This window comes from Microbacterium sp. RD1, assembly GCF_052220165.1.
Lineage (GTDB): Bacteria > Actinomycetota > Actinomycetes > Actinomycetales > Microbacteriaceae > Microbacterium.
Genome location: NZ_JBQPOL010000002.1, coordinates 1 through 55,385 on the forward strand (window position 1 = coordinate 1; position 55,385 = coordinate 55,385).

Annotated in this window: 57 protein-coding genes and 1 tRNA gene (1 of these 58 running past the window's edge); 24 read left to right on the plus strand and 34 right to left on the minus strand. The window is 70.7% G+C overall.

Annotated elements, in window-relative coordinates:
- Window positions 1-423: 423 nt before the first annotated feature.
- From ACTU3I_RS08830 to ACTU3I_RS08840, 3 genes are read right to left on the minus strand one after another with little or no spacing between them, the layout of a single operon-like run.
- Window positions 424-1,338 carry an FKBP-type peptidyl-prolyl cis-trans isomerase gene (locus ACTU3I_RS08830; protein ID WP_442925315.1) on the minus strand — a complete coding sequence of 305 codons (915 nt, stop codon included), beginning with the start codon at window positions 1,336-1,338 and terminating at the stop codon, window positions 424-426.
- A 9-nt stretch (window positions 1,339-1,347) separates the two neighbouring features.
- On the minus strand, window positions 1,348-2,361 hold the full coding sequence (locus tag ACTU3I_RS08835; RefSeq protein ID WP_442925316.1) for a tRNA (adenine-N1)-methyltransferase: 1,014 nt from the start codon (window positions 2,359-2,361) through the stop codon (window positions 1,348-1,350).
- Entirely contained in the window at window positions 2,358-3,044 is a 687-nt protein-coding gene (locus ACTU3I_RS08840; protein WP_442925317.1) for an HAD family hydrolase, read from the minus strand. The genes ACTU3I_RS08835 and ACTU3I_RS08840 overlap by 4 nt, the downstream gene beginning before the upstream one ends.
- Before the next feature lie 104 nt (window positions 3,045-3,148).
- Between ACTU3I_RS08840 and ACTU3I_RS08845 the strand changes: the two genes are divergently transcribed.
- Window positions 3,149-4,015: a PAC2 family protein gene (locus ACTU3I_RS08845; protein WP_442925318.1), complete on the plus strand. Its 867-nt coding sequence runs from the start codon at window positions 3,149-3,151 to the stop codon at window positions 4,013-4,015.
- A 7-nt stretch (window positions 4,016-4,022) separates the two neighbouring features.
- On the opposite strand, the gene ACTU3I_RS08850 is transcribed toward ACTU3I_RS08845, so the two are convergent.
- Both ACTU3I_RS08850 and ACTU3I_RS08855 read right to left on the minus strand, forming a co-directional pair.
- Entirely contained in the window at window positions 4,023-4,853 is an 831-nt protein-coding gene (locus ACTU3I_RS08850; RefSeq protein ID WP_442925319.1) for an undecaprenyl-diphosphate phosphatase, read from the minus strand.
- A 9-nt stretch (window positions 4,854-4,862) separates the two neighbouring features.
- Window positions 4,863-6,167 carry a M20/M25/M40 family metallo-hydrolase gene (locus ACTU3I_RS08855; RefSeq protein ID WP_442925320.1) on the minus strand — a complete coding sequence of 435 codons (1,305 nt, stop codon included), beginning with the start codon at window positions 6,165-6,167 and terminating at the stop codon, window positions 4,863-4,865.
- 106 nt (window positions 6,168-6,273) lie between these two features.
- On the opposite strand from ACTU3I_RS08855, the gene ACTU3I_RS08860 reads away from it, so the two are divergent.
- Window positions 6,274-6,358, plus strand: a tRNA-Leu gene (locus tag ACTU3I_RS08860).
- Between the two features lie 31 nt (window positions 6,359-6,389).
- Here ACTU3I_RS08860 and ACTU3I_RS08865 read toward each other — a convergent pair.
- From ACTU3I_RS08865 to ACTU3I_RS08875, 3 genes are all read right to left on the minus strand, one after another.
- Window positions 6,390-7,445, minus strand: a complete 1,056-nt coding sequence (locus ACTU3I_RS08865) for an NAD(P)H-dependent flavin oxidoreductase (RefSeq protein ID WP_442925321.1) — start codon at window positions 7,443-7,445, stop codon at window positions 6,390-6,392.
- The gene (locus ACTU3I_RS08870) at window positions 7,442-8,548 is read right to left on the minus strand and encodes a VIT1/CCC1 transporter family protein (RefSeq protein WP_442926386.1); all 1,107 of its coding nucleotides are present in this window, start codon (window positions 8,546-8,548) and stop codon (window positions 7,442-7,444) included. Before ACTU3I_RS08870 ends, ACTU3I_RS08865 begins: the two co-directional genes overlap by 4 nt.
- 95 nt (window positions 8,549-8,643) lie before the next feature.
- On the minus strand, window positions 8,644-10,509 hold the full coding sequence (locus ACTU3I_RS08875; protein WP_442925322.1) for a DEAD/DEAH box helicase: 1,866 nt from the start codon (window positions 10,507-10,509) through the stop codon (window positions 8,644-8,646).
- 108 nt (window positions 10,510-10,617) lie between these two features.
- On the opposite strand from ACTU3I_RS08875, the gene ACTU3I_RS08880 reads away from it, so the two are divergent.
- Window positions 10,618-11,475: an SGNH/GDSL hydrolase family protein gene (locus tag ACTU3I_RS08880; RefSeq protein ID WP_442925323.1), complete on the plus strand. Its 858-nt coding sequence runs from the start codon at window positions 10,618-10,620 to the stop codon at window positions 11,473-11,475.
- 6 nt (window positions 11,476-11,481) lie between these two features.
- On the opposite strand, the gene ACTU3I_RS08885 is transcribed toward ACTU3I_RS08880, so the two are convergent.
- A complete protein-coding gene (locus tag ACTU3I_RS08885; protein ID WP_442925324.1) occupies window positions 11,482-12,282 on the minus strand; it encodes a TrmH family RNA methyltransferase in 801 nt (266 codons plus the stop codon).
- Window positions 12,283-12,450: 168 nt separating this feature from the next.
- Between ACTU3I_RS08885 and ACTU3I_RS08890 the strand changes: the two genes are divergently transcribed.
- A complete protein-coding gene (locus tag ACTU3I_RS08890; protein WP_442925325.1) occupies window positions 12,451-13,299 on the plus strand; it encodes a Sir2 family NAD-dependent protein deacetylase in 849 nt (282 codons plus the stop codon).
- A gap of 19 nt (window positions 13,300-13,318) precedes the next feature.
- A complete protein-coding gene (locus ACTU3I_RS08895; protein ID WP_442925326.1) occupies window positions 13,319-13,921 on the plus strand; it encodes a histidine phosphatase family protein in 603 nt (200 codons plus the stop codon).
- A gap of 15 nt (window positions 13,922-13,936) precedes the next feature.
- On the opposite strand, the gene ACTU3I_RS08900 is transcribed toward ACTU3I_RS08895, so the two are convergent.
- From ACTU3I_RS08900 to pdhA, 8 genes are read right to left on the minus strand one after another with little or no spacing between them, the layout of a single operon-like run.
- Window positions 13,937-14,728 carry an HpcH/HpaI aldolase/citrate lyase family protein gene (locus tag ACTU3I_RS08900; protein WP_442926387.1) on the minus strand — a complete coding sequence of 264 codons (792 nt, stop codon included), beginning with the start codon at window positions 14,726-14,728 and terminating at the stop codon, window positions 13,937-13,939.
- 11 nt (window positions 14,729-14,739) lie between these two features.
- The gene (locus ACTU3I_RS08905) at window positions 14,740-15,219 is read right to left on the minus strand and encodes a MaoC family dehydratase (RefSeq protein WP_442925327.1); all 480 of its coding nucleotides are present in this window, start codon (window positions 15,217-15,219) and stop codon (window positions 14,740-14,742) included.
- Between the two features lie 10 nt (window positions 15,220-15,229).
- The gene (locus tag ACTU3I_RS08910) at window positions 15,230-16,399 is read right to left on the minus strand and encodes an acyl-CoA dehydrogenase family protein (RefSeq protein ID WP_442925328.1); all 1,170 of its coding nucleotides are present in this window, start codon (window positions 16,397-16,399) and stop codon (window positions 15,230-15,232) included.
- On the minus strand, window positions 16,389-18,332 hold the full coding sequence (locus ACTU3I_RS08915; protein WP_442925329.1) for an ATP-binding protein: 1,944 nt from the start codon (window positions 18,330-18,332) through the stop codon (window positions 16,389-16,391). The genes ACTU3I_RS08910 and ACTU3I_RS08915 overlap by 11 nt, the downstream gene beginning before the upstream one ends.
- 5 nt (window positions 18,333-18,337) lie before the next feature.
- A complete protein-coding gene (locus ACTU3I_RS08920) occupies window positions 18,338-19,918 on the minus strand; it encodes an acyl-CoA carboxylase subunit beta (RefSeq protein WP_442925330.1) in 1,581 nt (526 codons plus the stop codon).
- Complete coding sequence (locus tag ACTU3I_RS08925) at window positions 19,915-21,261, minus strand: dihydrolipoamide acetyltransferase family protein (RefSeq protein WP_442925331.1); 1,347 nt, start codon at window positions 21,259-21,261, stop codon at window positions 19,915-19,917. The genes ACTU3I_RS08920 and ACTU3I_RS08925 overlap by 4 nt, the downstream gene beginning before the upstream one ends.
- Complete coding sequence (locus ACTU3I_RS08930) at window positions 21,258-22,268, minus strand: alpha-ketoacid dehydrogenase subunit beta (protein WP_442925332.1); 1,011 nt, start codon at window positions 22,266-22,268, stop codon at window positions 21,258-21,260. The genes ACTU3I_RS08925 and ACTU3I_RS08930 overlap by 4 nt, the downstream gene beginning before the upstream one ends.
- Window positions 22,265-23,398 (minus strand): pyruvate dehydrogenase (acetyl-transferring) E1 component subunit alpha, encoded by a 1,134-nt coding sequence (gene pdhA, locus ACTU3I_RS08935; RefSeq protein WP_442925333.1) that lies wholly within the window; start codon window positions 23,396-23,398, stop codon window positions 22,265-22,267. Before pdhA ends, ACTU3I_RS08930 begins: the two co-directional genes overlap by 4 nt.
- Window positions 23,399-23,569: 171 nt before the next feature.
- Here pdhA and ACTU3I_RS08940 point away from each other — a divergent pair, with 171 nt between their 5' ends.
- Entirely contained in the window at window positions 23,570-24,043 is a 474-nt protein-coding gene (locus ACTU3I_RS08940) for an Lrp/AsnC family transcriptional regulator (RefSeq protein WP_442925334.1), read from the plus strand.
- Here the strand turns inward: ACTU3I_RS08940 and ACTU3I_RS08945 are convergent.
- Window positions 24,015-24,989, minus strand: a complete 975-nt coding sequence (locus tag ACTU3I_RS08945) for an EamA family transporter (RefSeq protein ID WP_442925335.1) — start codon at window positions 24,987-24,989, stop codon at window positions 24,015-24,017. The genes ACTU3I_RS08940 and ACTU3I_RS08945 overlap by 29 nt on opposite strands.
- Window positions 24,990-25,059: 70 nt before the next feature.
- On the opposite strand from ACTU3I_RS08945, the gene ACTU3I_RS08950 reads away from it, so the two are divergent.
- Window positions 25,060-25,623 carry a CGNR zinc finger domain-containing protein gene (locus tag ACTU3I_RS08950; protein WP_442925336.1) on the plus strand — a complete coding sequence of 188 codons (564 nt, stop codon included), beginning with the start codon at window positions 25,060-25,062 and terminating at the stop codon, window positions 25,621-25,623.
- Here ACTU3I_RS08950 and ACTU3I_RS08955 read toward each other — a convergent pair.
- Window positions 25,583-26,476 carry an alpha/beta fold hydrolase gene (locus ACTU3I_RS08955; RefSeq protein ID WP_442925337.1) on the minus strand — a complete coding sequence of 298 codons (894 nt, stop codon included), beginning with the start codon at window positions 26,474-26,476 and terminating at the stop codon, window positions 25,583-25,585. The genes ACTU3I_RS08950 and ACTU3I_RS08955 overlap by 41 nt on opposite strands.
- A 70-nt stretch (window positions 26,477-26,546) precedes the next feature.
- Here ACTU3I_RS08955 and ACTU3I_RS08960 point away from each other — a divergent pair, with 70 nt between their 5' ends.
- Window positions 26,547-27,269, plus strand: coding sequence for an exonuclease domain-containing protein (locus ACTU3I_RS08960; RefSeq protein ID WP_442925338.1), 723 nt, complete (start codon window positions 26,547-26,549; stop codon window positions 27,267-27,269).
- A gap of 61 nt (window positions 27,270-27,330) precedes the next feature.
- Here the strand turns inward: ACTU3I_RS08960 and ACTU3I_RS08965 are convergent, their stop codons facing one another.
- The 3 genes from ACTU3I_RS08965 to glgA form a co-directional block, all read right to left on the minus strand.
- Window positions 27,331-27,582 (minus strand): type B 50S ribosomal protein L31, encoded by a 252-nt coding sequence (locus ACTU3I_RS08965; protein ID WP_442925339.1) that lies wholly within the window; start codon window positions 27,580-27,582, stop codon window positions 27,331-27,333.
- A gap of 115 nt (window positions 27,583-27,697) precedes the next feature.
- Window positions 27,698-28,483, minus strand: a complete 786-nt coding sequence (locus tag ACTU3I_RS08970; RefSeq protein WP_442925340.1) for an ABC transporter ATP-binding protein — start codon at window positions 28,481-28,483, stop codon at window positions 27,698-27,700.
- Between the two features lie 9 nt (window positions 28,484-28,492).
- Window positions 28,493-29,707, minus strand: a complete 1,215-nt coding sequence (gene glgA, locus ACTU3I_RS08975) for a glycogen synthase (RefSeq protein WP_442925341.1) — start codon at window positions 29,705-29,707, stop codon at window positions 28,493-28,495.
- Between the two features lie 76 nt (window positions 29,708-29,783).
- Here glgA and ACTU3I_RS08980 point away from each other — a divergent pair, with 76 nt between their 5' ends.
- Entirely contained in the window at window positions 29,784-31,028 is a 1,245-nt protein-coding gene (locus ACTU3I_RS08980; RefSeq protein ID WP_442925342.1) for a glucose-1-phosphate adenylyltransferase, read from the plus strand.
- Window positions 31,029-31,031: 3 nt separating this feature from the next.
- Here ACTU3I_RS08980 and ACTU3I_RS08985 read toward each other — a convergent pair whose 3' ends face one another.
- The gene (locus ACTU3I_RS08985) at window positions 31,032-31,823 is read right to left on the minus strand and encodes an SDR family NAD(P)-dependent oxidoreductase (RefSeq protein WP_442925343.1); all 792 of its coding nucleotides are present in this window, start codon (window positions 31,821-31,823) and stop codon (window positions 31,032-31,034) included.
- On the minus strand, window positions 31,816-32,289 hold the full coding sequence (locus ACTU3I_RS08990) for an S-ribosylhomocysteine lyase (protein WP_442925344.1): 474 nt from the start codon (window positions 32,287-32,289) through the stop codon (window positions 31,816-31,818). The genes ACTU3I_RS08985 and ACTU3I_RS08990 overlap by 8 nt, the downstream gene beginning before the upstream one ends.
- A 127-nt stretch (window positions 32,290-32,416) precedes the next feature.
- Between ACTU3I_RS08990 and serB the strand changes: the two genes are divergently transcribed.
- Window positions 32,417-33,052: a phosphoserine phosphatase SerB gene (gene serB, locus ACTU3I_RS08995; RefSeq protein ID WP_442925345.1), complete on the plus strand. Its 636-nt coding sequence runs from the start codon at window positions 32,417-32,419 to the stop codon at window positions 33,050-33,052.
- Between the two features lie 32 nt (window positions 33,053-33,084).
- Entirely contained in the window at window positions 33,085-33,792 is a 708-nt protein-coding gene (locus ACTU3I_RS09000; protein ID WP_442925346.1) for an alpha/beta fold hydrolase, read from the plus strand.
- 7 nt (window positions 33,793-33,799) lie between these two features.
- On the opposite strand, the gene fabG is transcribed toward ACTU3I_RS09000, so the two are convergent.
- Complete coding sequence (gene fabG / locus ACTU3I_RS09005) at window positions 33,800-34,510, minus strand: 3-oxoacyl-ACP reductase FabG (protein ID WP_442925347.1); 711 nt, start codon at window positions 34,508-34,510, stop codon at window positions 33,800-33,802.
- A 117-nt stretch (window positions 34,511-34,627) separates the two neighbouring features.
- On the opposite strand from fabG, the gene ACTU3I_RS09010 reads away from it, so the two are divergent.
- Genes ACTU3I_RS09010 through ACTU3I_RS09025 form a run of 4 tightly spaced genes read left to right on the plus strand, consistent with a single transcriptional unit; the run spans window position 34,628 to window position 36,534 of the window.
- Window positions 34,628-35,119 carry a DUF4190 domain-containing protein gene (locus ACTU3I_RS09010; RefSeq protein WP_442925348.1) on the plus strand — a complete coding sequence of 164 codons (492 nt, stop codon included), beginning with the start codon at window positions 34,628-34,630 and terminating at the stop codon, window positions 35,117-35,119.
- Window positions 35,120-35,159: 40 nt separating this feature from the next.
- A complete protein-coding gene (locus ACTU3I_RS09015; RefSeq protein WP_442925349.1) occupies window positions 35,160-35,513 on the plus strand; it encodes a DUF3099 domain-containing protein in 354 nt (117 codons plus the stop codon).
- On the plus strand, window positions 35,513-35,713 hold the full coding sequence (locus ACTU3I_RS09020) for a hypothetical protein (protein ID WP_442925350.1): 201 nt from the start codon (window positions 35,513-35,515) through the stop codon (window positions 35,711-35,713). The genes ACTU3I_RS09015 and ACTU3I_RS09020 overlap by 1 nt, the downstream gene beginning before the upstream one ends.
- Complete coding sequence (locus ACTU3I_RS09025) at window positions 35,710-36,534, plus strand: SURF1 family cytochrome oxidase biogenesis protein (protein WP_442925351.1); 825 nt, start codon at window positions 35,710-35,712, stop codon at window positions 36,532-36,534. The genes ACTU3I_RS09020 and ACTU3I_RS09025 overlap by 4 nt, the downstream gene beginning before the upstream one ends.
- A 6-nt stretch (window positions 36,535-36,540) precedes the next feature.
- Here ACTU3I_RS09025 and ACTU3I_RS09030 read toward each other — a convergent pair whose 3' ends face one another.
- Window positions 36,541-38,139, minus strand: a complete 1,599-nt coding sequence (locus tag ACTU3I_RS09030; RefSeq protein ID WP_442925352.1) for an ABC-F family ATP-binding cassette domain-containing protein — start codon at window positions 38,137-38,139, stop codon at window positions 36,541-36,543.
- 184 nt (window positions 38,140-38,323) lie between these two features.
- Here ACTU3I_RS09030 and ACTU3I_RS09035 point away from each other — a divergent pair, with 184 nt between their 5' ends.
- From ACTU3I_RS09035 to ACTU3I_RS09055, 5 genes are read left to right on the plus strand one after another with little or no spacing between them, the layout of a single operon-like run.
- Entirely contained in the window at window positions 38,324-39,343 is a 1,020-nt protein-coding gene (locus ACTU3I_RS09035) for an iron-siderophore ABC transporter substrate-binding protein (RefSeq protein ID WP_442925353.1), read from the plus strand.
- Between the two features lie 7 nt (window positions 39,344-39,350).
- Window positions 39,351-40,397 (plus strand): FecCD family ABC transporter permease, encoded by a 1,047-nt coding sequence (locus ACTU3I_RS09040; protein ID WP_442925354.1) that lies wholly within the window; start codon window positions 39,351-39,353, stop codon window positions 40,395-40,397.
- Window positions 40,394-41,419, plus strand: a complete 1,026-nt coding sequence (locus ACTU3I_RS09045) for a FecCD family ABC transporter permease (RefSeq protein ID WP_442925355.1) — start codon at window positions 40,394-40,396, stop codon at window positions 41,417-41,419. The genes ACTU3I_RS09040 and ACTU3I_RS09045 overlap by 4 nt, the downstream gene beginning before the upstream one ends.
- On the plus strand, window positions 41,416-42,225 hold the full coding sequence (locus tag ACTU3I_RS09050; RefSeq protein ID WP_442925356.1) for an ABC transporter ATP-binding protein: 810 nt from the start codon (window positions 41,416-41,418) through the stop codon (window positions 42,223-42,225). Before ACTU3I_RS09045 ends, ACTU3I_RS09050 begins: the two co-directional genes overlap by 4 nt.
- Before the next feature lie 9 nt (window positions 42,226-42,234).
- Window positions 42,235-43,152, plus strand: a complete 918-nt coding sequence (locus tag ACTU3I_RS09055) for a siderophore-interacting protein (protein ID WP_442925357.1) — start codon at window positions 42,235-42,237, stop codon at window positions 43,150-43,152.
- Here the strand turns inward: ACTU3I_RS09055 and ACTU3I_RS09060 are convergent.
- Genes ACTU3I_RS09060 through sufB form a run of 7 tightly spaced genes read right to left on the minus strand, consistent with a single transcriptional unit; the run spans window position 43,122 to window position 49,771 of the window.
- Window positions 43,122-44,510: an MFS transporter gene (locus tag ACTU3I_RS09060; protein WP_442925358.1), complete on the minus strand. Its 1,389-nt coding sequence runs from the start codon at window positions 44,508-44,510 to the stop codon at window positions 43,122-43,124. The genes ACTU3I_RS09055 and ACTU3I_RS09060 overlap by 31 nt on opposite strands.
- Entirely contained in the window at window positions 44,507-45,667 is a 1,161-nt protein-coding gene (locus tag ACTU3I_RS09065) for a MalY/PatB family protein (RefSeq protein WP_442925359.1), read from the minus strand. The genes ACTU3I_RS09060 and ACTU3I_RS09065 overlap by 4 nt, the downstream gene beginning before the upstream one ends.
- Window positions 45,668-45,711: 44 nt before the next feature.
- Window positions 45,712-46,041 (minus strand): metal-sulfur cluster assembly factor, encoded by a 330-nt coding sequence (locus ACTU3I_RS09070; RefSeq protein ID WP_442925360.1) that lies wholly within the window; start codon window positions 46,039-46,041, stop codon window positions 45,712-45,714.
- A 26-nt stretch (window positions 46,042-46,067) separates the two neighbouring features.
- On the minus strand, window positions 46,068-46,841 hold the full coding sequence (gene sufC / locus ACTU3I_RS09075) for a Fe-S cluster assembly ATPase SufC (protein WP_442925361.1): 774 nt from the start codon (window positions 46,839-46,841) through the stop codon (window positions 46,068-46,070).
- On the minus strand, window positions 46,842-47,168 hold the full coding sequence (locus tag ACTU3I_RS09080) for a non-heme iron oxygenase ferredoxin subunit (RefSeq protein ID WP_442925362.1): 327 nt from the start codon (window positions 47,166-47,168) through the stop codon (window positions 46,842-46,844).
- On the minus strand, window positions 47,165-48,352 hold the full coding sequence (sufD, locus tag ACTU3I_RS09085) for a Fe-S cluster assembly protein SufD (RefSeq protein ID WP_442925363.1): 1,188 nt from the start codon (window positions 48,350-48,352) through the stop codon (window positions 47,165-47,167). Before sufD ends, ACTU3I_RS09080 begins: the two co-directional genes overlap by 4 nt.
- Entirely contained in the window at window positions 48,353-49,771 is a 1,419-nt protein-coding gene (gene sufB, locus ACTU3I_RS09090; protein WP_442925364.1) for a Fe-S cluster assembly protein SufB, read from the minus strand.
- Window positions 49,772-50,025: 254 nt separating this feature from the next.
- Between sufB and ACTU3I_RS09095 the strand changes: the two genes are divergently transcribed.
- Window positions 50,026-50,976 (plus strand): COX15/CtaA family protein, encoded by a 951-nt coding sequence (locus tag ACTU3I_RS09095; protein WP_442925365.1) that lies wholly within the window; start codon window positions 50,026-50,028, stop codon window positions 50,974-50,976.
- A 55-nt stretch (window positions 50,977-51,031) separates the two neighbouring features.
- Window positions 51,032-51,439, plus strand: coding sequence for a dinucleotide-utilizing enzyme (locus tag ACTU3I_RS09100; protein ID WP_442925366.1), 408 nt, complete (start codon window positions 51,032-51,034; stop codon window positions 51,437-51,439).
- A gap of 504 nt (window positions 51,440-51,943) precedes the next feature.
- Here ACTU3I_RS09100 and ACTU3I_RS09105 read toward each other — a convergent pair.
- Window positions 51,944-52,870, minus strand: a complete 927-nt coding sequence (locus ACTU3I_RS09105) for a heme o synthase (RefSeq protein ID WP_442925367.1) — start codon at window positions 52,868-52,870, stop codon at window positions 51,944-51,946.
- Between the two features lie 213 nt (window positions 52,871-53,083).
- On the opposite strand from ACTU3I_RS09105, the gene tkt reads away from it, so the two are divergent.
- Window positions 53,084-55,183: a transketolase gene (tkt, locus tag ACTU3I_RS09110; RefSeq protein WP_442925368.1), complete on the plus strand. Its 2,100-nt coding sequence runs from the start codon at window positions 53,084-53,086 to the stop codon at window positions 55,181-55,183.
- A gap of 10 nt (window positions 55,184-55,193) precedes the next feature.
- A protein-coding gene (gene tal, locus ACTU3I_RS09115; protein ID WP_442925369.1) for a transaldolase crosses the window boundary here: on the plus strand, window positions 55,194-55,385 show its beginning. 948 nt of this gene lie beyond the right edge of the window; 192 of the gene's 1,140 nt are visible here — the first part of the coding sequence; it begins with the start codon at window positions 55,194-55,196; its stop codon lies off the right edge, out of view.

Consider the following 55,385-nt stretch of genomic DNA (forward strand, 5'->3'; position numbering starts at 1 on the left):
CTCGCCCACCTCTGCACCCGCCACCACACCCTCAAAACCGAAACCCCCTGGACCGCCACCCAACACCCCAACGGCACCATCCACTTCCACAGCCCCCTCGGCCACACCTACACCGACCACCCCCCACCCCACGTCACCTTCATCCCCGACAACCAACCCCCACCCTTCTAACAACCCCGCACGCACGCGCACCACCCCACACGCGAGGGGGCGACGCGTCGTCTCGCCTACGGCTCGCTCAGCGACCGGAAGGGGGCACCATGCCACGCGACGGGGCGACGCTTCGTATCGGCTACGGCTCGACCAGCGACCGGAGGCAGGGCGCTTCGACTCGCTCGGTCGGCGACCGGGACGGCGTCGCGGCGGGTCGCTGAGCGAGGAGCGGAGCGACGAGACGGAGCGCCCGCGTTCCGGAAAGCGAAGTCAGCCGTCGATGCCGAGGATGTCGAGCACGTAGACCTGCGCCGAGCCACCGTCTGCGCCGGGGAGCACGACGAGCACCTGCGAACCCACGGTCTGTCCCTCCAGAGCCTGGAGCACGGGTTCGGGAAGGCTCTGCGCCGAGGCGGCCACGGGGGCGGCGTCCCACGTGGAGTCGAGGACGTCCCCGCTCTCCCACGACACCGCGGTGTAGGCGACCCGGGCGGCGTCATCCCCGCCCACTTCGCCGCCGTCGCCCCGCTTGAGCACCTGCACGACGGTGTCCGAGGGAGCGGTCGCGTCCGGGACGATGATGCCGGGTCGACCGTTCGGTGCGCGGACGACAGTCGGTAGGCCGTGACTCTCGGTGAACTGATCAGCACCGTTGGCCTTCGGCAGGTACACCTTGCGCACGTCGACGACGGCCACGGCCGAGTCGTCTTCGGAGATGCCGAGGCTCCCCGCAACGCCCTCCGCGAGGTCTTCGGGAGCGAGGCCCACCACCAGCCGTGAGCCTTCGGTGGCGCACTCCAGTGCGGTCGCGAGGCCCGGGAAGCCTTGCGTCCACTCCGACAGCGGGAACACCCGTGTCAGCTCGCCGTTGTACGGCGTCGCGATGACGGATTCACCGCTCGAACCGCTGCTGATCGCGATGTCGAGGACCACCAGCTGGTTGTCCTCCTCGATCGCCGGCCCGTCGCCGCGCTCCAGCACGTCGGATGAGGTCCTCGTCACGTGGAAGGGAGTTCGGACGTCGAGCTCCGGCTGACCGTCGCCCGAGCCCGACACCTGCACGCCTTCGAGCGCGCCGGCGAACTGAGAGGTGGGGTTGCACGAGGCATCCGGAGCCGCCGTGCAGCCGACGAGTCCGACGGCTGCCAGGGCCGTCACGGCGAGGAGAGCGGAGGTTCTGCGCACCGGATCAGCTTAGTCCGTCGGCTCCGACGCACCCTGTCCCGACGCCTGACGGATGCCTTCCGCGGCCTTCTGCGCCTCGCGAACGCGTTTGCGGAGGTTCTTGTCGGTGATCTCGCGGTCCCCCACGGCCCCGGGAGTCCATGCTTCGATGTCCTCCTCGCCGTAGGTCGGCTTCTTCAGCGCCCGCCGGCGCACATCCGGCGGAACCGCGCCGGGCGCAAGGCGCCGGGCGGTGATGAGGAATCCGGTGTGCGCGACCATCCGATGATCGGGGCGCACGGCCAGTCCTTCGACGTGCCATCCGCGCACCATCGTCTCGCTGGCCTCCGGCTCGGTGAACAGCCCGGTGCCGCGCAGGTACTCCGCGACGCGGCTGAGCTGCGTCGCGGTGGCGATGTAACACAGCACCACGCCCCCCGGAGTCAGCGCATCCGCGACCGCGTCGACGCACTCCCAGGGCGCGAGCATGTCGAGCACCACGCGATCGACGGATCTGGGCGCGACGGCGCCGGGGAGCTCCTCGACCAGGTCGCCCACGACGACGTCCCACGAGGCAGGGTGCTCGCCGAGGAACGTCTCGACGTTCGCGCGAGCCACATCGGCGAACTCCTCACGGCGCTCGAACGACAGCAGTCGCCCGGAAGGCCCGATCGCCCGGAGAAGCCAGAGCGCCAGGGCGCCCGATCCCACTCCGGCCTCGACGACGACGGCACCGGGGAAGATGTCGGCCTGCGCCAGGATCTGGGCGGCGTCCTTGGGGTAGACGATGGCCGCGCCGCGAGGCATCGACATGACGAAGTCGCGGAGCAGGGGACGAAGAGCGAGGTACTCGTGCCCGCCGCTGTTGACCACGACGCTGCCGTCGGGCTGGCCGACGAGGCTCTCGTGCGCGAGCACGCCGTGGTGGGTGTGCAGCTCGCCGCGCTCGCGCAGCGTGATGGTGTGGAGCCGCCCTTTAGGACCGGTCAACTGCACGCGGTCGCCGATGCGGAACGGTCCGCTCAGGTGCGATGTCTCGCTCATCTTCCCTCCTCCGCCCGCCGGCCGTGTGTGGCGTGCAGGGCGCGCAGGTCATTCGTGGTCCGCCCCTCGAGCGTCGGCCACAGCTCGTGGGCACCGGCCCCCTCCAGCGGCAGCATGAGGGGCACGCCGAGGCTGACCGCGCCACTGGCGACCGCGGCGCGCAGGCCGTTCGGCGAGTCCTCGATCGCGACGGTGTCCCGCGGATCGACGCCGAGCGCCTCGCATGCCTGCAGGTACGCATCGGGGAAGGGCTTCGGACGCGGAGCGTCGTCACCAGCGATCACGACGTCGAAGGCGTCGAACTCGATCAGGTCCACGACGCTGTCGGCCATCCGCCGGATCGACATCGTGACAAGCGCCGTCGGGATCCCCTGGGCGCGCAGGTCGGCGAGGAGCTCGCGCGCGCCCGGACGGAAAGGCACGCCCGTCACCGCCAGGGAGCGCATGACGTCATCGGTGAGGGTGTCGATGATGTCGCCGACCCCCATCCGCACGCCCGCCGCCTGGAAGATCCGTGCCGAGTCCTCCAAGCCCAGCCCGACCAGCTGCAGGGCCTGCTCGTGCGACCAGGTTCCGCCGAACCGCTCGACGAGCGGAGTCTCCGCCGCCATCCAGTACGGCTCGGTGTCCACGAGCGTGCCGTCCATGTCCCACAGGACGGCGGCGGGAAGGGGGGAAGTCATCCGACCATCGTATCGAGGGGGCGCGCTCCCCCAGCCGCCCTCGGCCCCCTTCCAGCGTGATGCGCCTATTGTGGAGTCAGCCCTTTCCGGGCAGAGGAGGTTGCGTGGACGCACTGGGTCGTCGGGTCTTGGTCACCGCCTTCGACGGCTGGAACGACGCCGGCGAGGCGGCATCCGCCGCTGTGTCGCTCCTGCGCGAACAGGGCTCCTACGAACCGGTCTTCTCCGTCGATCCGGAGCTGTACTTCGACTATCAGTACACCCGGCCGCACATGGTCGCCGACGGCGAGGGGCACCGGACGCTCCGCTGGCCCGACGCCACGCTGTACCGGCCGACCCACGCTCGCCGGGGCACCGAGCTGTGGCTCCTGACCGGAGCCGAACCCGCGCGCGCCTGGCAGGGTTTCGCGGCGGAGTTCGTCGACGTGGCGTTGCGCGAAGACATCACCGGCATCGTGGCGCTCGGCTCGATGATGTCCGACGTCCCGCACACGCGTCCCATCTCGATCTTCGCCGGGAGCGAGAACGAGCGCATCCGCACGCTCCTGAATCTCGAGCGGAGCACCTACGAGGGGCCCGTCGGCATCCTCAGCGTCCTCAGTACCGTCGCGGATGCTGCCGGCATCCCGTCCGCGAGCCTGTGGGCGAGCGTGCCGCACTATGTCGCCGGCCACACGCCGTCGCCCAAGGCGACGCTGGCCCTCCTCGACCGGCTGGAAGACATCACGGGCGCCGATCTCCCTCGCGGCGACCTCGCGACCGAGGCCGTCGCGTGGGAGGCGTCGATCGACGCCGCGGCGGCGGACGACGAGGAGATGACCGAGTACATCCGCCAGCTCGAGCGCACGCGTGACACGTGGGACTCCCCGGAGGCCTCCGGCGACGCCATCGCGCAGGAGTTCGAGCGCTACCTCCGCCGCGGCGGCGACGGCCCGAGCAAACCCGGCCGGGACGACCCGCCCCGACGGTGAGCCGCGCTCAGTAGGGCTGCAGGACGTTCGTCGCCAGGAGCACCATCAACAGCGCGCCGAGTACGACGCGGTAGATCACGAACGGCAGGAAGCTGCGTCGCTTGATGTACTGCATCAGGAAGGCGATGACGCCCAGGCCCACGGCGAACGCCACGACAGTCGCCACGCCCGTCTCGGCCAGGTTGTAGGGACCGCCCGGCTCGTCGAAGCTCTGCACCAGCTCGTAGATGCCGCTGCCGAAGACGGCGGGGACCGCGAGCAGGAAGGCGTACTCCGCAGCCGCGGGGCGCGTATAGCCGAGCGCCAGACCGAGGGTCGTCGTCGCCCCCGATCGCGAGACACCCGGGATCAGCGCGAGGGCCTGGGCGAACCCGTAGGCGATGCCGTGCGGGTAGGTCAGGTCCTTCAGCTCTCGCCGGCGCTTACCCCACCGGTCGGCGGCGCCCAGCAGCAGGCCGAAGACGATGAGCACGATCGCGACGAGCCACAGGTTGCGGAAGGTGTTGCGGATGACGTCCTGGAAGAGGTAGCCGAGCACCCCGATCGGGATCGTTCCCAGGATGATGAGCCAGCCCATCCGGACGTCCGGATCGTTCCGCGGCACACGCCCGACGAGTGCCTGGGCCCACCGGCTGATGATCCGTACGATCGTGCCCCAGAAGTACACGAGCACGGCGAGCTCGGTGCCGATCTGAGTGATGGCCGTGAAGGTCGCCCCCGGATCGGTCGCCGAAGGGAGGAACTCCCCCACGATGCGCAGGTGTGCGCTGGAGGAGATCGGCAGGAACTCGGTGAGACCCTGCACCAGTCCCAGGATGATGGCCTCGATAACGTGCATGCGCGCCTTTCAGTACGTGCGGAGGAGGTCGGTGAGCACACGCTGGCCGAACACGAGCGCGTCGACGGGGACGCGTTCGTCCACGCCGTGGAACATGCCGGTGAAGTCCAGGTCGCCGGGAAGGCGCAACGGAGCGAAGCCGTAGCCGGCGATCCCCAGCGTCGACAACGCCTTGTTATCCGTCCCGCCGCCCATCAGGTATGGCAGCACCGGCACACCGGGGTCGGCCCGGTCCAGCGCGCCGACCATCGCATCGACGAGGGGCCCGGCGAAGGGCACCTCGAGCCCGATGTCCCGGTGCACGATCTCGACGTCGATGTGCGGGCCGACGATCTCACGGATCTGGGCGAGCACCGCGTCCTCGGTGCCGGGCAGAGCGCGCACGTCGATCAGCGCCTCCGCACGGTCGGGGATGACGTTGTGCTTGTACCCGGCGGTGAGCCCGGTGGGGTTGCTCGTGGTGCGCAGGGTCGAGCGAAGGAAGGGAGCGGCCGGTCCTACGCGGGAGGCGAGCGCATCCGGGTCGCCGCCGGCATCGTCGCCGGTGAGGTCGGCCAGGCCCGCGAGGAACTTCTCCGTCGTCTCGGTGAGGCGCACCGGCCAGGCCGTGCGGCCCACCGCGGCGACCGCCTCCGCGAGAGCGGTGACGGCGTTGTCGGGGTGCAGCCCGCTGCCGTGCCCGGCGCGGCCGCGGGCGACGAGCCGGATCCAGACCAGCGCCTTCTCCCCCACCTGGAGGAGATACGCCCGGGAATCCCCGACCGGGATCGAATAGCCGCCGACCTCGCTGATCGCCTCCGTCGCACCGGCGAACCACTCCGGACGGTCCCGGACGACGAGCGCGGATCCCTCGACGCCGCCGTTCTCCTCATCGGCGAAGAACGTGAGGACGAGGTCGCGCTCCGGCTGCGCGCCGGCGCGGAGCAGGTCCGCGACCGCGGTGAGGATCATGGCGTCCATGTCCTTCATGTCCACGGCGCCGCGCCCCCACAGGACGCCGTCGCGGATCTCTCCGGCGAACGGATCGACGCTCCAGTCCTCCGCCACGGCGGGCACGACATCGAGGTGACCGTGCAGAACGAGCGCCGGCTTGTCGCGATCGCGGCCCGGCACACGCGCAGCGACGTTGGTGCGGCGCGGGATCGGCTCGTAATACTCGGCGCGGAGCCCGAGGCTCTCCAGATAGGCGCCGACGTACTCGGCCGCCTCCCGCTCGCCGTGCGCCTTGCCGCCGCCGAAGTTGGAGGTGTCGAAGCGGATCAGGTCGGCCGCGATGCGCGCGACCTCGGGAAGCTCGGACTCGCTCGCAGGCATGCCGTCTACGCTACCGGGATGCGCTCTCGGCGCCTGCCATCGCGATTATCGGCAGCCCGCACGACGTGCTAATCTCGATCTTCGGTTGCGAAAGCGATTCACCCATGCGCGGGTGGCGGAATAGGTAGACGCGCTAGCTTGAGGTGCTAGTGCCCGTATAGGGCGTGGGGGTTCAAGTCCCCCCTCGCGCACAAATGAAAACGGCCCCGTCAGGGGCCTTTTTCATTGGCGGGCAGGGAGGCCCGCTGCGAGCTCGGCGAAGACGGATGCGGCGTCGTCGTGCCGCGCGAGCGAAGCACCCTGCCCCATCCACAGCGAAAGCAGCTCCTCCTCGTCGCGCTCCGCCGCGACCGCGCGGAACCTGCCGGTGAGCCAGTTCTGCGCGGGGAACGGCGCGATCTCCCCTCGCGCCTCGATCGTGCGGATGGCGCGATTTGCCGCGCCTCGGGCGAGCCGTCCGCTCATCGCGCGAGTGAGGACCGTCGCCTCCGCCGGCGTCCGGCCGATCGCGGCACGATGCGACGGCGGTGCCACCGACTCGCGGGTGCGGAGGAACGCGGTTCCCACCTGCACTCCCGAGGCCCCGAGCGCGAACGCCGCAGCCACACCGCGTCGGTCGGCGATCGCGCCGGCGGCGATCACCGGCACCGACACGGCGTCGACGACCTGCGGCACCAGCGCGAAGGTGCCGACGAGCGAGTTCTCAGCGGGCGCCAGGAAGGACACGCGGTGGCCGGCTGCCTCCGCGCCCGTGGCGACGATCGCGTCCACGCCGCCCTCCTCGAGGGCGACGGCTTCCGCCACCGTGGTCGCGGCCCCGATGATGCGCACGCCCCGCTCGTGCGCCCTCTGCACCGTCTCGGGTCCGGGCACGCCGAACACGACGCTGAGAATGGCCGGCCGCGCCTCCAGGACCGCGTCGATCTGCGATGCGGCGTCGGGGAGGAACTGCGCCGGAGGGTCGGGTATCGCGACGCCGACCTCATCGAAGAAGCCCGACACGACGTCGACGGCGGGCGCGAGATCCACCTCCGCCGGAGCGACCTCATCGCCGGTGGGAAGCCAGAGGTTGAGAGCGAACGGCCGTGTCGTGCGTTCCCGGAGCCGCAGCGCGGTGTCGGCGATGCGGTCGGCGTCGTAGCCGTACAGGCCGTAGGAACCGAGCCCTCCCCGCTCGCTCACCGCGGCCGTCAGATCGACCGATGACAGCCCGCCGAAGGGGCCCAGCACGATCGGCTGCTCGATCCCGAGGAGATCTGCGAGCTGGCGCGCGCTCATGCGACGCTCACCCCGAACGCCAACCCCAGGAGGTAGGTCACCGCAGCAGCCCCGAAGCCGATGAGCAGCTGGCGGGCTGCACGCCGTAGCGGCGATGCGCCCGAGAGAAGGCCCACCGTCGCGCCGGTGCACAGCAGCGCGATGCCGACGAGGACGAGCGCGACGGCCACGGCGACGACCCCCGAGAGCCCGAAGATCCACGGCAGCACCGGGATGACCGCCCCCGAGGCGAAGAACAGGAAGCTCGAGATCGCCGCACCCCACGCCTTGCCCACGACTTCGTTCGTGTCGGTGGCCGTCTCCGGTTCGCCCGCGCGCAGCGCGCCCCTTCCGGAGTCATGCGCAGCGGTCACGACGCGGCGGGCGCGCTGGAGCGCCTGTTCCTCGGGCATCCCCCGCGTCCGGTACACCAGTGCGAGCTCGTTGGCGTCGAGGTCGAGATGCGGCAGGGCGTCGTCGGCATACTCGTTCGGCTGGGTGGCGGCGAGAAGCTCCCGCTGCGAGCGTACCGAGACGAACTCCCCCGCCCCCATCGACAGCGCCCCGGCCAGCAGCCCCGCGATGCCGCTGAAGAGCACGAAGCCCGGCGCGACGCCGGTCGCCCCGATGCCCATCACGAGCGCGAGGTTCGACACGAGCCCGTCGTTGGCGCCGAACACCGCCGCGCGGAAGGTGCCCGAGAGCCGCCGGCGTCCACGGGCCGCGAGGCCTCGCACGACTTCGTGGTGGATCTTCTCGTCCGCGGCCATCGCCGCCGTGGCGTAGGGCTCGCCCGCGTAGGGCGAGCGCCCTTCGGCGTTTTGGGCCAGAGCGAGGACGAAGATCGACCCGAACCGCCGTGCCATCCACGCGAGCGCGCGGGTTCCGAGGTCGGGACGCGGCAGCCGCGCCGGCTCGCCACCGAGGAGAGCGAGCCAGTGCGCCTCGTGGCGGCCCTCGGCATCGGCGAGCGCGAGCAGGATGTCACGCTCCTCGCCGTCGCGGCGGGCGGCGAGATCGCGGTACACCCGCGCCTCGGCGCGTTCGTCGACGAGGTAGCGCACCCAGCGACGGCGGTCGCGATCGGTGGGGTCGCTGAGGGGACGAGACACGGCGGCTCCGATCGGAAAGGATGCTTCCACGCTATCCAGCGCGCATCCGGCGCTCGGCCGGATCGGCGGAACTGCCAGCATTTCGGGGTTCCGAACAGCGGCGAAGGTCAGGAGTGGACGCGCCGGCGGAGCACCTCGATGCGCGCCTGCAGCTGTGCGACGGTCGCGTGCGACACGGCCGGTCCGCCGCAGATGCGCCGCAGCTCCGCGTGCACGAGGCCGTGCGGTTCGCCCGTCTGACGCGCGTACAGCCCCACGAGGCTGTTGAGGAGTTGGCGCTGCTCCTTGAGCGTGCGGTGAAGCGCCTGCGGCGGGGCGGGTTCGACGGCCGTCTCGCCGGATGCCGCGCCCTCGCGGGCCTCGCGGGCCGAGCGGTGGCGCGACTGCCGCGACACGCGCGACATCAGCACCTCGTGCACCTGGTCGGGTTCGAGGAGCCCGGGGATCCCGAGGAACTCCTCCTCCTCCAGCGAGCCCGGTACGGCGAGCTGGCCGAACTCCTTGCCGTCGAACATCACCCGGTCGAAATGGGCGAGCGACCCCAGCGCCTGGAACGTGAACTCCTCGGTGAGCGCGTCGGAGGCCTTCTCGTCGCGCTCGGCGGCGTCCATCAGGTCTTCTTCGGCGTCCCATTCGTCGCCGTCGGAGTCGCGGTCGAGGGCGTGGTCGCGCTGACGCTCGAGCTCGCCCGCCAGCGCCAGCAGGATCGGCACGTTGGGGAGGAAGACGCTCGCTGTCTCGCCGCGACGACGCGCGCGGACGAAGCGCCCGATCGCCTGCGCGAAGAACAGGGGCGTCGCCGCCGAGGTCGCGTACACACCGACGGCCAGGCGGGGGACATCGACGCCTTCGGACACCATCCGCACCGCGACCATCCACCGCGACTCGCTCTGCGCGAACTGCTCGATGCGACCGGAGGCCTCCGCCTCGTCGGAGAGCACGACGGTCGGCGCCTCGCCCGTGATGCCCTCGAGGATGGCGGCATAGGCGCGCGCGGCCGTCTGGTCGGTCGCGATGACGAGCCCGCCGGCATCCGGCACCTGCGCGCGGACCTCGCTCAGCCGCTTGTCGGCGGAGCGCAGCACGGCCGGAATCCACTCACCGTGCGGGTCGAGCGCGGTGCGCCATGCCTGTGCGGTGATGTCCTTGGTGTTGTCCTGGCCGAGCTGGGCTTCCATCTCCTCGCCGGCCTTCGTGCGCCAGCGCATCGCACCGGCGTAGACGAGGAAGAGCACGGGGCGCACGACACCGTCCTCGAGTGCGCGGCGGTACCCGTACGCGTAATCCGTGCGGGAGACGCGGATGCCCTTGGCGTCGGGGTGGTACTCCACGAACGGGATGGGGGCGGTGTCGCTGCGAAACGGCGTCCCGCTCAAGAGCAGGCGCCGCGTCGCGCGGCTGTACGCCTCGCGCAGCGCGTCGCCCCAGCTGAGCGCGTCGCCGCCGTGATGCACCTCGTCGAGGACCACGAGCGTCCGCGCGTCCATCGTGAGGCGCGCGTGCACGGATGCCTTCACCGCGACCTGTGCGTACGTCACGGCCACCCCGTGGTACTGCCGCGAGGGGGCCGCGTGACGGTTGCTGAAGGCGGGGTCGAGGCGGATGCCGACGCGAGCCGCCGCGTCGGCCCACTGCGTCTTCAGGTGTTCCGTGGGGGCGACCACGACGATCCGGTCGACGACCCCTCGGCGCAGGAGCTCACTGGCCAGACGCAGCGCGAACGTGGTCTTGCCGGCACCCGGCGTCGCCGCCGCGAGAAAGTCCCGCGGGCCTTTGCCGGTGCCGTCCGGTCCGTCCATGCCGAAGTAGGCGTCGAGGGCCTCGGCCTGCCAGGCACGAAGGCGTTGCGCGGTGCCCCACGGGGCGCGCTGCGGCCATGTGGGCGAGAGGTGTTCGGCGGCGAAGCTGCCGAAATGGTGCTCGTCGGGGGTGTCGTCGACGGAGAGTTCGGGAGAGGCGAGGGCGTCGTCCACAGCATCCCCTCTCGATCGGTCTTTCCGGCGGCGCGAACATCCACGATAGGCGAGTCCTCCCCCACTCGGATCCCTCCTGCGGGGATAGCCTGATGGGAGGAGGAATCCATGACCGACCCGTCTTCCCGCACGTCGCTCGCGGCCAACGCCGGCCCCCACCCCTGGCGCCGTTTCGTCGCGATCGGCGACTCCTTCACCGAGGGGATCGGTGACCCCGAAGAAGGCTCGCCGGGGGGGCATCGCGGCTGGGCCGACCGGGTCGCGGAGGTGCTCGCGTCGCAGGTCGACGACTTCGCGTACGCGAACCTCGCCGTGCGCGGAAAGCTCATCGGCCAGATCACGGCCGACCAGATCGCCCCCGCACTCGCCCTCCAGCCCGACCTCCTCACCTTCTCCGCCGGCGGGAACGACGTCATCCGCCCCGGCACCGATCCCGACGAGGTCGCGCAGCAGTTCGAGGACGCTGTCGTGCGGCTCTCCCGCGACGGCGCGACGCTCGTGGTGTTCACGGGCATCGACACGAACTTCACGCCCGTGTTCCGCGGCATCCGCGGCAAGATCGCCATCTACAACGAGAACATCCGCGCCATCGCCGACCGCTACGACTGCATCGTGGCCGACCAGTGGGGCCTGAAGGTCGTGCAGGACATGCGCTTCTTCACTGACGACCGCCTGCACTACAACTCTTTGGGGCACCACGAGGTGGCGCGCATGGTGCTTCGTGCACTGAATGTGCCGAACGAGCTGCAACCCATGCAGCCCGATCCGCTTCCGACCACGACGTGGCGTGCCGCGCGGGAGAAAGACCTCGTGTGGGCCCGCGAGTATCTCGTCCCGTGGGTGCTGCGACGCCTGCGGCACCGATCGTCGGGCGACGCCATCACCGCGAAGCGCCCCGAGCCGCTGCCGGTCGTCCTCACCGCCGCGGAGGCCTCCGAGGCGGTCGCACGCGACGACGACCGCTGAGCGGCGTCAGCGGGTGAGTGCCCAGAGGGCGACAGCGGAGGCGGCGGCGACGTTGAGCGAATCCACGCCGCCGGCCATCGGAATCGTCACGATCGTGTCGGCTGCCGCGAGGGCCCGACGGCTGAGCCCGTCGCCCTCCGCGCCCAGGAGCAGCGCCACGCGGTCGGGCCGCGTCGCCGCGAAGGCATCGAGGGCGACGGCGTCGTCCGACAGCGCGAGGGCGGCCAGGTGCAACCCCGCGTCGTGCAGGAGGGGAGCCGCCTCATGCCACTCACCCAGCCGCGTCCACGGGACCTGGAAGACCGTTCCCATGCTCACCCGCACGCTCCGGCGATAGAGCGGGTCGGCGCAGCGGGGCGTCACCAGCACCGCGTCGGCGCCGAGGGCGGCGGCGCTTCGGAAGGCGGCGCCGACGTTGGTGTGATCGACGATGTCCTCCAGCACGACGACCGTCCGTGCACCGGCGACGACGTCGGCAACCGGACGTAACGGCGGGCGATGCATCGCCGCGAGCAGCCCGCGATGCACGGCGTAGCCGGTCACCGCCGCGGCAACCTGCTCGGGCACGACGTAGATCGGTACACCGGGGTCGGGAACGAGCCGCTGCGCGTCGGCGAGCCACTTCTCCTGCACGAGCACCGATCGCGGGCGGTGCCCGGCCGCGAGGGCGCGACCGAGCACCTTGGCCGACTCGGCGATGTAGAGCCCGCCGAGCGGCTCCTGCACCCGGCGGAGTGCCACGTCGGTGAGGTCGCGATAGTCCGAGAGTCGCTGATCGGCTGCATCCGGGATCGCGACGACGGTCATCCCCCCACTCTGCCACCCCTCCGCTGTGGCGCTTCCTCCCCGCTCCCCCGCACCGAGATGCGGCTCCGCAGGCCGCGAGGCGGCACAACGGTGCGGGCGAGCAGGACGAGAGGCGCCCGCGCGAGGGGGCCCCGGCACGCGCCTACACTCGGAACCGGGGAGGTGCGCGTGACGATCGAGCAGCACGAAGCGACCGGCGCGGTCGATCGCGCCGTCGAGATCCTCCGGGGCCGCCGCCTCGCCGTCCTCACCGGCGCCGGAGTCTCCACCGACTCGGGCATCCCCGACTACCGCGGCAAAGGGGCACCCGCTCGCACTCCCATGACGGTGCAGCAGTTCCTCGCCAGCGAGGAGGCGCGCCGCCGCTACTGGGTCGGCGGTCACCTCGGGTGGCGCACGTTCTCCAGTGCGCGGCCCAACGACGGGCACCGGGCGATCGCCGAGCTCGAGCGGTCGGGCGTGGCCGCCGGCGTCATCACGCAGAACGTCGACGGTCTGCATCTTCGCGCCGGCAGCCGCCGCGTCGTGGAACTCCACGGCACCATGCGCCGCGTGTTCTGCACACGCTGCGGCCAGGTCTTCGACCGCCGTGACCTCGCCGAGCGGATGGAACGGGAGAACCCCTGGCTCGCCACCCCCGAGAACGTGCCCCTCGGCCCCGACGGTGACGTGCGCCCGGAGTCGGTCGAGGGCTTCCACATCCCGGAGTGCACGGTGTGCGGCGGGATGCTCAAGCCCGACGTGGTCTTCTTCGGCGAGTTCATCCCGGTCGAGAAATTCCGCGAGGCCGAACAGTTGCTGCAGTCCAGCGACGCTCTCGTCGTCGCGGGATCGTCGCTCGTGGTCAATTCGGGCATCCGTCTGGTCGAGCGGGCGCGACGACGTCGTCTCCCGGTCGTGATCGTCAACCGCGGCGAGACCCGGGCGGATGCGCGGGCGACGGTGAAGATCGACGCCGGCACGACGGAGGTGCTCGGCGCTCTCGCCGTCGCGCTCGCACAGCCGACGTCCATCTGAGCGCCGATACGCTCGGACCGTGACGATCCTGACCTTCGTGCGCCACGGCGAGACCGACTGGAACCGCGACGGGCGCATCCAGGGCACCACCGACATCCCGCTCAACGACACCGGCCGACGGCAGTCGAGGGAGGCGGCGGAACGGTTCGCCGCCGACCGTGACCCCGCGGTTCCCGTGCTCGTGGTCTCCAGCGATCTCTCCCGTGCCGCCGAGACGGCCGACATCATCGCCGAGGTGCTCGGCGCTGCCGAGCCCACGCGCTACCGACGGCTCCGCGAGCGGGCGTACGGCGATGCCGAGGGGCTGGAGGCGGCGGAGTTCGCCAGACGGTGGGGCGACTGGAGCACCGCCGTCATCCCCGGCGCGGAGGCGTGGCCGGATGTGCGCACACGCGCGCTCTCCGCCATCGCCGACATGGTCCGCGACGGTCGACGACGCTACGCCCCCGTCGCGCCGTGGATCATCGCCGTCGCGCACGGCGCGCTCATCCGGCAGGTGATCCGCTTCGCGACCGGCGGTGAGCTGCCCCGCCCCGGAGAGCGCCTGCACAACGCCTCCGCGCACACGCTTCTCGTCGAGCGCGACCACCTGCGGATGCTGGCGCCGGTCGCCGCGATCTGAGTCCCCCGGGGAGCCTCAGGCGCGCGAGAGCACGTGCCGCGCGTGCCGGAGCACCGGCTCGTCGACCATCCGGCCCTCGAAGCGGAAGACGCCTCGCTCACCCTCGGCGGCGCGCAGCACACTCTCCGCCCACTCCCGCAGCTCCGGTGCGGGGCGGTACGCCTCCCGGATGACCCCCACCTGGGAGGGGTGGATGCACGCGGTCGCGGCGAACCCCGAGGCCGCAGCGTCTTCGGCCTCCGCCGAGAGCCCTGTCGTGTCGGCAATGTCGAGGTAGACACTGTCGATCGCCGCCTTCCCCGCCGCGCCGGCGGCGAGGAGGACGCGTGAGCGCGCGTAACGGGCGACCTGACGGTACCGCCCGTCTCCGTCGCGGCTGGACGTGCCGCCGAGGCTCGCCACGAGATCTTCGGCCCCCCACATCAGCCCGACCACCCGGTCGGAGGCGGCGAGCTCGTCCGCGGCCGTCACGCCGCGCACGGTCTCGCACAGCGCCAGGATCGAAAAGCGCGGATCGATCGAGCTGAGCGACGTGGCCGATTCGGCTTTCGCGACCATGATCGTGCGGAAGTCGGTCTGCGCCAGCGTCGCGAGATCGGCGACGAACGCCTCCGTCCCCGGTGGGGAGACCCGCACGATCGTGCGGGCAGGGTCGAGGTCAGCCTCGATGACCGCTCCGCGGGCCGCCGTCTTCGCGTCGGCCGACACGGCGTCTTCGAGGTCGAGGATCACCGCGTCCGCGCGCTCGGCCGCCTTGGCGAAGCGCTCGGGCCGATCGGCGGGGCAGAACAGCAGCGCGGGGCCCATCGCGAAGCCGCTCACGCCCGCGTCTCCGCATCCGCGCGCCAGACGAGAGCCGTGCGCGTGACAGTGGCCACCACGGTGTCCTCCTGCGAGCGCCCGGTGTGCCGCATCGTCACGATCCCCTGCTCGGGCCGCGACTTCGACGGGCGGGCGGAGACGATCTCGGTGTCGGTGTAGAGGGTGTCGCCGGGGAACAGCGGAGCGGGAAAGGAGATGTCCGACAGCGCGAGCTGCGCGACGAGGGTGCCCTGCGTCAGCTGCGCGACGGAGGACCCCACGACTGTCGCGAGGGTGAACATCGAGTTGACCAGCGGGCGGCCGAACGGCTGGGTGGCGGCGTATGCCGCGTCGACGTGCAGCGCCTGCGGGTTCATCGTGATGTTCGAGAAGAGGATGTTGTCGGCCTCGGTGATGGTGCGTCCCGGACGATGGGAGTAGCGCGCGCCGACGTCGAATTCCTCGAAGTACAGCCCGCGCTGGACGATGACGTTCACGTCCCCCACGCTAGCCCTCGAGCCCCAGCGCCCGGGAGATCACCAGCAGCTGCACCTCCGTGGTGCCCTCGCCGATCTCGAGGATCTTCGAGTCACGATAGTGCCGGGCCACCGGGTACTCGTTCATGAACCCGTTGCCGCCGAACACCTGCGTGGCGTCGCGCGCGTTGTCCATCGCGGCCTCCCCCGCGACGAGCTTGGCGATCGCCGCCTCCTCCTTGAACGGCTCGCCCGCATCGCGCAGACGCACGGCGTGCAGCCATGCCAGGCGTGCGGTGTGCACCCGTGCGCGCATGCGCGCCAGGAGGAACTGGATGCTCTGGCGCGACGAGAGTCGCTCGCCGAACACCGTGCGGGTCTTTGCGTAGTCCACGGCCGCCTCGAGGCACCCCTCCGCGGCGCCGGTGGCCAGGGCCGCGATCGCGATGCGGCCCTCGTCGAGGATGTGGAGGAAGTTCGCGTACCCGCGTCCGCGCTCGCCGAGCAGGTTCTCCTCCGGGACGCGCGCGTCCGAGAACGCCAGCGGGTGCGTGTCGGACGCGTGCCAGCCGACCTTGTCGTAGGCGGGCCCGACGACGAAGCCCGGGGTGCCGGAGGGGACGATGATGGTCGAGATCTCGGGGCGGCCGCCGGCGGCCCGGCCGGTGACGGCGGTGACCGTGACGAAGCGGGTGATGTCCGTGCCCGAGTTGGTGATGAACTGCTTCGCGCCGTCGATCACCCACTGACCGTCCTCCAGCCGCGCGCTCGTGCGCGTGGCGCCGGCGTCGCTGCCGGCTTCGGGCTCGGTGAGACCGAAGCCCGCGAGGGCCCGCCCCGCCAGGAGGTCGGGGAGGTAGCGGGCGCGCTGCTCCTCGGTGCCGAAGCGGAAGATCGGCATGGCGCCGAGGCTCACTCCCGCCTCCAGCGTGATGGCGATCGACTGATCGACCCGTCCGAGTGCCTCCAGCGCGACGCACAGCGCGGCGTAGTCGCCACCCTGGCCGCCGTACTCCTCCGGGAAGGGAAGCCCGAACAGACCGAGCTCGCCCATCTGGGCGACGACATCCAGCGGAAGGGTGCCCGTCCGGTCGGCCTCGTAGGCGCGGGGAGCGACCACCTCATCGGCGAAGGCGCGGACCATGCCGGCGAGCTCGCGCTCCTCGGCGGTGAGGCCGTAGGTCAGGGTGTCAGTGTGCATGTGCGGCCTCCTGGACCTGCTCGAGTTCTTCGACCTGCTCGGCCGGTTCGTCCACGGCAGCCACGCTCTCGTCGCGGGCCACCGACGTCCCGACGCCCACGCGCAGCCGGGCGATCCCGGCGCGGGGAGCTGTGAGGGTGTGCTCCATCTTCATGGCCTCGATCGTCAGCAGGCGGTCGCCCGCTTCGACGCGGTCGCCGTCGGCGACGTGCAGCGCGACGACGGTGCCCGGAAGAGGCGCGGTGAGCCCGGAGTCGCGGGCGCCGGCTGCCGGACCGAGTTCGCGGAGGGTCGCCTCGCGGCGCGAGATCGGCACGACCCGCGCCGTGCGGCCGGCGCTGTGCACCCACGCGGCACCGGATGCCTCGACCGCGACGAGTGCGTCGCCGTCTGCCACCGCATCCGGGTCAAGACTCTCGGTTCCCGCCGGCGTGTCGAACGTCGCGGCGGGGACCTCTCTCCTGCCGCCCATCCGCCATCCGTCGCCGGCGCGCCACAGCTCGCCCCGTGGCGGCTCCATCGCGTCACGCACCGCCGCGAGGGCGGCGGCATCGACGGGTGCAGCGTCCGGCACGGGCAGGCGATCGAGGAGCCCGGTGTCGAGGTCGCCGCGCACGACGCGCTCGTCGGCGATCACGGCGCGCAGGTACGCGATGTTCGTGTCGACGCCGAGAAGAACGGTATCGGCCAGCGCGTCGTCCAACCGCCCGAGCGCCTCGCCGCGGTCGACGCCGCCGGCGATGACTTTCGCGACGAGCGGGTCGTAGTCCGTGCCCACGCGGCTGCCCGTCTCGACGGCGGAATCGGTGCGCACGGTCTCCGCCGGGCGCCATTGCAGCACGTCGCCGGCGGCGGGCAGGAAGCCGCGCTCGGGACTCTCCGCATACACGCGCGCCTCGATCGCCCAGCCGCGCAGCGAGACGTCGGACTGGGCGAAGTCCAGTGGGATGCCGGCGGCGACCCGTACCTGCTGCTCGACGAGGTCGAGACCGGTGACGAGCTCCGTGACGGGGTGCTCGACCTGGAGGCGCGTGTTCATCTCGATGAAGAAGAACTCGTCCGGACGCTCACCGCTGACGAGGAACTCCACGGTGCCGGCGCCGCGGTAGCCGACGCTCGCCGCTGCCGCGCACGCCGCCTCGCCCAGGCGCGCGCGCAGCTCGGGGCCGACCAGCGGCGAGGGCGCCTCTTCGATGACCTTCTGGTGGCGGCGCTGCAGGGTGCATTCGCGCTCCCCGAGATGCACGACGGTGCCGTGCGCGTCGGCGAGCACCTGCACCTCGATGTGGCGGGGTGCGGCGATGTAGCGCTCCAGCAGGAGCGTGTCATCGCCGAAGGCTGCCGCGGCCACCCGACGCGCGCTGGCCAGAGCGTCGGCGAGCCCGGCGGGCTCGCGCACGACCTCCATGCCCTTGCCGCCACCTCCGGCGGAGGGCTTCACGATGAGCGGGTAGCCCACCTCGGCCGCCTGCGCAGCGATCTCGTCGGTCGACAGCCCGGCTGCGGCGAACCCTGGAACGATGGGCACCCCGGAGTCCACGACGTGGTCGCGCGCGCGGATCTTGTCCCCCATGACGTCGATCGCCTCGGGCGAGGGCCCGATGAAGACGAGCCCGGAGGCCGCACAGGCGCGAGCGAACTCGGCGTTCTCCGAAAGGAAGCCGTATCCCGGATGAACCGCCTGCGCGCCCGTGCGGCGCGCCGCACCGAGGATGGCGTCGATGCTCAGGTACGACTCGCGCGCGGCGGCCGGGCCGATGCGCACGGCGATATCCGCCTCGCGCACATGCGGTTCGCCGGCATCCGCGTCGCTGTAGACCGCCACCGAGCGGATGCCGAGGCGGCGGAGCGTGCGGATGACGCGGCGGGCGATCTCGCCGCGGTTGGCGACGAGGACGGTGTCGAACGTTTCACGGGGCTCAGGGCGACGCATGGTGCTCACATCCGGAAGACGCCGAAGCGCAGGTCGGGCAACGGCTGGTGGGAGAGGACCTCGAGGGCCATCCCCAGCACGTCGCGGGTGTCTGCGGGATCGAGGATCCCGTCATCCCAGATACGCGCGGTGGCGTAGTACGGGTCGCCCTGGGTCTCGTAGCGCTCGCGGATCGGCGCACGGAACGCCTCCTCGTCTTCGGCGGCCCATTCCTCGCCGCGAGCATCGAGCTGATCGCGCTTGACCGTGGCCAGCACGGCGGCCGCCTGCGGTCCGCCCATCACGGAGATGCGGCTCGCCGGCCAGGTCCACAGGAACCGGGGATCGTACGCGCGGCCGCACATCGCGTAGTTGCCGGCGCCATACGATCCGCCCACGATCACGGTCAGCTTCGGGACGCGGGTGGTCGCCACGGCCGTGACCATCTTGGCGCCGTCTTTCGCGATGCCACCCGTCTCCGCGTCGCGGCCGACCATGAAGCCCGAGATGTTCTGCAGGAACAGCAGCGGGATCCCGCGCTGATCGCACAACTCGATGAAGTGCGTCGCCTTGAGCGCCGACTCACTGAAGAGCACCCCGTTGTTGGCGATCACGCCGACCGGATGACCGTGGATGCGGGCGAACGCGGTGACGATGGTGGTGGCGTACTCGCGCTTGAACTCGTGCACCGAGCCGCCGTCGACGATGCGGTCGATCACCTCGCGCGCGTCGTAGGGACGCGAGACGTCGACGGGGACGACGTCGTACAGCGTCCGCGGATCGGCAGCCGGCGCGACGGTGTCGAGGACATCCCACGCGCGGGATCGAGGTGCAGGCAGTGTCGCGACGATGTCTCGGACGATCTCGAGAGCGTGCTCGTCGTTCTCGGCCAGGTGGTCCACGACGCCCGAGCGGCGGGCGTGCACCTCTCCCCCGCCGAGGTCCTCCGCACTCACCGTCTCGCCGATCGCCGCCTTCACCAGCGGCGGGCCGCCGAGGAAGATCGTGCCCTGATTGCGCACGATGACGGTCTCATCGCTCATGGCGGGCACATACGCGCCGCCCGCGGTGCACGACCCGAGCACCGCGGCGATCTGCGCGACGCCGGCGGCCGACAGCTTCGCCTGGTTGCTGAAGATGCGGCCGAAGTGGTCGCGGTCGGGGAAGATCTCGTCCTGCATCGGGAGGAAGGCGCCCGCGGAGTCCACGAGGTAGACGCACGGGAGAGAGTTGTCGATCGCGACCTGCTGGGCACGCACGTGCTTCTTCACCGTCAGCGGGAAGTACGCGCCGCCCTTGACGGTGGCGTCGTTGGCGATCACCAGGACGTGACGCCCGTGCACGAGCCCGACGCCCGCGACGATCCCCGCCCCCGGAGCGTCGCCGTCGTACATCCCGTCGGCGGCCAGCGGCGCGATCTCCAGGAAGGGGCTCCCCTCGTCGAGCAGGCGTGCGATGCGGTCGCGAGCCAGCAGCTTGCCGCGGCCGATGTGGCGCTGTCGTGAGCTCTCCGGTCCGCCGAGGGCGACCTCGGCGAGCCGCGCACGCAGGCGCTCGGCGAGGTCGGCCTGCGTGGGTGCGGAGTGGATCGTGTCGTACATGGTCATCCCAGAAGCATGGCGCGGCCGGGCTCACGGAGCACCCCAGCGACGTCGGTGAGGAAGCGGGCGGCCTCCGCGCCGTCGACGACGCGGTGGTCGAACGACAGCGTGAGGGTGGTGACGTCGCGGAGGGCGATCTCGCCGTGGTGCTCCCACGGCTGACGGCGGATGGCTCCGAGGGCCAGGATGCCGGACTCCCCCGGGTTCAGGATCGGCGTGCCGCCGTCGACCCCGAACACGCCGACGTTGGTGATCGTGAAAGTGCCGCCGGTCAGCTGCGCGGGTGAGATCGTGCCGCCGCGGGCCGCGCCGGCGATCTCGCCGATCGCGTCCGCGAGTTCCACCAGCGACATCGCGTCGGCGTCCGGCACGTTCGGGACCATGAGGCCGCGGTCGGTGGCCACGGCGATCCCGAGGTTCACGTACGACGGCTCGACGATCTCCCCGCCCTCCTCGTCCCACCGCGCTCCGAGGAACGGCGTGCGACGCAGGGCCAGACAGACGGCCTTCGCGGTGACGGCGAGGATCCCGAGCCGGTGCCCGGCCAGTGCCTTGTCTCTCGACAGCGATTCGAGCAGCTGCCGCGTCTCGGTGACGTCGACGGTGACGAATGTCGCGGCGTGCGGTGCGGTGAAGGCGCTTCGCACCATCGCCGCGGCGGTGTGCTTGCGGATGCCGCGGATCGGATGCCGCGTCACACGCTGAGCGTTGGCTGCCGCCGAGGCCCGAGCCGTGGCCGCGGGCTGCGGGAGCGCCGCGGCTTCGACGTCGGCCCGTGTGATGGGGCGGCCGTTCACCGCGATGGCGTCGAGATCGACGCCGAGCGTCTTGGCGAGGCGGCGCACCGGCGGCGTCGAGCGCGGACGCTCGCGCTCGCCGTCGAGAGGGGGCGGGGTCGCGAGCGGCGCTGTGGGAGAACGTCGGGCACGTCGCTGCGGACGCGCCCCCGATCGACCCACCGCGCCGTAGCCGACCAGGGTCGCCTCTCGCCGCGGCGCCGCCGACACGGCGTCGGTCGGCTCGGAGTCGGCGACGGGCTCCGGCGCGTCGACCGGCTCCGGCGCGGTGTCCGGCTCCGGCGCAGCCGGCTCGGGTGACGCCGCCTCGCCGCCGTCGAGCGCGAAGGTCACCAGCGGCGCACCCACATCGACGGTGTCGCCGGCGGCGGCGTGGAGCTGGTGGATCGCGCCCGCGAACGGCGAGGGCAGCTCGACGACGGCCTTGGCGGTCTCGACCTCGGCGAGCGTCTGGTTGAGGGCGACAGTATCGCCCTCGGCGACGAGCCACTGCACGAGCTCGGCGTCGGTCAGTCCCTCGCCGAGGTCGGGAAGGCGGAACTCCTGGATCATCGCTGTGCCTCCGCGAGGGTGGATGCGCGACCGGTCACCCGATCGACGGCGTCGAGGATGCGGTCGAGGTCGGGAAGGAAATGCCGCTCGAGCTTGGCCGGCGGATACGGGACGTCGTGGCCGGTGACGCGCACGGGCGCGGCCTCGAGGTACTCGAAGCAGCGCTCGGCGATGCTCGCGACGATCTCGGCGCCCACGCCGGCCTCGCGCGCGGCCTCGTGCGTGACGATCGCGCGTCCGGTCTTGCGGACGGAGGCGGCGACGGTGCGATAGTCGACGGGCGAGAGCGAGCGCAGGTCGATCACCTCGATCGACACGCCCTCGTCCTCGGCGGCTGTCGCCGCATCCAGTGCGGTCCCCACCTGCGCGCCGTAGGTCACCAGCGTGACGTCGGTGCCCTCCCGGACCACACGTGCCACGCCCATCGGCGGCTCGTCGGCGAGGTCGCGGTCGAGATCGACGTCGGCCTTGGTGTGGTAGAGCCGCTTGGGCTCGAAGAACACCACGGGGTCATCGCTCGCGATCGCCTGCCGCAGCAGCACGTAGGCGTCACGGGGGTCGGAGGCGGCGACGACCCGGAGGCCGGCCGTGTGCACGAAGTAGGCCTCGGGAGATTCCGAATGGTGCTCGGCCGCCCCGATGCCGCCGCCCCACGGGATGCGGATGGTCAGCGGCATCTTCACCGCGCCGCGGGTGCGGTAGTGGAGCTTGGCGACCTGACAGACGATCTGGTCGAACGCGGGGTACACGAAGCCGTCGAACTGGATCTCCACGACGGGCCGGTAGCCGCGGTAGGCCAGGCCGACGGCGGTGCCGACGATGCCGGCCTCGGCCAGCGGTGTGTCGATGACCCGCTCGGCGCCGAACCGATCGAGGAGCCCGTCGGTCACGCGGAAGACGCCGCCGAGGCGGCCGATGTCCTCGCCGAGGAGGACGACACGCGGGTCGTCTTCCATCGCGGTGCGCAGGCCCGCGTTCACGGACTGCGCGAGTGAGAGCTTGGTCATGACTTCTCCTCCGCTTCGACGAAGCTGTCCAGGTAGGCCGCGTACGCGCGTCGCTCCTCCTCGAGCCCCGAGTGGGGCTCGGCGTACACCGTCTCGAAGATCGACTCGGCCGAGCGCGTCGGCGCGGAGATGCACGCGGCGCGGACTGCCGCGGCCAGATCACCCGCGGCCGCGGCGATCTCGCTCGCGGCGGCGTCGTCGAGGATGCCCTGCGCACGGAGGTATGTCTCGAAGCGCGTGATCGGATCGCGCCGTTCCCATGCTTCGAGCTCTGCCGCGTCGCGGTAGCGCGTGGGGTCGTCGGCGGTCGTGTGCGGTCCCATCCGGTACGTCACGGCTTCGATGTAGGAGGGGCCCTCGCCACGGCGGGCACGCTCGGCGGCCCACCGCATGGCGGCGAACGAGGCGAGGACGTCATTGCCGTCGATGCGAAGGCTCGGGATGCCGAAGGCCGGTGCCCGCCCCGCGAGCGGAAGCCGCGACTGCAGCCCGACCGGCTCGGAGATGGCCCACTGGTTGTTGGAGCACACGAACACGACCGGTGCCCGGTAAGTCGCCGCGAACACCATCGCCTCGTTCACATCGCCCTGACTGGTCGCGCCGTCGCCGAAGTACGCCACGGCCAGTTCGTCGGAGCGGTCGCGCTGGATCCCCATCGCGTAGCCGGTCGCGTGGAGCGTCTGCGCGCCGATGATGACCTGCATCGGCGCCATGTGCAGGCGGGAGGGGTCGTAGGCCGCGTGCTCCTCACCGCGCCAGGTCAGCACGAAGTCCGACGGCTCGGCGCCGCGGGCAAGGACCACGCCCGTCTCGCGGTAGCTGGGAAAGATCATGTCGGTCGGCCGCAGCGCGTGGGTCGTGCCGATCTGCACGCCCTCCTGCCCGCGGCACGGCGGCCACAGCCCGAGCTGCCCCTGGCGCTGGAGCGCGAAACCCTCCGCATCGACGCGGCGGGTGAGCGCCATGTCGCGGTAGAGCCCGAGGAGATCCGCCGGCTGCAGGTCGGCGAGGAACGGGTCCAGCACAGCGTCCGCGACGCGATCTCCCTCGGCGGTGAGCACTTGCGCGAACTCGTCTGCGGCGACCGCGGCGGGGTGAACCGTCGCGGCGGATGCGGGGGTGGGCACCATCGTCTGACCTCCAGGTCGGCCCGCCCCTCGGAAGGCTGCGAGCGTCCGGATGCCGGCGACCTCGCCGACAGCGCCCACCGTACGACGGCAGCGCACCTAGCTCAACCATTGAAGAAATGGTTGAGCATGTTGCTCTACTTTCGTGCGCCCTAACTGCTAGAGTTGCGCATCATGTCTCGTCTGGACTCCGTCGACCTCGACCTGCTCCGTGCCCTCGCGGACGATCCCCGCGCCACGGTCGTCGCGCTCGCCGATCGCTTGGGGATGTCGCGCAACACCGTCCAGGCGCGCATGGCTCGCCTGGAGCGGTCTGACGTGCTGCTGTCGTACGAGCGCGCGCTGTCACCCGCCGCGCTGGGATTCCCCATCGAGGCGTTCGTGCATGTCACCGTGCGCCAGGCGGATCTCCCCCGCATCCGGACGGATCTGGAACAGATCCCCGAGATCGTGCAGGCGCACGGGATGAGCGGCACGATCGACCTGGTGGTGCGCGTCGCCTGCCGCGACACCCGCCACCTGTTCGACGTGGACGCCCGCATCCTCGCCGTGGACGGCGTCGAGCGCACCGAGACGTCTCTGGTCATGCGCGAGATGATCCCGTACCGCGTGGGGCCGCTCATGGAGCTGGCACGACGGGAACGATAGCCGCCTCGCCCTGCGGAGCGACGGCGGGATCGGCACGCACCAGGATGACGCCTGCGAGGACGAGCACGCTGCCCACCGCCTGGATGAGGGTGGGCGCCTCCCCCAGGAGCAGCCACGCGAACAGCACCGCGAAGAGCACCTCGGTGAGGCCGACGAACGACGCCAGTCGCGCACCGATCCGCGGAACCGCCAGAACTCCCAGACCGTAGCCGAGCGTGGTCGCGACGACCACGACCCAGGCGACGGAGACGAACCACGGCACGGCCGCACCGAGCACGTCGGTCGACACCGCCGGCGCGACGAACGGCAGAACCCCGAGGAGGCAGAGGACACCCATCAGCGCTGCTCCGACCACGAGGCCGCCCGCGGCGAGGGCCAGCGGGGGCATGGTGTCGGTGGTGCGCTCGGCGATCACGAAGTAGGCGGCGAGGCACACTGCGGCACCGAGCGCCAGGAGCATCCCCAGCAGGTCGAACGAGGCGCCGGTGAGGTCGATCACGAGCACCAGCCCCGCCAGCGAGACGGCGGTGCCGATCAGCACGACAGCCGACGGGCGACGCCGCGTGCGCGCCCACACCCAGCCGACCAGCAGCACGGGCGCGATGTACTGCACGAGGAGCGCGATCGCCACCGGCATCCGCTGCATGGCGGAGAAGAAGAACAGCTGACATCCGGCGACGCCGGTGAGACCGAATCCCAGGAGGAGCAGGCCGTGACGGCGCAGCAGCGTGCGATCGCGCATGAGGGCACGGATAAGCCACGGCGAGAGCAGGAGCGCTGCCCCGCCCATCCGCAGCAGCAGCGCGGCGCCGACCGACCACCCCGCCTCCAGCAGCGGCTTCATCACCGGACCGCTCGAGGCGAAGGACAACGCCGACGCGAGGCCGATGACGATGCCGGACGTGCGCACGCGCGTCACGTCGGGGAGGATGAGGGTGCTGGTCATGCGCCGGCCTGTCAGGAGTGTCAAGTCATTACACTGGTGACACTACGGTACGGCGAAGTCAGGAGTCAACATGGTTTTCATCCATGACACGCAGCTGTCCCTGAACGCTGCCGTCGATCTGGTCAACACGCTGCCCGAGACCTCCTCCGACCGGGTCGACCGGATGAGCACGCTCGGCGAGTTCGGCGTCTTCCTCGACTCGCAGCCCTACAGCGGTCGCGTGCAACGCGACGCCGAAGAGCTCGCCCAGGTCCGCAGCATCCGCCCGCGCCTGCACGAGCTGTGGACCGTCGATCGGGATGCCGCCGTGCCGCTGGTGAACGGCATGCTCGCCGACGGCAACGCGCTCCCCCAACTCGTCACCCACGCCGGTTTCGAGGAGTGGCACATCCACGCGACCGACGACGATGCGCCACTGCACGTCCGCATCCTCGTGGAGACCGCGATGGCCTTCATCGACGTCATCCGCGCGGACGAGTACGACCGTGTGCGGGTGTGCGCGGCGGATGACTGCGAGTCGGTGTACATCGACTATTCACGCAACGGCTCGAAGCGCTACTGCGACACGGGCAACTGCGGCAACCGCATGAACGTCAACGCGTATCGACGTCGGAAGGCGCAAGAAATCGCCTGATCGCTGCGGCGGCCTGATCGGGCGTCTCGTAGTGGATGAGATGGCCGACGTCGGCGATCTCGACGAGCTGCGCGCGGGGGAAGAGCGTCGCGAGATGCCGCTCGGCCTCGATCGGGGTGATGTCGTCCTTCTGCGCGGCGACCAGCAGCACCGGCTGCGCGATCCGCGGCGCGAACTCTCGCACGTCGTGCGAGACCGAGGTGACGAACGCCTCGTGAAGCACGTCGCGGTCGGCGAAACGCGAGAAGTAGGTGTCGTGCTGCTCGTGCACGAAGCGGCGGAGTGAGCGGTCGCGGGTCTTCGCCATCGCAACGCTCATGGCACGGACGATCGCCGGGTTGCGCAGGACCGCATCGCCGGCAGCGCGCGGAAGGCGGGCACCCGCCCAATAGTAGAACACCGCGAGGCGCGTCAGCAGGCCGCGGGGCCCCTCCAGCGCCGGAGCCCCGATCGGGTTCACGAGGATGAGCGCGGGGGTGTCGAGACCTCCCGCGACGGCCGCGGACGCGACGATCGACCCGAACGAGTGCCCGAGGATGACCGCACCCGGCGCCACCTCGCCGGCGAAGGCGGTGAGCCACTCGGCGTACAGCGCGAGATCGTGTGTGCGGCCCGGCACCGGGCCCGACTCGCCGAATCCCGGGAGGTCGGGTGAGACGACCCGGACCCCGGGGAGGTAGGCGACGACCGGTTCGAGACCGTGGTGCTCGCCGCGGAATCCGTGCACGGCGACGATCGTCGTGACGGCGTCGGCATCGCCGTAGACCCAGTAGGCCGTCGGGGCGCCGAGCACGTCCACCTCACGGCGTTCGAGCGGGATGCGCTCGAGCAGCGCGGCATAGGGGTTCGGCACGCTCCGAGTCTACGAGCGCCGGCGGAGTGCCTCCCGCACGATGTCGGCTCCCCACCCTACGGTGTGCAGCATGAGGCAGGAGCCGCTGGCGATGTTCGAGGCTCCGGAGTGGGCGCGCGTCGTCGGGGTGTTCGACCTCGAGACGACCGGCGTCGACGTGACGCGCGACCGCATCGTGACGGCGCACGTGGGCGTGCTCGACGCCGACGGCGGAGTCCTCACGGCGCGTGACTGGATCGCCGATCCCGGCGTCCCGATCCCCGAGGGGGCTTCGGCCATCCACGGCATCTCGACGACGTACGCGCGGGAGCACGGCCGGAAGGCGGCGGCGGTCGTGTCGGAGGTCGTCGAGGCACTCGCGGGGATCTTCGCCGCCGGCATCCCGGTGGTGGCCTACAACGCGCCGTACGATTTCTCGCTCCTGAAGCACGAGGCGCTCCGTCACGGCGTCGCGCCGCTCGCATCCCCTTCGCCCGTCATCGACCCGCTCGTCGTCGACAAGCGTTACGACCGCTACCGCCGAGGCAAGCGCACGCTGTCGGTGGTCGCGGAGCATTATGCGGTTCGCCTCGACGGCGCCCACGAGGCAGCCGCCGACGCGGTAGCCGCGGGCCGGGTCGCCCTCGCGCTGGCCGAGCGGTTCGCCGCTTGGCTTCCTGTCACGCTCGAGGAGCTGCACACGAAGCAGATCGGATGGGCACGTGCGCAGGCCGAGAGCCTCACCGAGTACTTCGTGCGCCTGGGTCGGATCGACCCCGACGACACCGTCGACGGCCGATGGCCCATCCGCTGATCCGGTAGCGGGCTCGAAAAGACGAAGGCCCCGCCGGAGCGGGGCCTTCGGAAAGCGGAGCTCAGTTGCCGCCGAAGTTCTTGAAGCGCTTGTTGAACTTCTCGACGCGACCGGCGGAGTCCATGATGCGCTGCTTGCCCGTGTAGAAGGGGTGCGACGCGGAGGAGATCTCGACATCGATGACCGGGTACTCGACGCCGTCGAGTTCGATCGTCTTGTCGCTGGTCACCGTCGAACGGGTGAGGAAGGTCTCACCCGAGCCGAGGTCGCGGAACACGACAGCGCGGTACTCGGGGTGGATGTCAGTCTTCATGGATGATCCTTTGAGAAGTGGTGCCCTGGGTTTTGCCAGGACGGTCAAAGTCTGGGGTGCGCACGGCACCAAAGAGCGATTCTATCAGCCTCCCGCCCGCGCGGGGAAACAGCGCTCAGGATGCGGCGCGCGCGGCGTAGCGACCGCCGTCCTCCGCGAGCGAGATCGGCGCCCCGAAGGTCTCGGTGAGGTTATCGGCGGTGAGGGTCTCGGCGAGAGGACCGGCGGCGACGGCGTCCCCGTCCTTCAGCAGCAGCACATGGGTGAACCCGATCGGGATCTCCTCGACGTGGTGAGTCACCATGATCATCGCGGGGGTCGTCGGCGCCTGTGCGTAGCCCGACAGGAGCGTTAACAGCTCCTCGCGCCCACCGAGGTCCAGGCTCGCGGTCGGCTCGTCCAGCAGCAGCAGCTCGGGGTCGGTCATGACGGCGCGCGCGATGAGGACGCGCTTCTGCTCGCCGTCCGACAGCGTGCCGAAGGTGCGGTCGGCGAGGTGATCCAGGCGCCACTCCCCCAGCACCCGCAGCGCGCGTCGCTCGTCGATGTCGTCGTAGCGCTCGCGCCAGCGGCCGAGGACCGAGTACGCAGCGGTCAGCACGACGTTGAGCACGCTCTCCTCCGGCGGGATGCGGCGGGCCATCGCCGACGACGCGAAGCCGATGCGCGGGCGCAGCTCGAACACGTCGGTCTGGCCCATCCGCTCGCCGAGGATCGTCACGGTTCCGGAGGTGGGATGCATGAGCGTGTCGGCCAGCTGCAGCACCGTGGTCTTGCCGGCACCGTTGGGCCCGAGGATCACCCAGCGTTCGTCGTCGGCGACCGTCCAGTCCAGGTGAGCGACGATGTCGCGGGCGTTCCGGCGGACGACGACGTCGGAGAACTCGAGGACCTCTGGCATGTCCCCAGCCTATCGGCCGGACTCGACCAGACTCCGGTACAGCGCGGCCGTCTGCGCGGCGATCCGGTCCCACCCGAAGTCCTCCACAGCGCGGCGTCGTCCGGCCGCGCCGTAGCCGCGTGCGCGGTCGGGGTCGCTCACGACCTCGGTGAGGACGCGCGCGAGGTCGTCGACGAACCGCTGCGGGTCGACCGGGGTGCCGGTGCCGTCCTGGACCTGCTCGATCGGGACGAGCCGGCCGGTCTCGCCGTCGACCACGACCTCCGGGATGCCGCCCGTGGCCGTCCCGACGACCGCCGCGCCGCACGCCATCGCTTCGAGGTTCACGATGCCGAGGGGCTCGTACACCGACGGGCAGACGAACGTCGTCGCCGCCGTGAGGATCGCGCACAGCTCGTGCCGGGGAAGGAGCCGGTCGATCCAGACCACGCCATCGCGAGTGGCCTGGAGCCCGCGCACGAGCTCCTCCACCTCGGCGAGGATCTCCGGGGTGTCGGGGGCTCCGGCGCACAGCACGAGCTGCACCTCCGCGGGCAGCTGTTCGGCGGCGCGGAGGAGGTACGGCAAGCCCTTCTGCCGCGTGATCCGCCCGACGAAGACGACGGAGGGGCGAGCGGGGTCGATGCCGTTCGCGGCGAGGAACTCGGGGTCCTCGACCGGATGCCACGCCTCGGCGTCGATGCCGTTGTAGATGACGTGCACCTTGGCGGGGTCCAGCGCCGGATAGCTCCGCAGGATGTCGGCGCGCATCCCCGCGCTGACCGCGACGATCGCGGCGGCCCCCTCGTAGGCGGTCTTCTCGATGTGGCTCGATACCGCGTACCCCCCGCCGAGCTGCTCGGCCTTCCACGGGCGGAGGGGTTCGAGGCTGTGCGCCGTCACGACGTGCGGGATCGCGTGAAGAAGCGACGCGAGATGGCCGGCGAAGTTGGCGTACCAGGTGTGGCTGTGCACGACGTCGGCACCCGCGACGTCGCCCACGATCTCGAGGTCGGTGCCGAGGGTCTGGATCGCCGCGTTGGCTTCGGAGAGCTCGGCGGGAACCGCGTACGACGCGGTCCCCTCTTCGTCGCGCTCCGCGCCGAAGGCGCGCACGCGCACGTCCCACGCCGGCCCTTGAGCCTGTCGGAGCGTTCGCAGCGACCGCACCAGTTCGGTGACGTGCACCCCCGCCCCCCCGTAGATCTCCGGGGGGTACTCCTTCGTGACGATGTCCACGCGCATGAGTCGAACGGTAGTACAGCTGTCAAGGCTCGTGGGGAGGCTAGGAACCGCCGATGCCGCGCCCTAGTGTGGGTCCATGCCAGCAGCGCCCAGAGTCTTCGGAATCATCCTCGCGGGCGGCGAGGGGAAGCGCCTCATGCCGCTCACCGCGGACCGGGCCAAACCGGCGGTGCCCTTCGGCGGTCAATACCGCCTCATCGACTTCGCCATCTCGAATCTCATCAACTCGGGCCTGCGGCAGCTCGTGGTGCTGACCCAGTACAAGTCCCACAGCCTCGACCGCCACATCTCGCAGACCTGGCGCATGTCGCCGATGCTGGGCTCGTACGTGGCCTCGGTCCCCGCGCAGCAGCGGCTGGGCAAGCGCTGGTTCTCCGGCTCGGCCGACGCGATCCTGCAGTCGATGAACCTCCTCACCGACGAGAAGCCCGACATCGTCATGGTGATCGGCGCCGACCACGTCTACCGCATGGACTTCGGGCAGATGCTCGAGGCGCACCTCGCCTCCGGCTCCCGCGCGACGGTCGCCGGCATCCGCCAGCCGATCTCGCTCGCCAATCAGTTCGGCGTCATCGACGTCGACCCCGCCGACCCCACGCGCATCCGCGACTTCCTCGAGAAGCCGACCACCCCCACGGGTCTCGCCGATGCCCCGCACGAGGTGCTGGCATCAATGGGCAACTACATCTTCGACGCGGATGCGCTCATCGAGGCCGTTCAGGTCGACGGCGAGTCCCCCACGTCGAACCACGACATGGGCGGTGACATCGTGCCCTACTTCGTGCGCCGCGGGGAGGCGTCGGTCTACGACTTCAAGGACAACGACGTTCCCGGATCGACCGAGCGCGACCGCGCTTACTGGCGCGACGTCGGGACGATCGAGTCGTTCTACGACGCCCACATGGATCTGATCTCCACGCTGCCGATCTTCAACCTGTACAACACCGACTGGCCGATCTTCTCGCAGACCGTGAACTCGCCGCCGGCGAAGTTCGTCCGCGATTCCGTCGGCCGGATCGGCAACGCGATCGACTCGATCGTGTCGCTCGGATCCGTCCTGTCGGGCACGCACCTGGAGCGGAGCGTGGTGGGGCCGTGGACCCTCGCCGGCGGCGGGTCGACCATCACCGACTCGGTGCTGTTCGACTATGTGCAGGTCGGCGCCGGCGCACGCATCCATCGCGCCATCCTCGACAAGAACGTCACCCTCGCCGCCGGCGCGACGGTCGGCGTCGATCGTGAGCGGGATCTCGCGCGCGGTTTCACGGTCACCGACACCGGTATCACGGTGGTGGGGAAGGGCGTGCGCGTCGACGCGTGAGCGTCAGTGCATCGTCATCCCGCCGGTGACGTTGATCCCCTGCCCCGTCAGGTACGACGCCAGATCGCTCGCGAGGAACAGCGCCACGCTCGCGACGTCGGCGGGCGTGCCGGTGCGTCCCAGGGGGACCTGAGAGCGGTCCTCCGCCTCGATGGCGGATGCGGTGAGCCCGCGGACGACCGCGCCCTCCTCGCGCTCTCGCCACTTCATGGGCGTCTCGATGATCCCCGGGCAGATCGCGTTGACGAGGATCCGATCGGGCGCCAGTTCCACGGCCATGGTCTTCGTGAGACCGAGTACCGCATGCTTGGACGCCACGTACGCGACCATCCCGCGGTACCCGTTCTTACCGGCCTGCGAGGCGACGAGGATGATGCGCCCCGGTCGCTTCGCGGCGCGCAGGCCGCGCGCGACGTGCTTGGCGAGGAGGAACGAGCCCTTCGCGTTGACGTCGAGGTTGACGTCCCACTCCGCGGCGGTGGTCTCGACGGCGTGGGCCATCGTCGAGGTTCCCGCGGCGTGCACGAGCACGTCGACCACGCCGAGTTCCGCGGCGATGTCGGCCAGGGCCTGCGCCACGGCGTTCTCGTCCGTCACGTCGAGCCGCAGAGCCCACACCCCGTCCTGCCCGCGGGCCAGCCCGCCCGCGGGATGCACGAGATCCGCGTTGACGACGGCTGCCCCCTGAGCGGCGAAAGCCGCGACCGCGCCCGCTCCGATCCCGCTCGCGCCCCCGGTGACGAGGACGACGCGTCCGACGAGGTCGGGGAAGACGGCGGAGCCGACCTCAGACACCGACCCGCTCGAAGGCGTCGAGGCTGATGCCCTGGGCGAGGACGACCTTCGCCCACTCGCGGGCCGTGTGCAGGCTGTGGTCGCGGTAGTTGCCGCAGCTGAAGAGGTCGACGCCGGGGACGTCGGCCTCGACGGCGTCGTCCGCGATGAAGCGCAGGCTCTCGGTCAGGTTCGTCACGAGGACTCCGACCTCCGGCTCACCCCACGCGAGAAGGTGGAAGCCGGTGCGACAGCCGAACGGCGAGATGTCGATGAGCCCGTCCATCCGGTCGCGCAGGAGGCTGGCGAGCATGTGCTCGAGCGTGTGGATGCCGGCGGTGGGGATCTCCCCCTCGTTGGGCTGGACGAGCCGCACGTCGAAGTTCGAGAGCACGTCGCCGCGAGGACCCGTCTGCGTCCCGATGAGACGCACGTACGGCGCTCGGACGGCGGTGTGGTCCAGGGTGAAGCTCTCGACGTCGGCCATGGGTACTCCTTTGGTTCTGCGGTGGTGCCGGTTTCGCGGTGGTGCAGGCGCAACTGTCCGAGCCTAGGCGGGCACGGCGGGCGGCGCCCGTCCATGACGCTGTGCGACGCGCGCTAGGGTCGAGGCCGTGCCCGACGCTTCCCTCCTCGTCGTCCTCGATGCCGACTCCACCCTCATCCGCAACGAGGTCATCGAGCTGATCGCCGACGAGGCCGGTCGCGGACCGGAGGTCGCGGCGGCGACGGAGGCGGCGATGCGCGGCGAGGTGGATTTCGCCGAGAGCCTGCGCGGGCGGGTCGAGGCGCTTCGCGGGGTGCCGCTCTCCGCCTTCGCGCGGGTGGTCGCGAGGGTCGAGCCGACGCCCGGTGTGCGCGAGCTGATCGCGGCGGTCCACGAGCGCGGCGGCGTCGTCGGGGTGGTCTCCGGTGGGTTCCACGAGGTGCTGGACGAGATCGCCCCCGCTCTCGGCGTCGACGTGTGGCGCGCCAATCGCCTGGAGGTGTCGGACGGGGCGCTCAGCGGCCGGGTGTCCGGCGCGATCGTCGACGCCGCGGCCAAGGCGGCGACGCTTCGGGAGTGGGCGGAGACCTATGCCGTGCCGGCGGCCCGCACGGTGGCCATCGGGGACGGCGCGAACGACCTGCCGATGCTGCGTGCGGCGGCGCTCGGACTGGCCTTCAACGCCAAGCCCGCCGTGCGGGACGGCGCGGATCTCGTCATCGGAGCCGTCGACCTCCGCGAGGTCGTCCCCCTCCTGCCGTGAGCGATGTCGGTCGGGGCCGGTAGCGTCGCGACATGCACATCTTTCTCGTTCCCGGTCTGTGGCTCGACGCGTCCACGTGGGACGGTGTCGTCCCTGAATTGGCAGCCGCGGGGCACACGCCGCACCCGCTGACGATGCCCGGCACGGGGATCCCCGCGTCCGGATCGGCGGACATCGGGTTCGCCGACTGGGTCGACGCCGTCGTCGCCGAGCTCGATCGCATCGACGAGCCGGTGGTCCTGGTCGGGCACTCCGGCGGCGGCAACGTCGTCTGGGGTGCGACCGACGCGCGGCCCGACCGGGTGTCGCGGGTGATCTTCGTCGACACCTTCCCGCCCGCCGACGGCGGCTCGATCTGGGAGTTTCCGATCGTCGACGGCGTGATCCCGTTCCCCGGGTGGGAGTTCTTCGAGGAACCCGAGATCGCCGACCTGGACGAGGCGACGCGAGCGGATGCCGCGTCTCGCGCGCTGTCGGTTCCCGTGCGGGTCCCCACCGACCCGATCCGGCTGTCCGACCCGCGCCGCTTCGGCGTGCCGGCGACGGTGCTCACCGGCACGATGCCCGTCGCGGACCTGTCGGGGATCCTCGCGAACCCACCCGCCTGGGCGGCAGATCTCGCCGCCGTCGAAGAGCTCGAGATCGTCGCCCTCGACTCGGGCCACTGGCCGCAGTTCTCCCAGCCCGCTGCTCTCGGACGGGCGATCGTCGAGGCGATCCGATCGGAACCGTCGCCGTAGCCCGGGGTCAGTGCCCCATGCCGAGGCCGCCGTCGACCGGGATGACGGCGCCGGAGATATAGGCGGCGTCATCCGATGCGAGCCAGGCGACGACGCCGGCGACCTCGTCCGCCGTCGCGAACCGGCCTGCCGGGATGCTGTTCTTGTACTGCGCCTGCGTCTCCTCCGAGAGCGCGGCCGTCATGTCGGTCTCGACGAAGCCGGGCGCCACCACGTTGGCGGTGATTCCGCGACCGCCCAGCTCGCGCGTGAGGGAGCGCGCGAAGCCGACGAGACCGCTCTTGGACGAGGCGTAGTTGATCTGGCCGGGCGAGCCGTAGAGGCCCACGACGCTGGAGATCAGGATGACCCGCCCCCAGCGTGCGCGGAGCATGCCCTTCGAGGCGCGTTTGACGACGCGGAACGCGCCGCCGAGGTTCGTGTGCACGACGGAGTCGAAGTCGTCCTCGGTCATCCGCAGCAGCAGCGTGTCCTTCGTCACGCCGGCGTTGGCGACCACGATCTCGACCGGGCCGAGCGCTGCCTCGACCTCGCTGAAGGCGGCATCCACCGCCGCGGCATCCGTCACGTCGGCGCGCACGGTGAGGGCTCCCTCCGGGCCCTCGCCGGAGCGAGCGGTAACGGCCACACGGTAGCCCCGGGCGACGAAGCGCTCCGCGATCGCGCGACCGATGCCGCGGTTTCCTCCGGTGACCAGGACGACGCGATCACTCGACATGGGGCTCCGATCTCGATGGGCGATCTCCTCAGCCTAGGCGAGCGCCCCCGCGGCGCGTTTGACACCGTCGTCTGCGCGCTGGGAACCTGGAGCGAACGTCCTGGAGGAAGAGACCCCGTGAGCGATCCCACCACCCCGCAGCAGCCCGCCGGCGAGCAGAGCGCACCCCCGCCGTACGTGCCGCAGCCCGTCGCGCCGCAGCCGCCCGCGTACGCGCAGCCGCCCGCCTACGGCGGAGCGCCGGTCTACGGTCAGCCCGCGCCCGGTGCCTACCCGCCGCCGGCCTATCCGACCGCGCCTGCCGCGCCCCAGGGCTACGGCTATCCGGCCGGCCCTCGCACCAACACGCTGGCGATCGTGTCGCTCGTGGCCGGGATCGCCGCGTTCGTCATCCTGCCCGTCATCGCCGCGGTCGTCGCGGTGATCACCGGGCACATGTCGCTCAAGCAGCTCAAGACGAGCGGTGAGGCGGGGCGTGGACTGGCCTTGACGGGGACCATCCTCGGATGGGTCGGGATCGGCGTCGGCATCATCCTCATCGTGCTGGTGGTGCTGTGGTTCGTCTTCATCTTCGGAGTGATCGCGACGTCGGGATACAGCTACTCCTGAGCGCTCTCGCGCGGCTCCCCCGGCGTAGGCTGGGGGTACCGTGAAATCCCCGAACTCCGCGCCCTCGGCGACATCCCTTCCCCGCGCACCGCGCGAGGATGCCGGCGCGCGGTTCACGAAGTACATGGTCACGATGGGGATCCGCGTGGCGTGCTTCATCGCGATGGTGCTCATCACCCCGTACGGCTGGTACACGTGGATCCTCGGCGCCGCCGCCGTCGTTCTCCCCTACTTCGCGGTCGTGATCGCCAACGTCGGCGAGGACACCAGGCCCGCCGTCGCCGAGAGCCCCGACCGCCAGATCGAGGCGCCCCGCGTCGCGCCCGAGCCCGCGGAAGAGCCACCCCGCGTTCTGCGGATCAGCGAGACGCCCCGCCCCGACACGGACCGCTGATGACGGTCGAATGCTCACGCGCCGGATGCCGCGCCGACGCCGGCTGGCGCATCGTGTGGCGCAACCCCCGCATCCACGCCGCCGATCGGCGCAAGGAGTGGGTGGCGTGCGGTGAGCACGTCGCATATCTCCGGGACTTCCTCGCCGCCCGCGACTTCCCCGTCGAGGTCGCCCCGCTCGAGCGGGAGAGCGCCTCATGAGTCGCCGGGAGGCGCCGGCCGCGCTCCGGTGGACGGTCTACGTGGCGATCGCCATCGTCTTCGCCATCGCGTGCGGGTTCCTCTCGAACTGGCAGTTCACGCGCAACGAGGAGCGCGCGCGCCAGCTCGCCCTCGTCGAGGCCAACTACGATGCCGAGCCCGTACCGCTCGCCGACGTCGTGGCGGCCGGCGCCGATCTGGACCCGTCCGACGAGTGGACCCCCGTCGCCCTCGAGGGCGAGTACCTCACGGACGAGCAGCTTCTCGTGCGCAACCGCCCCCACGGCGGTACGGCGGCGTTCGAGGTGCTCGTGCCCTTCCGGCTCGACGACGGGCGCACCCTTCTCGTCGACCGCGGATGGGTGGCCCCCGGCGAAGGCGACCTCCCCGATGAGATCCCCGCGCCGCCCGCCGGGGCGACCGAGGTGGTCGTGCGTCTTCGCCCGGAGGAAGCAGCGCCGCGATCCGGGAGGTCTGCGCCGGACGGACAGGTGCCCACGATCAACCTCGGACTGGTGGCGGATGCTGTCGCGTCAGGGGATTCCCTCGAACCCGGCTTCTACGGGCTGATGGTGACCGAGGATCCCGCCCCGGCGACCCTCCCCGGCGCGATCGATCCTCCGACCGACGACCCCGGACCCCACCTGTCGTACGCGGTGCAGTGGATCCTCTTCGCCGTGATGGGGTTCGCCTTCATCACGTACATCCTCGTCACCGAGCGCCGGTACGCGCGGGAGGATGCCGAAGAGCGGCAGGCACGGCGCGCGCGTCGCCGCGACCGTGACTCCGAAGAGGAGGACGCGCTGCTGGATGCGCGGTAGCGCCGTTCAGGCCAGCGCGACGAGGTCGGCGTAGTCGCGACCCCAGATGTCCTCGACCCCGTCGGGGAGGATCAGCACGCGCTCGGGGTTGAGCGCCTCGACCGCCCCTTCGTCGTGGGAGACCAGCACGACAGCACCCTCGTAGTGCGCCAGCGCCCCCAGGATCTCCTCGCGGGAGGCCGGGTCGAGGTTGTTCGTGGGCTCGTCCAGAAGCAGCATGTTCGCGCTGGAGACCACCAGGGTCGCCAGCGACAGTCTGGTCTTCTCCCCGCCCGAGAGCACACCGGCCGGCTTCAGCACGTCATCGCCGGTGAACAGGAACGACCCGAGCACCTTTCGAGCTTCGGTGGCGGTGATGTCCGGTGCCGCCGACATCATGTTCTCAAGCACCGATCGCCCCACATCGAGGTTCTCGTGCTCCTGCGCGTAGTAGCCGATCTTCAGGCCGTGGCCGGGCTCGATGATGCCGGTGTCGGCGCGATCGACACCGGCGAGGATCCGCAGCAGCGTGGTCTTCCCTGCGCCGTTGAGCCCCAGGATCACCACGCGAGACCCGCGGTCGATGGCCAGGTCGACATCGGTGAAGATCTCCAGCGATCCGTACGACTTGCTCAGACCCCGGGCCATGAGGGGCGTCTTGCCGCACGGCGCGGGTTTGGGGAAGCGGAGCTTGGCGACGCGCTCCTCCTGGCGGACGTCGTCGAGTCCGGAGAGCATCTTCTCGGCCCGCGCGACCATCTGGTGCGCGGCGGCCGCCTTCGACGCCTTCGCTCCGAAGCGGGCGGCTTGCAGCTGGAGGGCGGTGGCCTTCTTCTCGACGTTGGCGCGCTCCTTCTTGCGGCGCTCCTCGTCGGCCACGCGCTGGCGCAGATAGTTCTTCCAGTTCATGTTGTAGACATCGATGACCTGGCGGTTGGCGTCGAGGTAGAAGACCCGGTTGACCGTCTCGCCGACCAGCTCCACGTCGTGACTGATGACGATCAGGCCGCCCTTGTAGCCCTTCAGGAACTCCCGCAACCACGTGACGCTGTCGGCGTCGAGGTGATTGGTCGGCTCGTCGAGGATCATCGTCCCGGCGTCGGAGAACAGGATGCGGGCCAGCTCGATGCGCCGGCGCTGACCACCCGAGAGGGTGCGCAACGGCTGATCGAGGATGCGGTCGGGCAGCGCCAGGTTGTGGGCGATCGATGCCGCCTCCGCCTCCGCGGCGTACCCTCCGAGGGCTTCGAACCGCTCGGTGAGGTTGCCGTAGCGGCGCATCGCGCGCGCTGCCACGTCGACGTCGTCGTCGGCCATCTCGACAGAGGCCTCCTGCATCCCCAGCGCGAGGGTGCCCAGACCGCGGGCGTCGAGGATCCGGGTGCGCGCGAGCATGTCGGGGTCGCCCGAACGGGGATCCTGCGGAAGGTACCCGAGCTCCCCCGACCGGTCGACGCGACCCTCGCTCGGCAGCAGGTCGCCGGCGAGGACCTTCGTCAGCGTCGTCTTGCCGGCGCCGTTGCGGCCGACCAGCCCGATCTTGTCGCCGGCGGACACGCGGAACGACACGTCCGACATGAGGACGCGGGCGCCCACGCGGATCTGGAGGTCGTGCACGGCGAGCACAGCGGAAGTCCTTCGTTCGGGAGGTGGGAGGTCGTCCGGCCGATGGCCAGCCCCTCAGTATAGATCGCCGACCCTGCCGCCCGGCTGAGCGCGGTTTTCTCGACATCAAGACATTCGATTCGCGCCCGCCGCGCGCATCCTCCTAAACTAAGGCCACCCTTACCTAACATCCGAGGAGTTCCCTGTGCCCCGACGCATCCGCACCGCCGCCGCACTCGCGGCCGGAGCCGCCCTGCTTCTGACCGGCTGTTCCACCGCGACCTCGGCGGGAGGCGGTGACGCCGCCGGCGCCGACGGCTTCCCCGTCACCATCGAGCACGCCTTCGGCGAGACGGTGATCTCCGAGAAGCCCGAGCGCGTGGCGACGGTGGCGTGGGCGAATCACGAGGTGCCGCTCGCCCTCGGCGTGGTGCCGGTGGGCATGGAGAAGGCGACATGGGGCGATGACGACGGTGACGGCGTCCTCCCCTGGGTGGAGGAGAAGCTGGAGGAGCTCGGCGCCGAGACACCCGTGCTCTTCGACGGCGGAGACGGCATCGACTTCGAAGCCGTCGCCGACACCGAGCCGGACGTGATCCTGGCCTCCTACTCGGGTCTCACGCAGGAGGAGTACGACACGCTGTCGAAGATCGCCCCGGTCGTCGCCTACCCCGAGGTGGCGTGGGGCACCTCCTACGAGGACATGATCCGGCTGAACTCGCAGGCGATCGGCCTCGCCGACGAGGGCGACGCCCTCATCGAGGAGCTCACCGCCGAGGTCGACGCCGCGCTGGCCGACCAGCCGGAGCTCGACGGGGCCAGGGCGCTCTTCGCCTACCTCGACCCGAGCGACTTCAGCCAGATCGGCTTCTACACCAGCCACGACACCCGCCCCGGGTTCCTCGCCGATCACGGCCTGCCCCTCCCCGCCGTCGTCGAGGAGGAGTCCGCGGGCACCGAGGACTTCTATGTGACCGTCAGCGCCGAGCAGGCCGACCGGTTCGCCGACGTGGACGTCTTCGTGACCTATGGCGACCCCGACGGCGAGCTCATCGCCCAGATGCAGGCCGACCCGCTGCTCTCGCAGATCCCGGCGGTCGCCGAAGGGCGCATCGCGATCCTCGAGGACAGCACACCCCTCGCCGCGTCGGCCAACCCCACGCCGCTGTCCATCCCGTGGGGCGTCCGCGACTACCTCGCCGTGCTGGCCGCGCCGCTCGGCTGAGATCCGCGTGACCCTTCTCGATCGGAAGGCCGCCCTGCCGGACGCCGCACCTCTGCGGCGTCCGGCAGCGGTGCGCCTGCTGTGGCTCGGCGTGCTGGTCCTCGTCGTGCTCGTCCTCGTCGTCGCCTCGGTCGCGTTCGGCACGCGCCCCGTGTCGCTCGAGGAGATCGGGAACGCGCTCACCGGCCACGCCGGCGGCGTGGGCGAGGCGGCTGTCATCGCCCGCCTCCCCCGCACGGTGCTCGCCCTTCTCATCGGAGCGGCCCTCGCGCTCTCCGGGATGACGATGCAGGCCGTCACCCGGAACCCGCTCGCCGACCCCGGCATCCTCGGCGTCTCCGGCGGCGCCGCCCTCGCGGTCGTCATCGGAATCGCGTTCTTCGATATCTCGAGCCCGTACGCATATATGGCGTTCGCGATCGCCGGAGCCGCGGCAGCCGCGGTCTTCGTCTATGCCGTCGGCTCCCTGGGTCGCGGCGGCGCGACGCCGCTCAAGCTCGCGCTGGCTGGTGCGGCCATCACCGCGGCGTTCACCTCGCTGGTCAGCGCGATCCTCTTGCCTCGCGTCGACCTGCTGGAGACCTTCCGCTTCTGGCAGATCGGCGGCGTCGGCGGGGCGACGTGGGATCGCATCCTCGTCATCGTCCCCGTGCTCGCCGTCGGGGCAGTCATCTGCGTCGTCACCGCCCGCGGCATGAACTCGCTGGCCCTCGGGGACGACATGGCCACCGGGCTCGGCGAGCACGTCGCGCGCACGCGGCTCTTCGCCTCCGCCGGCGCGGTGATCCTGTGCGGTGCGGCCACGGCGATCGCCGGCCCGATCGCCTTCGTCGGTCTCGTCATCCCGCATCTGTGCCGGCTGCTGGTGGGGACCGACCATCGGTGGCTCCTTCCCTACTGCGCCCTCGCCGGCGCCGCGCTCCTCGTGCTCGCCGACATCGTGGGCCGCGTGATCGCCCCGCCGAACGAGATCGAGGTGGGCATCCTCACCGCTCTCATCGGCGCGCCCGTGTTCATCGCCATCGTCCGTCGTCAGAAGGTGCGCGAGCTGTGACCGTCGCCGTCGTCATCGCCGGGCGCCGCGCCCGAGCCCGCCGGCGCGGGACCGTCACTCTCGTGCTGACCGCTCTGGCGCTCGCCCTCTTCGTCGCGACCCTCATGGTCGGGCGCACCTTCTACGGCATCGACGATGTCCTGCGGGTCATCCTCGGCGAGACGGTGCCGGGCGCGTCGTTCACGGTCGGCGAGTTGCGACTGCCGCGTGCGACCCTGGCCGTCCTCACCGGGATCGCGTTCGGCATGGCCGGCGTCATCTTCCAGACGATGCTGCGGAACCCGCTGGCATCGCCCGACATCATCGGCATCAGCTCTGGCGCGAGCGCCGCCGCCGTGTTCGGCATCATCCTCCTCGGTCTCGGACAGACCGCGGTGTCGTTCCTGGCACTGGCCGGGGCGCTGGTCACGGCCGCCGCGATCTACCTGCTGTCGCACCGCGGCGGGTTCGCCGGAACGCGCCTCATCCTCATCGGCATCGGCGTGGCCGCCATGCTCGACAGCGTCGTCACCTACGTCCTCACGCGAGCGGCGGCGTGGGACCTGCAGACGGCCATGCAGTGGCTCACCGGCAGCCTCAACGGCGCGTCGTGGCAGGCGATCGTCCCGCTCTCGATCGCGATGATCGTGCTCGTCCCCCTGCTCGTCGCCGCCGGCCGCGACCTCAATGTGCTGCGTCTCGGAGACGACTCAGCCAGCGCTCTGGGCGTCTCGGTCGGCCGCACGCGCGTTCTGCTGCTCGTCGGGGCCGTCGCACTGCTAGCCTTCGCGACCGCGGCGGCGGGGCCCATCGCCTTCGTCGCCTTCATGTCGGGGCCGATCGCCGCCCGCATCGTCGGCCCCGGCGCCTCGCTGCTGGTGCCCTCCGCCCTCGTCGGCGCCGTCCTGGTGCTCGCCGCCGACCTGCTCGGCCAGTTCGCCTTCGACAACCGGTATCCGGTCGGTGTCGTCACGGGCGTCCTCGGCGCGCCCTATCTCGTCTACCTTCTCGTGAGAACCAACCGATCGGGGGGCTCCCTGTGACCGTCGCCCACTCCCTCGCCGCGGAGAGGGTCACCCTCGCCTACGGCGACCGCGTCATCGCCGAAAGCCTCGATCTCGCGGTTCCTCCCGGCCGGATCACCGCGATCGTGGGGGCGAACGGATGCGGCAAGTCGACGCTGCTGCGCGCGCTCGCCCGGCTGCTGCATCCGATGTCCGGCGAGGTGATCCTCGACGGCAAGGCACTGCACTCTCGACACTCCCGCGAGGTCGCACGGATCCTCGGTCTGCTGCCGCAGGGGCCGGTGGCGCCCGAGGGCATCGCCGTGGCTGATCTCGTCGGGCGGGGACGCCACCCGCACCAGAAGCCGCTGTCCCGCTGGAGCGCCCGCGACTACGAGATCGTGGCGGGGGCCTTGGAGGCGACAGGGATCGCCGATCTCGCCGATCGCAGCGTCGACGAGTTGTCCGGCGGCCAGCGCCAGCGGGTGTGGATCGCGATGGCCCTCGCCCAGGAGACCGACATCCTGCTGCTGGACGAACCCACCACCTTCCTCGACGTCGCGCACCAGATCGAGGTCCTCGATCTCCTCACCGATCTGAACCGCGACCGCGGCACGACGACGGTCATGGTCCTCCACGACATCAACCTGGCCGCCCGGTACGCCGATCACGTGTTCGCCCTGCGGGACGGCGTCGTCATCGCCGGGGGCGCGCCGACCGACGTGATCACGAGCGACCTCATCCGCGACGTGTTCGGGCTGGACTCCCTCGTCGTCCCCGACCCCGTGTCGGGCACCCCCCTCGTCCTCCCCCGCGGACGCCACCACGCCGCGGCCGCATCCTGAGATCGGACCATGACCACGACCACTCCTCCCCTCACCACCAGCCGCTTCTTCCGGGCCGCGGTGCAGTCGATCACCCATCTCACGCCGAGCTTCCGCCGATTCACGTTCGCCGGCGGCGATCTCGCCGACTACGGCGACCCGGGGCTGGATCAGCGGATCAAGGTCGTCTTCCCCACCGAGCTCACGACGCTGGACGCGATGCCGGTCGGCGAGGACTGGTATGCGCAATGGCGCGAGCTGCCCGAGCTCACCCGCCCGCCGTTTCGGACGTACACGACCCGTGCCGTGCGCAACGCCGTCGGTGAGGTCGACATCGACATGGTGGCGCACGACGTCCGGGGCCCGGCATCCGCCTGGATCGACCGCGCCGGCGTCGGCGACGAGGTGCTCATCTACGCACCGACCACCGCGCACACCGGCATCAGCTACGGCATCGACTTCGTCCCGCCCGCCTCGACCGGCTCCTACCTGCTGGCCGGCGACGAGACGGCGGCGCCCGCCCTCGCGGTGATCCTCGAGCAACTGCCGGCCACAGCCACCGGTGTCGTGGTGCTCGAGGTGCCGCACGAGCGCGACATCGCCTATCTCCCGTCCCACCCGGGATTCCGCTACCGCGGCGCGGCGCGGGGCGGGGCAGCGCGGCACACGCATCTCGTGGACGCCGTCGAGCGTGCCGCCGCGGAGCTCGTCCCCGGAGGGCGCGGGGCCGAGGTGGAGGAGATCGACATCGACGAGGGCATCCTGTGGGAGGTGCCGCGGACGGCGAAGGGCGGTGCCGCGCTGAAGAGCGCGCCGCTGTATGCCTGGCTGGCCGGGGAGGCCGGCGCCATCAAGACGCTGCGGCGCCACCTCGTGAGCGAGCACGGCGTCGACCGTCGTGCCGTGGCGTTCATGGGCTACTGGCGCGAGGGTCGCGCGGAGAACTGATCCTCACCGCCCTCCTCCACACGACCGAGCCGCAGGCCCGGCGCCAGGGCGAGGAGGGCGAGTGCGGCGGCGATCGCGAAGACCGCGGGAAATCCCGAGCCCGACGCGGACAGGCCCGTGAAGACGAGACCCATCACGGCGATGGTCACGGCCGATCCGAGCGCATCGGAGATCGCCAGCGCCGAGGAGTTGAAGCCCTGATCGCGCGGCGTCGAGTACGACAGCGTGAGCACCGTCAACCGCGGGTACATCAGCCCCATGCCCGCGCCGGCCAGCGCCCATCCGCAGATGAGGATCGCCGGATGCAGGTGCCAGAGCGCGGTGGTGAGCGCCGCGGCGGTGGCGGCGAGCAGCATCGTCACGCCGAACACCGAGATCCGGACGTTCCCCAGGCGATCTCCGATGCGCCCCTGCACCTCCGCGGCGCCTGCCCAGGCGAGCGCGGCGACGGTGAGACCGAGGCCCGCCCACGTGGGAGAGAAGCCGTACTGGTCGATGAGGAGGTACGGCACGTAGACCTCGGCGCCGAACAGCGCCCCGGCGATGAGTCCGCGCATGAGGACGACGCTGGGCAGCCCCCTCGCCGCCGCGAGGGTGCGCGGCGGCAGCAGGGGCCGCACCGCCAGCGCGATGATCGTCCCCGAGACCGCGACGACGATCCACGCCCAGGTGGACAGCCCGCCCGACAGGCTGAGCACGAGCGCGGCGACGGCGACGATCGCTGCCAGGGCGAGGCGCGGAGCCACGCGCGCGCTCGAGGGGTGGTCGGTGCCCAGCGGCAGGGCATGCAGACGTGCCACGACCATGGCGAAGGCTCCCACGGTGAGTGCGGCGACTCCGAAGAACACCCAGCGCCAGTGCAGGAACTCCGCCACCGCCCCCGCGAGGAACGGCCCGATGAGGGAGGGCACGACCCACGCCGCCGAGAACGCCGCGAAGATGCGGCCGTGGAGAGCGGCCGGATAGACCCGGGCCACCACAACGTAGAGCGCGACGGTCTCCCCGCCCGTTCCCAGACCCTGCAGGAGGCGCCCCGCCACGAGGATTTCCATCGTCGGCGCCGCGCCGGCGAGCAGGAGGCCGAGCACGAAGAGCACCACCGCGGTGGTGAGGGGGGCGAGCACTCCCCCGCGATCGCACCACGCCCCCGCCGCGACCATGCCGACCACGCTCGCGGCGAGCGTCCCGGAGAACGCGACGGCATACAGCGCCGCACCCGACAGGTCGTCGCTGACCACGGGCATCACCGTCGTCACCGCGAGCGACTGGATGGCGGCGAGAAAGATCAGCGCGAGGGCGCCGAGGGTCACCCAGACGAAACGCGCACTCCAGACCCCTTCGACGGCGGGTGTGCTCACGCCCGCGCCAGGGCGCCGACGCGTTCGACGGCCTCGCGCAGCACCTCGGGCGCGCAGCCGAAGTTGATGCGCACGTGACCGGCGCCCTCGGCCCCGAAGAGCGGACCGTGGTGAAGGGCCACGCCGCTCTCGCGACGGATGCGCGGGGCCGGGTTGTCGCCCCACCCGTACGCCGACACGTCGACCCAGGCCAGGAATCCGGCATCCGGAAGGCGATACCGGGCTTCGGGCAGGTGTGCGGCGAGAAGCTCGGCGAGGAGGTGCCTGTTCTCGTCGAGGGCGGCGAGGAGGCCGTCCAGCCACGGGTCGCTCTCGGGCGCGAAGGCGGCGTTGCCGGCCAGGACGCCGAACAGCCCCGTCCGCCACTCCACCTCCCACGGCAGTCGGCGGATGACGGCGGTCGTGTCCGCGCTCGACGTGACGATGACGGCGCACTTCAACCCGGCGAGGTTGTACGCCTTGCTCGCGCTGGTGATCGCGTATCCCACGGCCGCCGCATCCGGCCCCGCGTCCAGGAACGGGGTGAAGGTGGCCCCCGGGTGCACGAGAGGGGCGTGGATCTCGTCGCTGACCACGGACGCCCCGTGACGCGCGGCGATGCGCGCGAGCTCGGCGAGCGTCTCGCGGTCGTGGACGGTGCCGGTCGGGTTGTGGGGATTGCACAGCAGCACGGCACGGGCACCGGCGGCCAGGGCTCGCTCGATGCCCGCAAGGTCCAGGCGCCAGCGCGACCCGTCGTCCACGAGGGGGACGCGCTCGACGACAGCCCCGGCCTCTTCGACGGTGTCGAAGAACGGCGGGTAGACCGGCGGAGTCACCACCACTCGATTCCCCGGCCGGACGACGAGACGCAGCACCTCGACGACGCCCTGCATGACGTCACCGGTCCACCGGATGCGGGCAGGATCGACGCTCCACCCGAAACGGCGCTGGGCGAAGGCGGCGAACGCCTGAGCGATCCCCGGGTCCGGCGGGGTGTAGCCGGTGTCTCCGCGCAGCACGGCGGCCGTCAGCGCCGCGGTGATCGCGGGCGCGAGCGGGAAGTCGGTCTCCGCGACGAACAGCGGCAGGACGTCGTCGCCGTACGTACGCCACTTCGAGCTGGATCGCGCCCGAAGCTGCTCGAGCGGCAGGGCGCGCAACGGGGGAACACTCACGTAGCGAGCCTACGTCGAGGATCGGCGTGCCTTCGAGCCGCCCGTCAGATGGCGAAACCGAGCGCGCGCATCATGTCGCGCCCGTCGTCGGTGATGCGCTCCGGACCCCACGGCGGCATCCACACCCAATTGATGCGGAACCGCTCGACCACCTCGTCCAGCGCCTGGGCAGTCTGCTCTTCGAGCACATCCGTGAGCGGGCAGCCGGCAGAAGTGAGGGTCATGTGGATGACGAGCGCGTCGTTCTCGTCATCCCAGGCGAGGTCGTAGATCAGCCCGAGGTCGACGACGTTGACCCCGAGCTCGGGGTCCATGACGTCCTTGAGGGCCTCGGTGACCTCGTCATACTTCTCGGGAGCGAGTGTTGCGGTCATATAACGATCCTACGCGTCGTTCGCCCTCAGGCGTCGACCGCGGTCTCGGCCTCGGCGAGGAATCGGTCGTATCCCTCTTCCTCGAGGCGATCGGCCAGCTCGGGGCCGCCCTCCTCGACGATGCGGCCGCTCACGATGACGTGGACGAAGTCCGGGCGGATGTAGCGGAGGATGCGCGTGTAGTGCGTGATGAGGAGCACGCCCAGGTCGGTGTTCTCCTTCGCGCGGTTCACCCCTTCGGAGACGATCTTCAGCGCGTCGACGTCGAGACCGGAGTCCGTCTCGTCCAGCACGGCGATCTTCGGCTGCAGCAGCTCGAGCTGCAGGATCTCGTGACGCTTTTTCTCGCCGCCCGAGAAGCCCTCGTTGACGTTGCGGGAGGCGAACTTCGGATCCATGCGCAGGTTCTTCATGGCATCCTTGACGTCCTTCGTCCAGGCTCGGATGCCGGGGGCCTCACCGTCGACGGCGGTCTTGGCCGTACGCAGGAAGTTCGTGACGGTGACCCCGGGAATCTCGACCGGGTACTGCATCGCGAGGAACAGGCCGGCACGGGCGCGCTCGTCGACCGTCATCGCCAGCACGTCCTCGCCGTCGAGGGTGATCGACCCGCTCGTGACCGTGTACTTGGGGTGGCCGGCGATCGTGTACGCGAGGGTCGACTTCCCCGACCCATTCGGACCCATGATCGCGTGGGTCTGGCCCGTGCCGATCGTGAGGGTCACGCCGTTGAGGATGGGCGTGGTGCCCGCATCCGTCTCGACCGTGACGTGCAGGTCGCGGATCTCCAGGACAGACATTCAGACTTCCTTCGTTCGGGTGGGATCGATGAGCACGTCGTCGCCGTCGATCTCGACCGCGTAGACGGGCACCGGCTCGTAGGCCGGGAGGTTCAGGGGGTGGCCGGTGCGCAGCGAGAAGGCGGAGCCGTGCGCCCAGCACTCCAGCGTGTCGCCGTCGACGAATCCTTCCGCCAGCGAGATGTCGCCGTGCGTGCAGGTGTCGCCGATCGCGTGCACCTCTCCGGCCGAGTCCAGGACGACCGCGATGGGGACCCCGCCGACCTCCACCCGCACCGGGGTGTCCTGTTCGAGCTCGCTGAGGGCGAGCACGCGGGTGGCGCTCACAGCGCGCCTCCCTCGGCAAGTTCCTGCTCGATCGCCTCGGTCAGTTCCTGCTCGAGCGCGGGGATCCCGATGCGCTGCACGATCTCGCTGAGGAATCCCAGGACGACCAGGCGTCGTGCCTCGTCTTCGGCGATGCCGCGAGCCTGCAGGTAGAACAGCTGCTCGTCGTCGAATCGGCCGGTCGCGCTGGCGTGACCGGCACCGACGATGTCGCCGGTCTCGATCTCGAGGTTCGGAATCGAGTCGGCGCGAGCGCCGTCGGTGAGCACGAGGTTGCGGTTGGCCTCGTAGGAGTCGGTGCCCACCGCGTCGCGCCCGATCAGCACGTCGCCGATCCACACGCTTCGAGCGCTCTCCCCCTGCAGCGCACCCTTGTAGAGCACGTCGCCGGTGGTGTGCGGGCCCTTGTGGTGGAGGTAGACCTGCGATTCGAGATGCTGCCCGGCATCGGCGAACGACAGACCGTACAGTCGCCCCTCCGCGCCGGCACCGGCAAGCTCCACCGACGGGTTCACGCGCACGACGCCGCCGCCGAGGCTCACGACGACGTGGGTGAGCCGCGCGTCGCGATCGACGCGCGCCTGATGCGCGGAGAGGTGCACGGCCTCGTCTTCCCAGCGCTGCAGCGAGATGACGGTGAGGTCGGAGCCGTCGCGAGCGATGATCTCGACGTTCTGGGCCTGAGACGCGTTGCCCTCGTGCCGCAGGATCACGGTGCCCCGCGCATTCGCCTGGGCCTCGATCACGACGTGGGCGTGGGCGACGCCGCCGGTGCCGGTCAGCCGCACCACGACGGGCTCGGCCAGCTCGACGCCGGCGGGGATGCGGATGAGCGGAGCCTCCGCCTCCTGCACCCACGCGATGGCGCTCGGCAGGTCTTCGGGGCGGAAGATCTCGCCGCGCGGCGCCGCGCCGGGAGCGAGACGCCGCTGCTCCACGCCCTCCGGCGCGGAGACCTCGACGCCGATGACACCGCTCGGGGCGGGTTCGTTCGCGAACAGCGGCGCCAGACGCGCCACCGGGGTGTGCTTCCAGTTGACCTCGCGCCCGGTCGGCGCCGCGAAGTCCGCCGGGTCGTAGGACCAGGGGCGCTCCGAGCGGGTCTGGATGGGCACGTCGGCGCGGCCCCATCCTCCGTCGGTGTGCGCTGTGCTTCCCGGCAGGGGGGTGGTTGTGGTCGTCATCTAGCCGACGGATCCTTCCATGCCCATCTCGATGAGCTTGTTGAGCTCGAGGGCGTACTCCATGGGCAGCTCACGGGCGATCGGCTCGATGAAGCCGCGCACGATCATGGCCATGGCCTCGTCCTCGGGCATGCCCCGGCTCATGAGGTAGAACAGCTGCTCTTCGCTCACCTTCGACACCGTGGCCTCGTGCCCGAGTTGCACGTCGTCGACGCGGATGTCGATGGCCGGATACGTGTCCGAGCGCGAGATCGTGTCGACGAGCAGCGCGTCGCAGCGGACGGTGTTGGCGGAGTGGTGCGCGTTGGCGTCGACCCGCACCTCGCCGCGGTACCCGGCGCGGCCGCCCCCGCGGGCGATCGACTTGGACACGATCGATGACTGCGTGTACGGGGCCATGTGGATCATCTTCGCGCCGGCGTCCTGGTGCTGACCGGGACCGGCGAAGGCGACCGACAGGGTCTCGCCCTTGGCGTGCTCGCCCATCAGGAAGATCGACGGGTACTTCATCGTCACCTTGGAGCCGATGTTGCCGTCGACCCACTCCATCGTCGCGCCCTCGTGGGCGACCGCACGCTTGGTGACCAGGTTGTAGACGTTGTTCGACCAGTTCTGGATCGTCGTGTACCGGACGCGGGCGTTCTTCTTCACGATGATCTCGACCACCGCCGAATGCAGCGAGTCGCTCTTGTAGATCGGCGCGGTGCAGCCTTCGATGTAGTGGACGTAGGAGCCCTCGTCGGCGATGATGAGCGTCCGCTCGAACTGTCCCATGTTCTCGGTGTTGATACGGAAGTACGCCTGCAGCGGGATCTCCACGTGCACGCCCTTGGGGACGTAGACGAAAGACCCGCCGGACCACACCGCCGTGTTCAGCGCGGCGAACTTGTTGTCGCCCGCCGGGATGACGGTGCCGAAGTACTCCTGGAAGAACTCCGGGTGCTCGCGCAGGGCGGTGTCGGTGTCCATGAAGATGACACCCTGGGCCTCGAGCTGCTCGTTGATCTGGTGGTAGACCACCTCGGACTCGTACTGCGCGGCGACGCCCGCGACGAGACGCTGCCGCTCGGCCTCGGGGATGCCGAGGCGCTCATACGTGTTGCGGATGTCTTCCGGGAGGTCTTCCCACGTCTGCGCCTGCTTCTCGGTGGAGCGGACGAAGTACTTGATGTTGTCGAAGTCGATCTCGCTGAGGTCTGCGCCCCACGTCGGCATCGGCTTGCGCTCGAACAGCTGCAGACCCTTCAGCCGGGTCTTCAGCATCCATTCCGGCTCGGATTTCAGCCCGGAGATGTCACGGACCACCGCGTCGCTCAGGCCTCGCCTCGCGCTGGCGCCCGCGGCGTCGGCGTCGTGCCATCCGAACTCGTAGACTCCGAGTCCGTCGAGCTCTGGGCGGTCGATCAGGACATCAGCCATGTCGGGTCACTCTCCTCTCGGGCCGCAACGGTGTTCTCCGTCCCGGCATTCCCACGTCCTCCGTGGAGTTCCGGAGGGGGGACGCCGCTGGTGGGCCCGCTCGTGGCGCAGGACGCGCGCCTAGAATGTCAGTGATGCGGGACGCGCGAGCGCAGCATCTCCGACCACTCGATTCTACAGGTTCCGGCTTGCCCCCGGGGCCGCCGCCCGGGCACGCGCGTGCGCGGGGCCGGAGCCTTCAGGAGGCGACCCGAATGACCGTCCAGACCCCCGTGCCCGTCGACACCGCGCGGCGCCGCGGAGCCGGGAGCTGGCTGCCGGCGAGCATCGGCCGCCGCGTGATCGCGGCGGCGTGGGCGACGCTGGTCGTGCAGGTCGGGATCGTCGGCACCGGCGGGCTCGTCCGCCTCACCGGATCCGGGCTCGGCTGCCCCACGTGGCCGCGCTGCACGCCGGAGTCGCTCGTGGCGACGCAGGAGATGGGAATCCACGGCGTCATCGAGTTCGGCAACCGCCTGCTGACATTCGTCCTCGTCGCCGTGGCGATCGTGATGTTCCTCTTCGTCGTGCGGATGCGGCGCCAGCGGCGCGACCTGTTCTGGCTGTCGCTCGCGATCGGCCTCTACGTTCCGCTGCAGGCGATCATCGGCGGCATCACAGTGCTGACCAATCTCAATCCTTATGTCGTCGGGCTGCACTACTTCGCCTCCGTCATCCTGGTCGCCCTGTCCGCCGTGCTCGTCGCGCGCGTCTACGCGACACCCGGCCCCCGCGTGCGAGCCGTGCCCGCGTGGTTCGCCGCGGTGACCCACGTCACCAGCGCGCTGGTGCTGGTCACGGTGGTCGTGGGCATCCTGGTCACCGGCTCCGGCCCGCACGCCGGCGACGGCGGCGCGGCGCGCAACGGCCTGGATTCCGAGTTCATGCAGCACGTGCACTCCTGGCCGGCGTATGCGCTCCTCGCGGCGACGGTCGTGCTGCTGGTCGGAACGTGGCGCACGCCCCCCGTGCTTCGTCTGCGACTGTGGGTGGGTCTTCTCCTGGCCGTCGAGATCGCGCAGGTCGTCGTGGGCCTGTGGCAGGCCCGCACGGGCCTTCCGATCGTCCTGGTCAACATCCACATGGTGCTCGCGGTGCTCTCGGTCGCGGCGATGACCGCCGTGGTGATGCATCTCACCGCCGCACGCGAATCTGTCCGCTCATAGCGGATTCATCGCCGCCGCCGAGGCGAAGCGCGAGCTGATGCGTCAGGCTGGGCGGATGAATTCTCGACCTTCCCTCATCCGAAACATCCCGTTCTGGGTGCTCCTCGTCGTCTCCGTCGTGCTCACCGCCGTCGGGGGCTGGCTGGTATCCGACCGGCTCGGCCGCATCGAATCGGCCATCACGACCCCCACGGAGCAGTCGAACGTCGAGGTCTTCGTCAGCCAGTCCGCCGTCATCGGCGCGGGCGCCGTCCTCGCCGCCGGTCTCCTCGGGATTCTCCTGACCCTCACCGTCGCCGCCATCGCGTCGCTCCGGCCGCGGGTCGCCGAGGTCGTCGAAGAGATCGAATGGACGTCGGAGGACGAGACAATCCCGGCGCCGGCAGCCGCCCCGGTGATCGCCGAGGACCCCGACGTGGAGACTCCGAGCGACGCCACGCCGCCCCCCTCCGCCCGCGACTGACTCCGTCGATTCCGCCCGGCCGGTCTCCCCTGCCCTCGACCGGCATCCCGAAAGACTGGCCTCACAACCGACACCCCGACCCCTCCAGGGGTTCCACGGCAAGTCGGCCCCACGGCCAGTCTTTTCGACCCACGAGGTCGGGCGGAATCGATTCCCCGTCCACTCCACCGTCAACGGGCCGATCACCCAGCCCACCCTCGACCCCTATCCGAAAAGACTGGCCCGAGGTCCGGCACACCGACCCCTCCAGGGGTTCCACGGCATGTCGGCCCCACGGCCAGTCTTTTCGACCCACCAGGTCGGATGGGAATGGATGCCCGTCCACTCCACCGTCAACGGGCCGATCACCCAGCCCACCCTCGATCCCTATCCAAGAAGACTGGCCCGAGGTCCGACACCCCGACCCCTCCAGGGGGTTCCACGGCATGTCGGCCCCACGGCCAGTCTTTCGGGAGTCCCCGACTGGGGCACCGGGCTTGAGCCGGACCGGTCAGACCGGACGGATCAGAAGGGCAGCAGCGGGTCGACCGCGATCGCCACGAACAGCAGCGTCAGATACGTGATCGACGCATGGAAGACGCGCATGGGGCGCGGCTCGGTTCCGCGGACCGACCGCGCGTAGAGGCGGTGCGACTCGTAGACGAACCATCCGCCGAACACCAGCGCCGAGACGGAGTACACCAGGCCCATGGATGCGACGGGGATGAGCAGCAGCGAGCACGCCACGGTCGCCCACGCGTAGAGGATCACCTGCAGGCCCACCTGCGAGCCGCTGCGGGTGGCGCCCAGCATCGGGACGTCGGCCTCGTCGTAGTCGTCCTTGTACTTCATCGACAGCGGCCAGTAGTGCGGCGGCGTCCACAGGAACACCAGGACGAAGAGGATGAGCGCGGGCCAGCTGAGCGACCCGGTCACCGCGGACCAGCCGATCACGACGGGGAAGCAACCGGCGATACCGCCCCACACGATGTTCTGCTCGGTGCGGCGCTTGAGGATCATCGTGTAGATCACGACATAGAAGAAGATCGCGCTGGCCGACAGGGTCGCCGCAACCCAGTTCGTGGTGACCAGCAGCCACACCGTCGACGTCAGGGCCAGCGTCCACGCGAAGACGAGCGCTCCACGGGGCGAGACCGCGCCCGTGACGAGCGGGCGGTTCTCGGTGCGCTGCATGTGCGCGTCGATGTCGCGGTCGAGATACATGTTGAACGCGGCGGCCGATCCGGCGCTCAACGAGCCGCCGATGACCGTCGCCAGCACGAGCCACAGGTTCGGCAGGCCGTTCTGCGCGAGGATCATCACCGGGACTGTCGTCACCAGCAGAAGCTCGAGGACGCGCGGTTTGGTCAGCGCGACGTAGGCACGCACGGTGCGGCCGAGGGAGCGCTCGGGGGTCGTCGGCCTCACGTTCGACGTCGTCGAGATGTCCATCGTCCCCCGTTGTACGGCCGCAATCCGGTCGCTCCCAGTCTAGGCCATGCGCTCCGGACGACCGCGTCGCCCGGCGTCATCCCGGCCCTCGTCGAAGCACCGTTTCGCTATGCTGGCCATACACGCGCGCCCAGCGCATTCCCCCTGACCCTCGCGGGTTCGCCCCCGCGTTCCGAGTGCGGCTGGGCGGCAGGGATCGAGAAAGGCGACCGGGTGTCGGACTTGCAGTGGGATGAGATCGATCGGCGAGCGGTGGACACCGCGCGAGTGCTGGCGGCGGATGCCGTGGAGAAGGTGGGGAACGGCCATCCGGGTACGGCGATGAGCCTCGCTCCGGCGGCGTACCTGCTGTACCAGCGCGTGCTCCGTCACGACCCGGCCGACCCGCACTGGCCGGGGCGCGACCGGTTCATCCTGTCGGCGGGGCACTCGTCGCTGACGCAGTACGTACAGCTGTATCTCGGCGGCTTCGGACTCGAGCTGTCCGATCTCGAGGCGCTGCGGACGTGGGGCTCCCTCACGCCCGGTCACCCGGAGTACGGCCACACCAAGGGCGTCGAGATCACCACCGGCCCGCTCGGCCAGGGACTGTCGTCCTCGGTCGGTTTCGCCTATGCCCAGCGCTACGAGCGCGGCCTGTTCGACCCCGAGACTCCCGCCGGCGAGAGCCCCTTCGACCACCACGTGTTCGTCATCGCCTCGGACGGCGACCTGGAGGAGGGCGTCACGAGTGAGGCATCCTCGCTCGCCGGACACCAGAACCTCGGCAACCTCGTCGTGATCTACGACTCGAACCAGATCTCCATCGAGGACGACACCAACGTCGCCTTCACGGAGAACGTGGCCCAGCGCTACGAGGCGTACGGATGGCACGTGCAGACGGTCGACTGGAAGAAGACCGGGCAGTACGTCGAGGACGTCCAGGAGCTGTACGCCGCCATCGAGGCCGCCAAGGGCGAGACCGATCGGCCCTCGATCATCGTCTTGAAGACGATCATCGGATGGCCCTCCCCCGGCAAGCAGAACAGCGGCAAGATCCACGGTTCGGCCCTCGGCGCCGACGAGCTGCGCGCCACCAAGGAGGTGCTCGGCTTCGACCCCGAGCAGAACTTCGCCGTCGCGGACGACGTCCTCGCGCACACTCGTGCTCTCGTCGAGCGCGGTGAGGCCGAGAAGGCCGCGTGGCAGGAGCGTTTCGACGCGTGGGCCGCGGCCCACCCCGACCGCAAGGCGCTGTGGGACCGCCTGCAGGCGCGCGAGCTCCCCGCCGACATCGCCGAAGCGCTTCCCGCCTTCGAGGCGGGCAAGGACGTCTCCACCCGCGCCGCCTCGGGCCTCGTCATCAACGCCCTCGCGGCGGAGCTTCCGGAGCTGTGGGGCGGATCGGCCGACCTCGCCGAGTCCAACCTCACCACCATCAAGGACGCCAAGTCCTTCATCCCGGAGGAGTGGTCGACCCACGAGTGGGCCGGCTCGCCCTACGGCCGCGTGCTGCACTTCGGTATCCGTGAGCACGCCATGGGCGCCATCGTCAACGGCATCGTGCTGCACGGACCGACCCGCCCGTTCGGCGGAACGTTCCTCATCTTCAGCGACTACATGCGCCCGCCGGTGCGCCTCGCTGCCCTCATGAACATCCCGTCGGTGTTCGTCTGGACGCACGACTCCATCGCCCTGGGCGAGGACGGGCCGACCCACCAGCCCATCGAGCAGCTGGCGACCCTGCGCGCGATCCCGAACTTCTCGCTGGTGCGGCCCGCCGACGCGAACGAGACGGCCGTCGTATGGCTGGAGATCCTCCGTCGTCACGCCGGCCCCGCCGGTCTCGCGCTGACGCGGCAGAACATCCCGGTGTTCGCGCGCGGCGAGGGCGAGGCATCCGGCGACACGTTCGCCGCCGCCGCGGCGGCCACTCGCGGCGCCTACGTGCTCGCCGAGGCGCCGAACGGCACGCCGGACGTCATCCTCATCGGCACCGGGTCGGAAGTCCAGCTCGCCGTCGCCGCCCGGGAGCAGCTGGCGACGGAGGGCGTGAACGCTCGCGTGGTGTCGGCGCCGTCACTGGACTGGTTCGCCGAGCAGGACGAGGCGTACCGTGAGTCGGTGCTGCCCTCGGCCGTCCGCGCCCGCGTGTCGGTCGAAGCCGGCATCGCCCTCCCCTGGCGCGGCCTCGTCGGCGATGCCGGGCGCTCGGTGTCGATCGAGCACTTCGGTGCCTCTGCCGACTACAAGACCCTGTTCGAGAAGTTCGGCTTCACGGCCGAGGCGGTCGTCGAGGCGGCCCGCGACTCGATCGCCGCCGCAGCGAAATAAGGAGATCCCCATGAGCACCCCCACCGAACAGCTGTCCGCCGCCGGCGTCAGCATCTGGCTCGACGACCTGTCGCGAGAGCGGATCTCCACCGGGAATCTCGCCGACCTGATCGCCACCCGCAACGTCGTGGGCGTCACGACCAACCCGACGATCTTCGCCGGCGCCCTCGCGAACGGCGAAGCGTACGAGGAACAGGTCAAG

Excerpts from the sequence above, each read along its gene's own strand:
- ACTU3I_RS08835 (WP_442925316.1), bottom strand. The coding sequence starts at position 2,361 with ATGAGCGAGACATCGCACCTGAGCGGACCGTTCCGCATCGGCGACCGC.
- ACTU3I_RS08840 (WP_442925317.1), bottom strand. The coding sequence starts at position 3,044 with ATGACTTCCCCCCTTCCCGCCGCCGTCCTGTGGGACATGGACGGCACG.
- ACTU3I_RS08850 (WP_442925319.1), bottom strand. The coding sequence starts at position 4,853 with ATGCACGTTATCGAGGCCATCATCCTGGGACTGGTGCAGGGTCTCACC.
- ACTU3I_RS08855 (WP_442925320.1), bottom strand. The coding sequence starts at position 6,167 with ATGCCTGCGAGCGAGTCCGAGCTTCCCGAGGTCGCGCGCATCGCGGCC.
- ACTU3I_RS08865 (WP_442925321.1), bottom strand. The coding sequence starts at position 7,445 with ATGAGCGCGCGCCAGCTCGCAGATCTCCTCGGGATCGAGCAGCCGATC.
- ACTU3I_RS08880 (WP_442925323.1), top strand. The coding sequence starts at position 10,618 with ATGACCGACCCGTCTTCCCGCACGTCGCTCGCGGCCAACGCCGGCCCC.
- ACTU3I_RS08885 (WP_442925324.1), bottom strand. The coding sequence starts at position 12,282 with ATGACCGTCGTCGCGATCCCGGATGCAGCCGATCAGCGACTCTCGGAC.
- ACTU3I_RS08900 (WP_442926387.1), bottom strand. The coding sequence starts at position 14,728 with ATGGGCCCCGCGCTGCTGTTCTGCCCCGCCGATCGGCCCGAGCGCTTC.
- ACTU3I_RS08910 (WP_442925328.1), bottom strand. The coding sequence starts at position 16,399 with ATGCACACTGACACCCTGACCTACGGCCTCACCGCCGAGGAGCGCGAG.
- ACTU3I_RS08915 (WP_442925329.1), bottom strand. The coding sequence starts at position 18,332 with ATGCGTCGCCCTGAGCCCCGTGAAACGTTCGACACCGTCCTCGTCGCC.
- ACTU3I_RS08920 (WP_442925330.1), bottom strand. The coding sequence starts at position 19,918 with ATGACCATGTACGACACGATCCACTCCGCACCCACGCAGGCCGACCTC.
- ACTU3I_RS08925 (WP_442925331.1), bottom strand. The coding sequence starts at position 21,261 with ATGATCCAGGAGTTCCGCCTTCCCGACCTCGGCGAGGGACTGACCGAC.
- ACTU3I_RS08930 (WP_442925332.1), bottom strand. The coding sequence starts at position 22,268 with ATGACCAAGCTCTCACTCGCGCAGTCCGTGAACGCGGGCCTGCGCACC.
- pdhA (WP_442925333.1), bottom strand. The coding sequence starts at position 23,398 with ATGGTGCCCACCCCCGCATCCGCCGCGACGGTTCACCCCGCCGCGGTC.
- ACTU3I_RS08940 (WP_442925334.1), top strand. The coding sequence starts at position 23,570 with ATGTCTCGTCTGGACTCCGTCGACCTCGACCTGCTCCGTGCCCTCGCG.
- ACTU3I_RS08945 (WP_442925335.1), bottom strand. The coding sequence starts at position 24,989 with ATGACCAGCACCCTCATCCTCCCCGACGTGACGCGCGTGCGCACGTCC.
- ACTU3I_RS08950 (WP_442925336.1), top strand. The coding sequence starts at position 25,060 with ATGGTTTTCATCCATGACACGCAGCTGTCCCTGAACGCTGCCGTCGAT.
- ACTU3I_RS08960 (WP_442925338.1), top strand. The coding sequence starts at position 26,547 with ATGAGGCAGGAGCCGCTGGCGATGTTCGAGGCTCCGGAGTGGGCGCGC.
- ACTU3I_RS08965 (WP_442925339.1), bottom strand. The coding sequence starts at position 27,582 with ATGAAGACTGACATCCACCCCGAGTACCGCGCTGTCGTGTTCCGCGAC.
- ACTU3I_RS08970 (WP_442925340.1), bottom strand. The coding sequence starts at position 28,483 with ATGCCAGAGGTCCTCGAGTTCTCCGACGTCGTCGTCCGCCGGAACGCC.
- glgA (WP_442925341.1), bottom strand. The coding sequence starts at position 29,707 with ATGCGCGTGGACATCGTCACGAAGGAGTACCCCCCGGAGATCTACGGG.
- ACTU3I_RS08980 (WP_442925342.1), top strand. The coding sequence starts at position 29,784 with ATGCCAGCAGCGCCCAGAGTCTTCGGAATCATCCTCGCGGGCGGCGAG.
- ACTU3I_RS08990 (WP_442925344.1), bottom strand. The coding sequence starts at position 32,289 with ATGGCCGACGTCGAGAGCTTCACCCTGGACCACACCGCCGTCCGAGCG.
- ACTU3I_RS09000 (WP_442925346.1), top strand. The coding sequence starts at position 33,085 with ATGCACATCTTTCTCGTTCCCGGTCTGTGGCTCGACGCGTCCACGTGG.
- fabG (WP_442925347.1), bottom strand. The coding sequence starts at position 34,510 with ATGTCGAGTGATCGCGTCGTCCTGGTCACCGGAGGAAACCGCGGCATC.
- ACTU3I_RS09020 (WP_442925350.1), top strand. The coding sequence starts at position 35,513 with ATGACGGTCGAATGCTCACGCGCCGGATGCCGCGCCGACGCCGGCTGG.
- ACTU3I_RS09025 (WP_442925351.1), top strand. The coding sequence starts at position 35,710 with ATGAGTCGCCGGGAGGCGCCGGCCGCGCTCCGGTGGACGGTCTACGTG.
- ACTU3I_RS09055 (WP_442925357.1), top strand. The coding sequence starts at position 42,235 with ATGACCACGACCACTCCTCCCCTCACCACCAGCCGCTTCTTCCGGGCC.
- ACTU3I_RS09070 (WP_442925360.1), bottom strand. The coding sequence starts at position 46,041 with ATGACCGCAACACTCGCTCCCGAGAAGTATGACGAGGTCACCGAGGCC.
- sufC (WP_442925361.1), bottom strand. The coding sequence starts at position 46,841 with ATGTCTGTCCTGGAGATCCGCGACCTGCACGTCACGGTCGAGACGGAT.
- sufD (WP_442925363.1), bottom strand. The coding sequence starts at position 48,352 with ATGACGACCACAACCACCCCCCTGCCGGGAAGCACAGCGCACACCGAC.
- sufB (WP_442925364.1), bottom strand. The coding sequence starts at position 49,771 with ATGGCTGATGTCCTGATCGACCGCCCAGAGCTCGACGGACTCGGAGTC.
- ACTU3I_RS09095 (WP_442925365.1), top strand. The coding sequence starts at position 50,026 with ATGACCGTCCAGACCCCCGTGCCCGTCGACACCGCGCGGCGCCGCGGA.
- ACTU3I_RS09100 (WP_442925366.1), top strand. The coding sequence starts at position 51,032 with ATGAATTCTCGACCTTCCCTCATCCGAAACATCCCGTTCTGGGTGCTC.
- ACTU3I_RS09105 (WP_442925367.1), bottom strand. The coding sequence starts at position 52,870 with ATGGACATCTCGACGACGTCGAACGTGAGGCCGACGACCCCCGAGCGC.